The organism is Paenibacillus sp. MMS18-CY102 (assembly GCF_009789195.1).
GTDB lineage: Bacteria > Bacillota > Bacilli > Paenibacillales > Paenibacillaceae > Paenibacillus_T.
Genome location: NZ_WSTC01000003.1, coordinates 1 through 57,289 on the forward strand (window position 1 = coordinate 1; position 57,289 = coordinate 57,289).

Annotated in this window: 58 protein-coding genes, 5 pseudogenes and 1 riboswitch (1 of these 64 cut by a window edge); of the genes and pseudogenes, 17 read left to right on the forward strand and 46 right to left on the reverse strand. The window is 50.3% G+C overall.

Annotated elements, in window-relative coordinates:
* Positions 1-421: 421 nt before the first annotated feature.
* Complete coding sequence (locus tag GON22_RS02685; protein ID WP_160394593.1) at positions 422-2,635, reverse strand: DNA topoisomerase III; 2,214 nt, start codon at positions 2,633-2,635, stop codon at positions 422-424.
* Positions 2,636-2,820: 185 nt separating this feature from the next.
* Between GON22_RS02685 and GON22_RS02690 the strand changes: the two genes are divergently transcribed.
* Together GON22_RS02690 and GON22_RS02695 are read left to right on the forward strand one after the other, a co-directional pair.
* The gene (locus tag GON22_RS02690) at positions 2,821-3,663 is read left to right on the forward strand and encodes a M23 family metallopeptidase (RefSeq protein ID WP_160394594.1); all 843 of its coding nucleotides are present in this window, start codon (positions 2,821-2,823) and stop codon (positions 3,661-3,663) included.
* A gap of 172 nt (positions 3,664-3,835) precedes the next feature.
* On the forward strand, positions 3,836-5,290 hold the full coding sequence (locus GON22_RS02695; protein WP_160394595.1) for a SulP family inorganic anion transporter: 1,455 nt from the start codon (positions 3,836-3,838) through the stop codon (positions 5,288-5,290).
* An 862-nt stretch (positions 5,291-6,152) separates the two neighbouring features.
* On the opposite strand, the gene GON22_RS02700 is transcribed toward GON22_RS02695, so the two are convergent.
* The 3 genes from GON22_RS02700 to GON22_RS02710 are packed head-to-tail and all read right to left on the reverse strand — an operon-like array spanning position 6,153 to position 9,116.
* On the reverse strand, positions 6,153-7,070 hold the full coding sequence (locus tag GON22_RS02700) for a TauD/TfdA dioxygenase family protein (protein ID WP_160394596.1): 918 nt from the start codon (positions 7,068-7,070) through the stop codon (positions 6,153-6,155).
* A 40-nt stretch (positions 7,071-7,110) separates the two neighbouring features.
* The gene (locus GON22_RS02705) at positions 7,111-8,133 is read right to left on the reverse strand and encodes an aliphatic sulfonate ABC transporter substrate-binding protein (protein WP_160394597.1); all 1,023 of its coding nucleotides are present in this window, start codon (positions 8,131-8,133) and stop codon (positions 7,111-7,113) included.
* Positions 8,134-8,171: 38 nt separating this feature from the next.
* On the reverse strand, positions 8,172-9,116 hold the full coding sequence (locus GON22_RS02710) for a TauD/TfdA dioxygenase family protein (RefSeq protein WP_160394598.1): 945 nt from the start codon (positions 9,114-9,116) through the stop codon (positions 8,172-8,174).
* A 434-nt stretch (positions 9,117-9,550) separates the two neighbouring features.
* On the opposite strand from GON22_RS02710, the gene GON22_RS02715 reads away from it, so the two are divergent.
* Together GON22_RS02715 and GON22_RS02720 are read left to right on the forward strand one after the other, a co-directional pair.
* On the forward strand, positions 9,551-10,879 hold the full coding sequence (locus tag GON22_RS02715; RefSeq protein WP_160394599.1) for an FAD-dependent oxidoreductase: 1,329 nt from the start codon (positions 9,551-9,553) through the stop codon (positions 10,877-10,879).
* A gap of 180 nt (positions 10,880-11,059) precedes the next feature.
* Entirely contained in the window at positions 11,060-11,467 is a 408-nt protein-coding gene (locus GON22_RS02720) for an NUDIX hydrolase (protein WP_160394600.1), read from the forward strand.
* Between the two features lie 90 nt (positions 11,468-11,557).
* On the opposite strand, the gene GON22_RS02725 is transcribed toward GON22_RS02720, so the two are convergent.
* A complete protein-coding gene (locus GON22_RS02725; RefSeq protein WP_237178984.1) occupies positions 11,558-13,303 on the reverse strand; it encodes a bifunctional metallophosphatase/5'-nucleotidase in 1,746 nt (581 codons plus the stop codon).
* 412 nt (positions 13,304-13,715) lie between these two features.
* Here GON22_RS02725 and GON22_RS02730 point away from each other — a divergent pair, with 412 nt between their 5' ends.
* Complete coding sequence (locus GON22_RS02730; protein WP_160394601.1) at positions 13,716-13,859, forward strand: hypothetical protein; 144 nt, start codon at positions 13,716-13,718, stop codon at positions 13,857-13,859.
* A 69-nt stretch (positions 13,860-13,928) separates the two neighbouring features.
* On the opposite strand, the gene GON22_RS02735 is transcribed toward GON22_RS02730, so the two are convergent.
* The 4 genes from GON22_RS02735 to GON22_RS02750 form a co-directional block, all read right to left on the reverse strand.
* Complete coding sequence (locus tag GON22_RS02735) at positions 13,929-14,837, reverse strand: alpha/beta hydrolase (protein WP_160394602.1); 909 nt, start codon at positions 14,835-14,837, stop codon at positions 13,929-13,931.
* Positions 14,838-14,955: 118 nt separating this feature from the next.
* Positions 14,956-16,047 (reverse strand): citrate synthase/methylcitrate synthase, encoded by a 1,092-nt coding sequence (locus GON22_RS02740; protein WP_160394603.1) that lies wholly within the window; start codon positions 16,045-16,047, stop codon positions 14,956-14,958.
* Positions 16,048-16,315: 268 nt separating this feature from the next.
* Entirely contained in the window at positions 16,316-16,900 is a 585-nt protein-coding gene (gene clpP / locus GON22_RS02745; RefSeq protein WP_160394604.1) for an ATP-dependent Clp endopeptidase proteolytic subunit ClpP, read from the reverse strand.
* A gap of 30 nt (positions 16,901-16,930) precedes the next feature.
* Positions 16,931-17,812 (reverse strand): RNA polymerase sigma factor, encoded by an 882-nt coding sequence (locus GON22_RS02750; RefSeq protein WP_160394605.1) that lies wholly within the window; start codon positions 17,810-17,812, stop codon positions 16,931-16,933.
* Between the two features lie 164 nt (positions 17,813-17,976).
* Between GON22_RS02750 and GON22_RS02755 the strand changes: the two genes are divergently transcribed.
* The 4 genes from GON22_RS02755 to GON22_RS02770 all read left to right on the forward strand — a co-directional run bounded on the left by GON22_RS02755 (position 17,977) and on the right by GON22_RS02770 (position 21,617).
* Positions 17,977-18,354: a VOC family protein gene (locus GON22_RS02755; protein WP_160394606.1), complete on the forward strand. Its 378-nt coding sequence runs from the start codon at positions 17,977-17,979 to the stop codon at positions 18,352-18,354.
* 521 nt (positions 18,355-18,875) lie between these two features.
* A riboswitch (PreQ1 riboswitch) is annotated at positions 18,876-18,920 on the forward strand.
* 14 nt (positions 18,921-18,934) lie between these two features.
* Positions 18,935-19,432, forward strand: a complete 498-nt coding sequence (gene queF / locus GON22_RS02760) for a preQ(1) synthase (RefSeq protein WP_006037732.1) — start codon at positions 18,935-18,937, stop codon at positions 19,430-19,432.
* Between the two features lie 244 nt (positions 19,433-19,676).
* A complete protein-coding gene (locus GON22_RS02765) occupies positions 19,677-20,702 on the forward strand; it encodes a SepM family pheromone-processing serine protease (RefSeq protein ID WP_160394607.1) in 1,026 nt (341 codons plus the stop codon).
* A 12-nt stretch (positions 20,703-20,714) separates the two neighbouring features.
* The gene (locus tag GON22_RS02770) at positions 20,715-21,617 is read left to right on the forward strand and encodes an AraC family transcriptional regulator (RefSeq protein ID WP_160394608.1); all 903 of its coding nucleotides are present in this window, start codon (positions 20,715-20,717) and stop codon (positions 21,615-21,617) included.
* Between the two features lie 199 nt (positions 21,618-21,816).
* Here GON22_RS02770 and GON22_RS02775 read toward each other — a convergent pair whose 3' ends face one another.
* From GON22_RS02775 to GON22_RS02840, 16 genes and pseudogenes are all read right to left on the reverse strand, one after another.
* Entirely contained in the window at positions 21,817-21,963 is a 147-nt protein-coding gene (locus tag GON22_RS02775) for a hypothetical protein (RefSeq protein WP_237178985.1), read from the reverse strand.
* Positions 21,964-21,969: 6 nt separating this feature from the next.
* Positions 21,970-22,020: pseudogene (locus tag GON22_RS26665) on the reverse strand (hypothetical protein); the annotation flags it as partial.
* Positions 22,002-22,205 carry a hypothetical protein gene (locus GON22_RS25650; RefSeq protein ID WP_202113070.1) on the reverse strand — a complete coding sequence of 68 codons (204 nt, stop codon included), beginning with the start codon at positions 22,203-22,205 and terminating at the stop codon, positions 22,002-22,004. The gene GON22_RS25650 and the pseudogene GON22_RS26665, both read right to left, overlap by 19 nt.
* A 17-nt stretch (positions 22,206-22,222) precedes the next feature.
* Positions 22,223-22,933 carry a class I SAM-dependent methyltransferase gene (locus tag GON22_RS02780; protein ID WP_160394610.1) on the reverse strand — a complete coding sequence of 237 codons (711 nt, stop codon included), beginning with the start codon at positions 22,931-22,933 and terminating at the stop codon, positions 22,223-22,225.
* 34 nt (positions 22,934-22,967) lie between these two features.
* On the reverse strand, positions 22,968-23,420 hold the full coding sequence (locus tag GON22_RS02785) for a hypothetical protein (protein WP_160394611.1): 453 nt from the start codon (positions 23,418-23,420) through the stop codon (positions 22,968-22,970).
* Positions 23,421-23,642: 222 nt separating this feature from the next.
* Entirely contained in the window at positions 23,643-23,930 is a 288-nt protein-coding gene (locus GON22_RS02790) for a glutaredoxin family protein (protein WP_160394612.1), read from the reverse strand.
* A gap of 148 nt (positions 23,931-24,078) precedes the next feature.
* Positions 24,079-24,762 (reverse strand): annotated as a pseudogene (locus GON22_RS02795) (NtaA/DmoA family FMN-dependent monooxygenase); the annotation flags it as partial.
* A gap of 2 nt (positions 24,763-24,764) precedes the next feature.
* A complete protein-coding gene (locus GON22_RS02800) occupies positions 24,765-25,331 on the reverse strand; it encodes a GNAT family N-acetyltransferase (protein WP_160394613.1) in 567 nt (188 codons plus the stop codon).
* A 51-nt stretch (positions 25,332-25,382) separates the two neighbouring features.
* Entirely contained in the window at positions 25,383-26,540 is a 1,158-nt protein-coding gene (gene solA, locus GON22_RS02805) for an N-methyl-L-tryptophan oxidase (RefSeq protein WP_160394614.1), read from the reverse strand.
* Positions 26,537-27,739: an amidohydrolase gene (locus GON22_RS02810; protein WP_160394615.1), complete on the reverse strand. Its 1,203-nt coding sequence runs from the start codon at positions 27,737-27,739 to the stop codon at positions 26,537-26,539. The genes solA and GON22_RS02810 overlap by 4 nt, the downstream gene beginning before the upstream one ends.
* Positions 27,736-28,761 carry an LLM class flavin-dependent oxidoreductase gene (locus GON22_RS02815; RefSeq protein WP_160394616.1) on the reverse strand — a complete coding sequence of 342 codons (1,026 nt, stop codon included), beginning with the start codon at positions 28,759-28,761 and terminating at the stop codon, positions 27,736-27,738. The genes GON22_RS02810 and GON22_RS02815 overlap by 4 nt, the downstream gene beginning before the upstream one ends.
* A gap of 28 nt (positions 28,762-28,789) precedes the next feature.
* Positions 28,790-29,542, reverse strand: coding sequence for an amino acid ABC transporter ATP-binding protein (locus tag GON22_RS02820; protein ID WP_160394617.1), 753 nt, complete (start codon positions 29,540-29,542; stop codon positions 28,790-28,792).
* Positions 29,539-30,249 (reverse strand): amino acid ABC transporter permease, encoded by a 711-nt coding sequence (locus tag GON22_RS02825; protein WP_160394618.1) that lies wholly within the window; start codon positions 30,247-30,249, stop codon positions 29,539-29,541. Before GON22_RS02825 ends, GON22_RS02820 begins: the two co-directional genes overlap by 4 nt.
* Positions 30,246-31,163: an amino acid ABC transporter permease gene (locus GON22_RS02830; protein WP_160394619.1), complete on the reverse strand. Its 918-nt coding sequence runs from the start codon at positions 31,161-31,163 to the stop codon at positions 30,246-30,248. The genes GON22_RS02825 and GON22_RS02830 overlap by 4 nt, the downstream gene beginning before the upstream one ends.
* A gap of 34 nt (positions 31,164-31,197) precedes the next feature.
* Positions 31,198-32,061, reverse strand: coding sequence for a transporter substrate-binding domain-containing protein (locus GON22_RS02835; RefSeq protein ID WP_237178986.1), 864 nt, complete (start codon positions 32,059-32,061; stop codon positions 31,198-31,200).
* Between the two features lie 126 nt (positions 32,062-32,187).
* Complete coding sequence (locus GON22_RS02840; protein WP_160394620.1) at positions 32,188-33,090, reverse strand: LysR family transcriptional regulator; 903 nt, start codon at positions 33,088-33,090, stop codon at positions 32,188-32,190.
* Between the two features lie 259 nt (positions 33,091-33,349).
* Between GON22_RS02840 and GON22_RS02845 the strand changes: the two genes are divergently transcribed.
* The gene (locus GON22_RS02845; RefSeq protein WP_160394621.1) at positions 33,350-35,011 is read left to right on the forward strand and encodes a sensor domain-containing diguanylate cyclase; all 1,662 of its coding nucleotides are present in this window, start codon (positions 33,350-33,352) and stop codon (positions 35,009-35,011) included.
* A 325-nt stretch (positions 35,012-35,336) separates the two neighbouring features.
* Here GON22_RS02845 and GON22_RS02850 read toward each other — a convergent pair whose 3' ends face one another.
* Positions 35,337-35,714 carry a hypothetical protein gene (locus tag GON22_RS02850; RefSeq protein ID WP_160394622.1) on the reverse strand — a complete coding sequence of 126 codons (378 nt, stop codon included), beginning with the start codon at positions 35,712-35,714 and terminating at the stop codon, positions 35,337-35,339.
* Between the two features lie 100 nt (positions 35,715-35,814).
* A complete protein-coding gene (locus GON22_RS02855; protein ID WP_160394623.1) occupies positions 35,815-36,453 on the reverse strand; it encodes a hypothetical protein in 639 nt (212 codons plus the stop codon).
* A 272-nt stretch (positions 36,454-36,725) separates the two neighbouring features.
* Between GON22_RS02855 and GON22_RS02860 the strand changes: the two genes are divergently transcribed.
* Genes GON22_RS02860 through GON22_RS02870 form a run of 3 tightly spaced genes read left to right on the forward strand, consistent with a single transcriptional unit; the run spans position 36,726 to position 39,002 of the window.
* A complete protein-coding gene (locus GON22_RS02860) occupies positions 36,726-37,331 on the forward strand; it encodes a TetR/AcrR family transcriptional regulator (RefSeq protein WP_160394624.1) in 606 nt (201 codons plus the stop codon).
* A 6-nt stretch (positions 37,332-37,337) separates the two neighbouring features.
* Positions 37,338-37,763 carry a DUF3995 domain-containing protein gene (locus GON22_RS02865; protein WP_160394625.1) on the forward strand — a complete coding sequence of 142 codons (426 nt, stop codon included), beginning with the start codon at positions 37,338-37,340 and terminating at the stop codon, positions 37,761-37,763.
* 15 nt (positions 37,764-37,778) lie between these two features.
* Complete coding sequence (locus tag GON22_RS02870) at positions 37,779-39,002, forward strand: FAD-dependent monooxygenase (RefSeq protein ID WP_237178987.1); 1,224 nt, start codon at positions 37,779-37,781, stop codon at positions 39,000-39,002.
* 170 nt (positions 39,003-39,172) lie between these two features.
* Here GON22_RS02870 and GON22_RS02875 read toward each other — a convergent pair whose 3' ends face one another.
* The 4 genes from GON22_RS02875 to GON22_RS02890 are packed head-to-tail and all read right to left on the reverse strand — an operon-like array spanning position 39,173 to position 43,023.
* Positions 39,173-40,246 carry an ABC transporter substrate-binding protein gene (locus tag GON22_RS02875; protein WP_160394626.1) on the reverse strand — a complete coding sequence of 358 codons (1,074 nt, stop codon included), beginning with the start codon at positions 40,244-40,246 and terminating at the stop codon, positions 39,173-39,175.
* Positions 40,243-41,070: an ABC transporter permease gene (locus tag GON22_RS02880; RefSeq protein WP_160394627.1), complete on the reverse strand. Its 828-nt coding sequence runs from the start codon at positions 41,068-41,070 to the stop codon at positions 40,243-40,245. Before GON22_RS02880 ends, GON22_RS02875 begins: the two co-directional genes overlap by 4 nt.
* Positions 41,070-41,879: an ABC transporter permease gene (locus GON22_RS02885; protein WP_160394628.1), complete on the reverse strand. Its 810-nt coding sequence runs from the start codon at positions 41,877-41,879 to the stop codon at positions 41,070-41,072. The genes GON22_RS02880 and GON22_RS02885 overlap by 1 nt, the downstream gene beginning before the upstream one ends.
* Positions 41,869-43,023 (reverse strand): ATP-binding cassette domain-containing protein, encoded by a 1,155-nt coding sequence (locus GON22_RS02890; protein ID WP_160394629.1) that lies wholly within the window; start codon positions 43,021-43,023, stop codon positions 41,869-41,871. The genes GON22_RS02885 and GON22_RS02890 overlap by 11 nt, the downstream gene beginning before the upstream one ends.
* 263 nt (positions 43,024-43,286) lie before the next feature.
* Here GON22_RS02890 and GON22_RS02895 point away from each other — a divergent pair, with 263 nt between their 5' ends.
* Positions 43,287-43,592, forward strand: coding sequence for a hypothetical protein (locus GON22_RS02895; RefSeq protein ID WP_160394630.1), 306 nt, complete (start codon positions 43,287-43,289; stop codon positions 43,590-43,592).
* 7 nt (positions 43,593-43,599) lie between these two features.
* Positions 43,600-44,457 carry an MORN repeat-containing protein gene (locus tag GON22_RS02900; RefSeq protein ID WP_160394631.1) on the forward strand — a complete coding sequence of 286 codons (858 nt, stop codon included), beginning with the start codon at positions 43,600-43,602 and terminating at the stop codon, positions 44,455-44,457.
* Between the two features lie 92 nt (positions 44,458-44,549).
* On the opposite strand, the gene GON22_RS02905 is transcribed toward GON22_RS02900, so the two are convergent.
* From GON22_RS02905 to GON22_RS02935, 7 genes and pseudogenes are all read right to left on the reverse strand, one after another.
* Positions 44,550-45,074 carry a hypothetical protein gene (locus GON22_RS02905; protein ID WP_160394632.1) on the reverse strand — a complete coding sequence of 175 codons (525 nt, stop codon included), beginning with the start codon at positions 45,072-45,074 and terminating at the stop codon, positions 44,550-44,552.
* Between the two features lie 46 nt (positions 45,075-45,120).
* Positions 45,121-45,420 (reverse strand): annotated as a pseudogene (locus GON22_RS02910) (RNA 2'-phosphotransferase); the annotation flags it as partial.
* Positions 45,421-45,458: 38 nt separating this feature from the next.
* Positions 45,459-45,956, reverse strand: coding sequence for a DUF6933 domain-containing protein (locus tag GON22_RS02915; protein WP_160394633.1), 498 nt, complete (start codon positions 45,954-45,956; stop codon positions 45,459-45,461).
* Between the two features lie 206 nt (positions 45,957-46,162).
* A pseudogene (locus tag GON22_RS02920) lies at positions 46,163-46,933 on the reverse strand (ATP-grasp domain-containing protein).
* 415 nt (positions 46,934-47,348) lie between these two features.
* A complete protein-coding gene (locus GON22_RS02925) occupies positions 47,349-47,621 on the reverse strand; it encodes a DUF4279 domain-containing protein (protein WP_160394634.1) in 273 nt (90 codons plus the stop codon).
* Positions 47,622-47,927: 306 nt separating this feature from the next.
* On the reverse strand, positions 47,928-48,401 hold the full coding sequence (locus GON22_RS02930; protein ID WP_160394635.1) for an immunity 26/phosphotriesterase HocA family protein: 474 nt from the start codon (positions 48,399-48,401) through the stop codon (positions 47,928-47,930).
* A 736-nt stretch (positions 48,402-49,137) separates the two neighbouring features.
* Positions 49,138-49,479, reverse strand: coding sequence for a DUF2019 domain-containing protein (locus GON22_RS02935; protein ID WP_160394636.1), 342 nt, complete (start codon positions 49,477-49,479; stop codon positions 49,138-49,140).
* A gap of 198 nt (positions 49,480-49,677) precedes the next feature.
* Here GON22_RS02935 and GON22_RS02940 point away from each other — a divergent pair, with 198 nt between their 5' ends.
* Both GON22_RS02940 and GON22_RS26670 read left to right on the forward strand, forming a co-directional pair.
* Positions 49,678-49,944, forward strand: a complete 267-nt coding sequence (locus GON22_RS02940; RefSeq protein WP_237178989.1) for a hypothetical protein — start codon at positions 49,678-49,680, stop codon at positions 49,942-49,944.
* A pseudogene (locus tag GON22_RS26670) lies at positions 49,940-50,056 on the forward strand (RHS repeat-associated core domain-containing protein); the annotation flags it as partial. The gene GON22_RS02940 and the pseudogene GON22_RS26670, both read left to right, overlap by 5 nt.
* A 111-nt stretch (positions 50,057-50,167) precedes the next feature.
* On the opposite strand, the gene GON22_RS02950 reads toward GON22_RS26670, so the two are convergent.
* The 8 genes from GON22_RS02950 to GON22_RS02985 form a co-directional block, all read right to left on the reverse strand.
* Positions 50,168-50,533: a hypothetical protein gene (locus tag GON22_RS02950; protein ID WP_160394638.1), complete on the reverse strand. Its 366-nt coding sequence runs from the start codon at positions 50,531-50,533 to the stop codon at positions 50,168-50,170.
* A gap of 10 nt (positions 50,534-50,543) precedes the next feature.
* The gene (locus GON22_RS25910) at positions 50,544-52,658 is read right to left on the reverse strand and encodes a polymorphic toxin-type HINT domain-containing protein (protein WP_237178990.1); all 2,115 of its coding nucleotides are present in this window, start codon (positions 52,656-52,658) and stop codon (positions 50,544-50,546) included.
* 141 nt (positions 52,659-52,799) lie between these two features.
* Positions 52,800-53,351, reverse strand: a complete 552-nt coding sequence (locus GON22_RS02965) for a hypothetical protein (protein WP_160394639.1) — start codon at positions 53,349-53,351, stop codon at positions 52,800-52,802.
* Complete coding sequence (locus GON22_RS25915) at positions 53,348-54,622, reverse strand: polymorphic toxin-type HINT domain-containing protein (RefSeq protein WP_336604257.1); 1,275 nt, start codon at positions 54,620-54,622, stop codon at positions 53,348-53,350. Before GON22_RS25915 ends, GON22_RS02965 begins: the two co-directional genes overlap by 4 nt.
* Positions 54,623-54,637: 15 nt before the next feature.
* The gene (locus GON22_RS02970) at positions 54,638-55,840 is read right to left on the reverse strand and encodes a hypothetical protein (protein ID WP_237178991.1); all 1,203 of its coding nucleotides are present in this window, start codon (positions 55,838-55,840) and stop codon (positions 54,638-54,640) included.
* A gap of 340 nt (positions 55,841-56,180) precedes the next feature.
* The gene (locus GON22_RS02975; protein WP_160394640.1) at positions 56,181-56,555 is read right to left on the reverse strand and encodes a YxiJ family protein; all 375 of its coding nucleotides are present in this window, start codon (positions 56,553-56,555) and stop codon (positions 56,181-56,183) included.
* 29 nt (positions 56,556-56,584) lie between these two features.
* Positions 56,585-56,917, reverse strand: a complete 333-nt coding sequence (locus tag GON22_RS02980; protein ID WP_160394641.1) for a hypothetical protein — start codon at positions 56,915-56,917, stop codon at positions 56,585-56,587.
* A 259-nt stretch (positions 56,918-57,176) separates the two neighbouring features.
* On the reverse strand, positions 57,177-57,289 hold the end of the coding sequence (locus GON22_RS02985) for a peptidoglycan-binding protein (RefSeq protein ID WP_160394642.1). Its footprint extends 772 nt past the window's final position; only the last 113 of its 885 coding nucleotides appear in the window; its start codon lies off the right edge, out of view; its stop codon occupies positions 57,177-57,179.

The following is a 57,289-nucleotide window of genomic DNA, read 5'->3' on the forward strand; positions in this document are numbered from 1 at the left end:
CGAATGACATTTGCCGATTTTGATCGTTTATTTACAATTCAGACCTTACCACCTGAATGGAAGGTATATTTGGAGAACATTCATACATTTCTTTGACCATTAATTGGATAATCAACAGCCCTGTACAGAGTGCAATGGCAGCACCGATCAACGGCCCGTGCACCTTCGCCATTGTATGAAATGCAATGCAACTACGGAACTGCAACAACTACAACTACAACTACAACTACAACTACAACTACAACTACAATTACAACTACAACTACAGCTACAGCACTCGCCATCCGACCACCGTACCTCCATCATTCTAGCCAGCGCTCCCTTAGCCGCCCCGTCCCACTCCCTCCCCAAAACTATCAAAAAAGGCCGCCCCTAGCCTCGACGGCATTAGGGACGGCCCTTCCAACAAACTAAACAACCTTTACTTGCTCGAATCGCCTTTGCCCTCAAGCGCTGCTTTCAGCGCGTCGGCAAGGCCGCCGGAGAGTGTAACTTTGTCGCTGAATTGCTCGACCATGCGCGACTGCTGGTGCTTATTGACACGGCCGCCGCGTCCACCGCTACTGCCGCCGCCTGCTTTGTCTTCCAGCATCTCGATGACATTGCACTTGCGGCACTGCGCATACTTGCCAGCTTTGCCGGTGTGGATTTCCATCTTCTTGCGGCATTGCGGGCATCGCTTGTTCGACAATGCCGGCTCCGCCGAGCGGCGATAGCCACATTCCCGATCTTGGCAGACGAGCGATTTGCCGCGCTTGCCATTGATTTCGATCATCGGCTTGCTGCATTCCGGGCATCGCGCATGCGACAAGTTATGCGGCTTGTACTCCTTCGTCTCCTGCTTCACTTCATTCACCCAAGCGGACGCTTTCTGGCGAATGTCCGCCATGAACCGCTTCGCATCGCCTTGGCCCTTCGCGATCCGCTCCAGCTCACGCTCCCAAGTTGCCGTCAGCTCCGGGCTGCGCAGGTCATTGGCAACTAGCTCAATTAGCTGCTTGCCCTTGCCCGTCGGCACCAATCGGTTGCCCTGCCGGTCAATCGTCTGCGATGACAGCAGCTTCTCGATAATGTCTGCACGCGTCGCAGGCGTACCGAGCCCGTACTTCTCCATCTTGGTCAGCAGGCCCGCTTCATTATAACGAGCCGGTGGCTGCGTCTGCTGCTCGCGGAATCGGCTCTGCTTCACCGGCAGCTTCTGCCCCTTGGCCAGCGGCGGAAGCAACTGCCCCGAACCGCGCGAGCCGCCCGCGCTCGAACCACTCGAGGATTCCTCATCGGATCCATCATCCTCGCCACCTGCAAAATCAGCTGCCTGCACACCGCCATAAGCCTCTTTCCAGCCTGCATCCTTCAGCACATTGCCACGCGCATAGAATCGGTCATCTCCGATGCGAAGCACAACGCTCGTTTCATCATAACGGCATGGGGGCGCAAACAGCGCGAGGAATCGGCGTACGATTAACTCATGCAGCTTCCGTTCTTCCGGGCTAAGCGCGGCCAAATTCACGTATTGCTCCGTCGGGATAATCGCATGGTGATCACTTACTTTACTATCATCAACAATCCGCTTCGTCACAGGCAACGGTGAACGCAGCAGCTTCCTTGCCAGCGGCGCGTAAGGCCCTACCGCGACGCTTTCCAGCCGTCCTTTGAGCGTTGGCACCATATCGGAGGACAGATAACGCGAGTCTGTCCGCGGATAAGTAACCAGCTTATGCTGCTCATACAGCCGCTGCAGCACGTTCGACGTCTGCTTCGCCGAGAAGCCGAGCCGCTTATTCGCGTCCCGCTGCAGCTCGGTCAAATCATACGCCTGCGGATGCGGCTCGCTCCGCTCCGCTGTACGCAACTGATCCACGATTGCCTGCTTGCCCGCGCCGCTCGTCCGCGCAATAACAGCTTCCGCCTCGGCGCGCTCCCACAGCCGGCCGTCATGCCCGTCGCTGCTGCGCCATGCGGCTTGGAACTCGCCCAAATCAGCCGACACCGTCCAATACGGCTTCGGCTGAAAACCGTTGATTTCCCGCTCGCGGTCCATCATCATCGCCAAGGTCGGCGTCTGCACGCGCCCCGCCGACAGCTGCGCATTGTACTTGCTCGTCAGCGCTCGCGTCACGTTCAGCCCAACCAGCCAGTCCGCCTCAGCCCGGCATACGGCGGACGCATACAGCCGGTCATAATCCCGCCCCGGCTTAAGCGAGGCGAAGCCGTCCTTGATCGCCTTGTCTGTCTGCGACGAAATCCATAGGCGCTTGAACGGCTTTTTCCAATGCGCCAGCTCCATAATCCAGCGCGCGACAAGCTCGCCCTCGCGCCCCGCGTCGGTCGCGATAATCAGCTCGCTGATGTCGCTTCGGCGGCATAGCTGCAGCACCGCACGGAACTGTCCGGATGTTTCCTTGAGCGGCTTAAGCGTCATTTTGCCCGGCATAATTGGCAAGTCTTCAAGATTCCATGTTTTGTACTTCGGATCGTAATCCTCCGGCTCTGACAGCCCAACCAAATGGCCGAGCGCCCACGAGACGACATATTTAGGACCTTCAATGTAGCTTTTATTTTTATTCGTACAGCCCAGCACGCGCGCGATCTCTCTTGCGACGCTCGGCTTTTCCGCCAATACAAGCGATTTCATCCAATGTTCTCCCCCTGCATGCTTGATCTCTCCATTATCAGCTATGTGGTCAAATCATGTCAAAAGCCCATTCCCAGCATTTACAGCTTCACAAGCTCCCGCTATAGCACGTTTAATAGATGTAAAGGCTTACATATCGATCGCCGAAATTCATCCTAAATTTCATTCAAAGCGAGGAATCCATCATGCGAATTAAAAAATGGCGTACATACCTCATCGGGACGGCTTTGCTCAGCCTTCTAACCGCCGCTCCTATGGCTGCCTCAGCCGCCTCCTATACTGTTGGGCCTAGCGACTCGCTCTGGTCGATCTCCGTCAAATTCGATACCACGATTGCGAAGCTCAAGCAGATGAATGGCCTTACCTCCGACATGCTGCTCACCGGCCAAGTGCTGCAGGTGCCGCCCCCGTCCTACATGACTGCTTATAAAGCACAGGCTGGCGACACGATGTGGATTATCGCGAACCGGTACAGCATTCCGCTAAACAAGCTTTTGGCAGCGAATAGCCAACTGGCGGACCCGAACGTCATCTGGCAGGGCCTCGACTTGAATGTGCCCAAGCGCCCCGCGGGCTTCCGTGATGGCTTCTTTCCATTGAAAAAGGGCACCTATTCGCCGTACGGCAATACGTATGCGGATTCGCGCACTTGGTCATCCGACGGCGCTACCGTCCGCTCACATGAAGGCGTCGACATTATGGCTGCCGAGGGCACGCCGATTTACAGCGCACTTAGCGGCACCGTCGTACAAGCTGGCTGGTCCGAGCTAGGGGGCTGGCGGCTGACGATACGCGTCGATGGCACCACCGAGTTTTATTATGCGCATATGTCCCGCTACGCTCCTGGCATGGCCAAGGGGGCTGCCATCAGCAAAGGCCAGTTGATCGGCTACGTTGGCAGCACTGGCTATGGCCCTGAGGGCACGAAAGGCAAGTTCGATCCGCATTTGCATTTTGGCATCTACAAGACTAGCCCGTACGCTTCCGTCGATCCCTTCCTGTTCCTCAAATGGTGGGAGCTCGGCTAAGCGCGCTCCCCGTTCACGCCAGCCCGAAGCCTGCTATCCATCCGATGGCGGGCTTCTCTTTTTTTACAATAAAATCTATACCCCTGCCCCGCGCAATGGAGTATAATGTCGAACGGGACAACCTTTCGTTCCCCCGTTACTTGACCTTATTCCAGAAGGAGCTTTCTTTCCTATGATTCAATCGTTCAAATCCGCTTGGCTCGGCAACACGCGCGCCGATGTGCTGTCTGGCATGACCGTTGCGCTAGCGCTCATACCCGAAGCCATCGCTTTCTCCATTATCGCTGGCGTCAATCCCATGGTCGGGCTTTACGCTTCGTTCACGATTGCCATCGTCATCGCCTTCGCAGGCGGCCGGCCAGGCATGATATCCGCCGCTACCGGCGCGATGGCATTGCTCATGGTCACGCTCGTCAAAGACTACGGGCTGGAGTATTTATTCGCCACCACGATTCTAACCGGCATCATCCAATTCACGCTCGGATTGCTAAAATTCGGCCGGCTCGTCACGTTCATTCCGCAGCCCGTCATGACCGGCTTTGTTAATTCGCTCGCCATCCTCGTCTTTACCGCCCAGCTTGTGCATTTCACAGGCGCTGGATGGATCATGTACGCTTTGGTCGGCGCTGCGCTCTTTATTATTTATGGCATGCCGCGATTCACAACCGTCATTCCATCTACGCTGGCTGCAATCATTATCATTACGATCATCGCCGCCTTGTTCGGGCTCGATGTACGCACGGTCGGCGATATGGGCCACATCGTGAGCACGTTGCCGTCGTTCCATTTGCCAGATGTCGTGGTATCGTGGGACATGCTGAAGGTCATTTTCCCTTATGCCCTGTCGCTCGCCATCGTCGGCTTAACCGAATCGCTGCTGACCGCCTCGGTGCTCGATGAGATGACAGGCACGTCTAGCGATAAGAACCGCGAAGTTCGCGGACAAGGCATCGCCAACGTCGTGACCGGCTTCTTCGGCGGCATGGCCGGCTGCGCCATGATTGGCCAATCCGTCATCAACACCCGTTCGGGCGGGCGCAAAAGGCTATCGACACTCGTCGCAGGCGTCTTCCTCATCATGCTCATTATGGTGTTCCGCGGCGTCGTTGAGCATATTCCAATGGCTGCCCTTGTCGCTGTCATGTTTATGGTCTGTTTTGACACGTTTGACTGGCGCGCGCTGCGCAACCTGCACCGCGTCCCGCGTTCGGATGCGCTTGTGATGCTCATCACCGTCGGCATCGTCGTCGCAACGCATGACTTGTCCAAAGGCGTGCTCGCGGGCGTCGTGATCAGCGCCGTCGTCTTCGCTTGGCGTGCGGCGCGCATTCGCGCTGAACGGACGGTTAACCCACAGAGCGGTGTTATTTCTTACGTCATCCAAGGTCCCCTGTTCTTCGGCACGACGATGACGTTCGCCAGCTTGTTCGACTACGAGCATGACACCGCACCTGTTCGCGTCGATTTCACCAGATCCCATGTATGGGATCAATCCGCGGTTGAAGCGATTAGCAAAATGATCGCCAAATACAGCGAACGCGGCATCGCAATTGAAGTCTACGGCTTAAACGCCGAAAGCAAAGCGCTCGTCGAGCGCATCGGGCTTGGAGCAGCAGGCGGGCATTAGCCCGCCTGCTTATTTGCCTGCTGCTTTCACGCATGATTGTTTGCTCGCATGCTTGCTGCGTTCACGCTTGCATGCTTGCTGTTTGCTGCTTTGCCTGCCTGTCTCAAACTACGCTTGGGCAGAGCACTCGCCATACAGTCCACTTTTACTTATCACTTGCATCATCACCAAATATGTTGTATACTACAATGTATTGTCTATATTTAACCCCGTAGGATTCCTCTTAGAAACTATTTTTCCTGGCAAATAGCTTCTCGTTCATGCCCGTTTCCGACGCTCTGGCGAAGGTTGGTTGTTCACTCGCCTAAACACCATTCGCTGATTCACACTGGCGCGGTCTTCGGAGCCGCAAGGACGAAAGAGAGGTAGGGCTTTCGTTGTTTTAGTTATTGCTTTGCTGAAGCATAGCGAAACAGGCACGACTACATGTTTAACATCATAGAAACCGGGGAATCATTGCGCGTCGTCTGCGCACCGGTTAAATATAGCTACACTAAACGGCACCCGAGAGGGTGCCGTTGTCCATTTTACGGCGCTATAGGTTCGCCCGCAATCAAAAATGTTTATACTATCGTTATCGACTAATCTTAGCTGCTCCTTGCCAGCCATTGCAGATCATACAATGATCTCGGATCGCCACCTCACAGTTGATTATCCTGATTGCAGTTCGTGCAATGAGATCCGAATGAAAAGGATCTAATTAGCCTTAAGAGAGGAAAAATAGGTTTTCGCATTGTAAAGAATGCAATGAAAGCTTCAAATTCCTTCAATTCCGCCTTTCCCATTGTATAAAATACAATGAAGCATAAAAAGCCGTCCCAAGCCATAATCGCTTGGGACAGCTCCCTTTCATCCAACAAAATTATTGCTGCTGCTCGTTCGGCTCCGGCTTCAGCACTTTGCTGCTGCGGCCGTCTACGCCGATTGGCACATCGCCTGCAAGCGTTACGCGGCGCACAACGCGATGCTGTTGGCCATAGTCATTCACTGCGTAGTGCTGTGTTGCGCGGTTATCCCAGATCGCAACGTCGCCTTCCGCCCAGCGCCAGCGCACCGTATTTTCCAAACGCGTTACGTGCTCTTGCAGGATGTGGAACAACCGCTCGGAGTCCGGCGAACGGAAGCCGACGAACCGTTTCACGAAGTGGCCAAGCAGCAGATGGCGCTCGCCTGTCTCTGGATGGACGCGTACGACTGGATGCTCCGTTTCGTACACCGTCGATTCGAAAATCGCTTTGCTTTTCTTCGCATCCTCTTCGGACACTTCCTTGCGGATCGCCGTTGCATAATCGTATGCATTCGTATGAACCGCTCGCAGATTATCAGCGAGATCACGAAGCTCCTGCGGCAGGTCTTCGTAAGCGGATGCCGTATTCGCCCATACCGTGTCGCCGCCTGCGGCTGGAATGACAACACCACGCAAGATTGACGCTTTCGGGTAAGCGTCCACGAACGTTACGTCCGTGTGCCACGAGTTGGCGCGGCCGCCATGATAGGAGTTTAGTTCGAGGATAGAGCTGGAGCCTTCTTTAACAGGCACTGTCGGATGCGCATACAGCTCACCTAGCAGCTTCGCGAAACGCTCCTGCTCTTCGTCGTCAAGATGCTGTTGACCGCGGAAGAACAACACTTTATGCTGCAGCAGCGCCTGCTGAATCGCTTCGACATCTTCACGGTCCAGATCGCCCGACAACCGCAACCCTTTTACCTCTGCACCGATTCGTCCTGCTACCGGCACTACTTCCAATTGGACCTGTTGGTTCTGCGTCAATTCACTCATCTTGATTCCTCCTAATAGTTTGGTTTAGTGGTGATGCAATTTATTTCAAAGCTTCTGTGACGAACGAATCGCTCACAGCGTCTTTGAATACAAAGGAATGCTTGATGTACTTGCTTTCCAAGAGAATGTCAACCGTCGCCTGCTGCGCATCAAGCGCTTGCTGCGTATACGGGGACAGGATCGGCTCGCTGCGATCAAGAATTTGCTTGATCACATCTGCTGGGATTTTGGTCTGCTCTTCGAAAATCTTAGCCGACTCATCCTTATGCGCAAGCTCGTAATCCGACGCTTGTTTGTACACCTTCAGAAACTCCACGACGATCTCAGGATGCTTCTTGGCAAAATCAGTTTGGGCAATGAGGGAACCTGGCGAAAGCACTTCTGTGTCTACCGGAATTGCGCGAGCTTTCCCTTTGTTCAAGTTGAGCGTCACATAAGGGTCCCAAACAATCCATGCATCGAGCTGGCCGCTCTCAAATGCCGCTTGCGCATCATCCGCTTGCAGATTGATCAGGTTCACGTCTGACTGCTTCAAGCCAATCTCCTTCAGCACTTTGATCAAGTACACGTTGGCGACCGTGCCCTTCGCGAGCCCTACCTTCTTGCCCTTCAAATCCTCTAGCTTCTGAATGGAAGAATCCTTCGGCACGAGAATCGTGCTATTCGATTTCCCTAGCGAGTTGAGGCCAATAATTTGAAACGGCAGCTTATTGGACAATCCTGTAATTGCCGCGCCATCGCCAAGGAACGATAAATCCACCCGTCCGGCTACAAGCGCTTCAAGCAGCGGTGGACCGCTCGGGAACTTGCTCCATACGACTTCTGCATTCAGCTTTTTGAACGCTTCCTCGTATAGCTTCTTCTCCCTCGCCACCGTCAGCGCGTTAATGCCGCCGTTGATCGCGATGTTGACTTTAATGGTGTCGCCGTTAGATTCAGCCGCCGAAGCGCTAGTCGTGCTGCTATCTTTGCTTTTGTCTCCGCAGCCTGCCAGCACCGTTGCGACGAGCGATGTGAGTATGAGTACGAATCCGGCTTTTTTCTTCCAGTTAATGTTGGCCATTGCGAAAACCCCCTTTTTATATGTAAGAACAAATAAATTTAGTAAGGCCGATCTCCCACGATGGAGATACGCTCTGCTACGCGGCGATGCGGGAAGTAATCCGATACGGCGTAGTGCTGCGTTGCGCGATTATCCCAGAACGCGATCGAATTTTTCTCCCAATGGAAGCGAACTTGATACTCTGGCGTCTTCGCTTGGTCGAACAGGTATTGCAGCAGCTCTTCACTTTCTTGCGGCTCCAGCCCCACGATGCGAATCGTGAACGCGCCATTGACGAACAGCGTCTTGCGTCCCGTCTCTGGATGGATGCGAACGACCGGATGCTCGGCAGCCGGGAATTCAACTTGCTTCACAGCCAATAACTCTGGCGACAGTGCGCGTCCGAAGCTCGGCGTGAAGTCGTGAATGGCGGTCAAGCCATCGATCCGCTCTTTCACCGCTTCCGGCAAATTATCATAAGCAGCAGCCATATCCGACCAGATCGTATCGCCGCCTAATGGCGGAACCTCCGTCAAGCGAAGCACCGAGCCTAGCGCTGGATCAAGCCGCCACGTTACGTCGGTGTGCCAGATGTTTTCCATGCCCGTCACTTTCTCATCCTTAGCGAATCGCGTCACTTCCTCCGCACTTCCTTGCGGCAGGAACGGATGCTTCTCCAGCTCGCCCCACAGCTTCGCGAATGCCAAATGCTGCTCGCTCGTAATGTCTTGGTTGCGGAAGAACAGCACCTTGTATTCGAGGAAAGCGCGGTGCAGCTCCTTCTTTAGCTCCGCCCCAACCGGCTGGCTCAGGTCAACGCCTTCGATCTCTGCGCCGATGATAGGCCCAAGCGGCTTCACCGTGAACAGCGTGTACGGCTGGTTTTCCTCACCTTCCACCCATTTCGTCAGGGAGCGTGCTCCGCTATGGAATGCCCGTTTGGGCGAGTAGCTGCGGGAAAGATAATCGTTTGTTTGGTTTTGCGTTTGTGTTTGGTAGCTCATTAGTTCAACACTCCTCATTGGTTAGTTAACTTAACACACCTGTTTAGTCGGGATTAATGGGTAAAAAAAAGATTTACTCTATTCAGCGCGTTGACATTCCGCCATTCGAACGCTGATTATCGTAAATCTCTGGTGATCCAGTCGATTTGAAATATTCGGTTTAGTGCGTCTTGCATTGGCTCATTCCGTCGTGCCGTTGCTTGATGTGCTACATCGTACCAGTTGTGCCTGCTGCCTGTCAACCCTTATTTTTCAAATAATTTCCGCTTCCAATTATAGTTGTGGATGAATTGTGAAATTAATCACAAGCCCTTGCCAAACCGTCTCCAATTGCATATGATAAGAGCAACAAGAGGTTGTGAAATAAATCACATAGTAGATTGTGAAATTAATCACATCACTCCCCACTCGAAACCATTTAGGAGGAATTCCCTATGAAAATCGCTGTTATCGGATGCACACATGCAGGCACGGCTGCCGTTACCCAAATGGCCCAACTCTATCCCGAAGCCCAAATTACGGTCTATGAACGGAATGACAACGTATCGTTCCTATCGTGCGGCATTGCCCTTCATGTCGGCGGCGTCGTAAAGGATGTACAGAAGCTATTCTATGCATCGCCCCAGCAGCTAACGGACATGGGCGTACAAATGAACATGCGGCATGACGTGCTTGAGGTCAATGCTGATGAACATATGATCCATGTTCGGGATCTGGAGACTGGCATCGCAAGGGTCGACACCTACGATAAGCTTGTCGTGACGACCGGCTCGTGGCCGATCATTCCGAAGCTCGGCGGCATGGACCTCGACAATATTCAGTTATGCAAAAACTACGGCCATGCACAAACCATTATCGACAAAGCTCGACATGCAGATCGTGTGACCGTTATCGGTGCAGGTTATATCGGCATCGAGCTTGTAGAGGCATTCGAGGAGCTTGGCAAACAAGTTACCCTCATCGACAACATGGACCGCATTCTGTTCAAATATCTCGACCGCACGTTTACTGACGGCATTGAAAATGAGCTAGAATCGCGCCATATCAAGCTTCAACTTGGCCAGACGGTAACTGGTTTTGAAGGCGAAGACGGCAAAGTCAGCAAAGTCATTACGACAGCAGGCGAATATGAAACCGACCTCGTTGTGCTCTGCATCGGCTTCCGCCCGAACACGGAACTGCTCAAAGGCCAAGTGGAAATGTTGTCGAATGGCGCGATTATTGTCGACGAATATATGCGTACGAGCCACCCAGATGTGCTGGCCGCAGGCGACAGCTGCGCAGTCATGTTCAATCCAACACACAAGCACGCTTACATCCCACTGGCGACGAATGCGGTGCGAATGGGCACGCTAGTAGCGCGCAATTTGATCATACCGACTGTTCGCTACCTCGGCACGCAAGGCACGTCGGGCATCAAAATTTATGACTACAACATCGCTTCGACCGGCATGACCGAGCAAGCGGCAATCGATGCGGGCATGATTGTGAAAAATGTCACAATTGAAGAAAACTATCGGCCAGAGTTTATGCCAACCTATGAAAAAGCGCTGCTGAAGGTCGTCTATGAAGCCGATACCGGCCGCATTCTAGGGGCACAGGTCATGTCGAAGGCTGACCTGACGCAAGCGATCAATACGATGTCGGTCTGCATCCAAAACGGCATGACGATGGATGAGCTCAGCTTCGTCGACTTCTTCTTCCAGCCGCATTACAACAAGCCATGGAATCTGCTGAACCAGGCTGGGTTGCAGGCGATGTAGGGCAGGGATAAGGTCTGTATATATTCGATTTGATATGAACGAAGCATCCTGTGCCTCAGAATGCTTCGTTTTTTTGGTCATTTGGACAAATCTTATGCAGTATCGATCTAACAAAAAGGTAGTATTACAACTTTGTTGAATATTGTTATATCCAAGATTCAACAATGAGGAGACGAAATTATGCAAGGTTACAATGTCCTAATGATCTACAATAAAAACATGGATCGGTTGCTAATGTGTAAACGATTAAAGAACCCTTATAAAGGGTTAAGCAATCTCGTTGGCGGTAAAATCGAAATTGGTGAAACCGGGATGGACGCTGCTTACAGAGAACTTCTTGAAGAAACGAACATTTCAAAGGGAGATATCATCTTGCATCACCTAATGGATTTCAAATATTATCTGCAACATTGCTATGTTGAGGTTTATGCAGGCAAACTCAAACATGATGTAATAGTCTCAGGTGATGAGAATCAATTATACTGGTCTGATTTGAATCAGGATTTTTTTGATATGGCCTTATTTGCGGGTGAAGGCAATATTGGACATATGATTGAACAAGTAAAGATGAGCAAAATCATTTTCTGATGAGACACTTCTCGCTCAAGAGTAATAAGGGTTTCTAAATCACCGCATTTTGAAGCAAAACGGCACCTAAGACGGTACCGTTTTTTGCACTTATTTCTTTTTTCCAGTTTCATGAAATCGTGCCATCTGTACACCTCTCAAATCCACAATCCGCCCCTCAACCCCCGCCCTAACTCGTCCGATCTTGCCTAGGTAGCCGCTTATCACCTCATAATCCAACAGCTCCAGCTTATACCGCCGTCCGGCGTCGCTCGCCCGCTTCATGGATGTGTAGAAATCTCCTCCTCTCGCCATGAATGTATTCGTCGCAACGACATACAGCGCATCCGGCTTAATATTTGAATAAGAACCGTCCTCACGGAGCAGCTGTACTTTCACGATACGATGTCCCGCTTCCCGAATATGGGTCACGGCGTCCACCCGCTCCCCTTGCTTCGACGAATCATAGTAGAATCGCATGCCCGCAACCTGTGGGAACCTTCCTTCCCTTTGCTCTACGCCGCTCACTCCGTTCTCAAGGGCAGCGATGATTTCGTCGCCTGTCATTTTAAGCGCTGTTATCTTGTTGCTAAAGGGCATTACCATTAGCAGATTTCCAAGCGTAATCGGTCCACGGCGGATCGAAGCACGAATGTTGCCGCTATTCTGGATAGCGATGTAACCTTCGGCATCTGGTTCATGAACAAGGCTTTTTATTTTATCCAGCATGCCGTCTGCGATCAAATTACCTAAGTTCGTCTCCCGTGTGCGTACATGTGCATGCTCACCGTCGAGCGTTACTTTCGTATTACCGACAACCATCCCCTTGACTTGCTCCAACGCCATAGCAAAATCTTTCAGCTTAGCCGCCGATGCAGGCTCCCCCGGCCATAATGGCGTACCGTCTGGCTTGGTCTCATCGAGTGCGATCAGCTTTCCACTCCAATTCGTCACTACCCCTAAGCCATTGAATTGAACATCCAGCTGCCCGAGATCTGTGCCATGCTCGCCAGCCTGCACGATAAGCGTAGGCTCACGATCCGCGTGCCGAACAGCTGGAGCCGCCAACCTCGTATGGGAGTGCCCGCCTACGATAATATCGATGCCGGGAACCGTGTCGGCAAGCTTTTGATCAGCCGCTAGTCCATGATGGGTTAAGGCAATAATCTTATTCACGCCTATCGCTTGCAACGCCGCAACTGCATGACGGGCGGCCTCCATTGCCTCTCGAAACACGAGATGCTGGCCTGGAGAGGAGAGCGCTGCCGCTTCTGGCGTTGTAAGGCCGATGATGCCTACCCGCTCACCATTGATCACGCGGATGATAGACGGATAGATATGCCCCGGTTCCCCTTGCGCGCCTGCTCGATCTACAAGCAACGGGCCTAGATTAGGGTCATCCTTGTACGTAATATTTGCGCTAACGAACGGAAAAGACGCACCTTGAATAAACGGTCGCAACGTCCCCGTCCCTCGGTCGAACTCATGATTGCCGAACGTCATCCCATCATACCCGGCAGCGTTCATGAACCATAAATCCGCCAACCCTTCATACTGTGTAAAATACGGCGTGCCCGCGAACACATCACCTGCATCCAGCAGCAGCGTATTGGGCGTTCGTAACTGCTTAATTGCGGTTATGCGACGGGCGATCAGGTCCAGATGCGCGTGGGTGTCGTTGGTGTGCAGGATGCGGAGTTGAAAATCGTCTTTGGTCCCGGCTGCTTGGGTTCCTCTAGCCTTCTCAGCTCCGGCAACACCGCTCTCAGCGTCTGTGCTCATTTTTGTAAGCAATACAATAAGGATCATTACGATGGCAAACTTGTAGATGCTGCTGCGTCCCGACCGTGATTTCAAAGCCAGCTCCCCTCCCGATACGTTTGTTTTTACAGCTTTCCCCAAAAGCAGGGACAGCGATGTATTCGGGGCAAGTTGTGTCTCAGTCAGGATGACGAATGAACGTCTTGAACTTGCGAACATTATGGATTAGAGATCAACAAAGAAAGGTTGCCTCGACATAAAAATGATCATGCTTGCTTGGATTCTTACAACGCTATGGCTTGCCCCTCCCTTAACCGCAGAAGCTGTAGCTGCAGAACCAGTCATTTTAGAGATACACACCAATTATCCATCCTCAAATAACTGGCATACCCTCCCACGCCAAGGTGAGTTTAAAGTTTCGGCTCGGGCGGCAGCCACGAAGGAGATCATGTTCTGGTACGTACCTGGGGGCAGCGGAACCTGGAATGAACGGAGGTGGCTAGCAACCGTGGAGGCTAAGCTCCCGAACGACGAGTATTTTGCGCTGCAGTGGAAATATAACGAAGTGATTCATGGGCATCTTGCTATCCAATGTTTCGGATATGACGGACAGATGGCTATTAATCATTTGAACATTTCCAATACTAATTAGTCGCGTATTAGACAATAAAAAAAAGGACCGTTAAGGGAATTCCTCAACGGTCTGTTCACACACTATTTATTACTTCTCAATCCCGCCATAGAAAGCCAAATAGTTCGCCATCTGCCCACTCCAGTAAGCGTCGTCATGTTTGCCGCCCGGGATGAGGTGGAACTCGTATTCCCTCGTTTTGCGGCCACTCAAAATTTCGTTAAGTTTGCCCGTTGCAGCCTTAAAGTCATCTAGGTCACCGCAATCCAAGTAGACGCTCGTCTGGCTTAGCTTCGCCGTAGCTGCCAAACGAAGCGGATCCTTCGCGTTACGTTGCGTTTCATTCGGATACATCCAGTCAAACAGCGGCTTCCACATGTCGTCTTGGAAGACGGCCGGCGCGTGCCCTCCGATTTTGCTGAAGAGCTGCGTGTTGCGGAATCCGATATGAAGCGCGGCGTATCCGCCCATCGAGGTACCGCCAATATAGCGGCTGTTACGCGATTTATTGGACTTGAAATGGCTATCGATGTACCCAACAACGTCTTGCGTAATGTAATCCTCGTAACGTCCTTCATACCAGGCGCCTGGATCGGTTGGATCGCCAAGCCATATTTTTTTCACATCCGCAGCGTTCATGCCCCAACTGTTATCGATCTCTGGCGCTACGATAATCATCGGTTCGATCTTGCCTGCTGCGATCAACGTATCCGCCTGCTCCGTAATATGAAGCGCTTGGAACCAATGGTCCTCATTCAGCTTGTACGCATGAAGCACGTAAAGCACAGGGTACTTCTCCTTCGCCTCATAATCCGGCGGCAAGTAGACGTTCATCCGCATATTTTGGCGTAACGCCTCGCTGTAGAACGAGACTTTCATCGTCGACGAAGCCGAATGTTTCACGTTCTCCTTCTCCTGCTTCGCCTCTGCGAATACGCTTTGTTGCATGAGCAGGAACAACGATATGACGACGAACAGCAGCTTTCTAACTTTCATCATAGATCCCTCCAATGGATAAGTGCTTTTCTTTCTGCTCATCCAGCTTATCGCAATGGAGGGGTCCCTTTTAATGGCGGATCGGCAACGAGTTCCTGCAAATCTACAATTTCATCAACGATTAAATCGGCATTTCACCGACATATTCGGATTGCGGACGATAAATTCGATTGTTTTGGGACTGTTCGAGAATATGAGCGGTCCATCCTACTAAACGGCTGGAAGTGAATGTTGGAGTAAACAGAGTTGATGGCATTTCGACCGACCGTAATACTGCAGCTGCAAAAAATTCTACATTCGTATACAATCGCCTTCCTGGTTTGTACTCATCCAGTATTTTTATCGCAAGCTCTTCAACATAAACGGCCAAATCTAGCCACGGGTCTTCCGAAGCAAGCCTGCTGGTTACCGTTTTGAGCGCTTCCGCTCTAGGGTCCCTAGTCTTATAAATACGATGGCCAAAGCCCATTAAACGGTTTCCCTTCCCAAGATGCTCCCTCATCCATTGTTCAGCATTTTCTTTTGAACCAATCCCATCAAGCATAGCCATGACTTCAGAAGGCGCTCCGCCGTGAAGCGGCCCTTTCATCGCTCCAATTGCGGCACAAATCGCGGAAACGATATCGCTCTGCGTTGATACAACGACCCTTGAAGAGAAGGTCGAAGCATTCATGCCATGTTCCATAGTCAAAATAGCATAGGCATTCATTGCTGCGACATGCGCTTCCTGGGGGATCTCGCCTTTGAGCATATATAAATAATTCGCAACATGATTCAAATCAGGATGAGGCTCAATAAATTCCACGCCCCTGTTCCTGCGGTTAAGGTTTGCTATTAGGGTTGGGGCAATTGCCGTTATTCGGATTGCGTCATCAACTGTCGGAGGCCATGCCGTGAAGGTATGGCTCATGCTCGAAATCACCGTTCGTAATGCACTCATCACATCCAACTGTAACGGAAGGCTCTCCAATACCTTTTTCTCATCTGCTCCAAGCACACGATATTTTTTGAATTTCGTTATAAACGCCTCGTATTCATTGGCGCTCGGAAATCTTCCGTACCACAGCAAATATGCTACTTCTTCAAAAGAGTTGTTTACAGCCAAATCCTTCGCCCAATGCCCTCTGTAGATCAACATGCCCTGTTGCCCATCCACTAAGCTAATTGCGGTCTCTGCAGCCACAACACCTTCTAATCCAGGAAACTGAACCATGTCAATACCTCCGCTTCTCATTAAATATACCTAAAATCATACACATAAATGTAAACTATAACCAATAGATTATACTTATTACACCAATTAATTAAGGTGATAGTCGATTTCAGTCGTAAAAAATAAAATATATTCATAAATTCGATAATATTCTTTATGGTGCGTATTTTATTTAATAAATATATAATTAATGCAATATTTTAACAGAAGTGAAATTAAAAAAGGCCGCCGAATTCATGCTCGGCAGCCTGCATAATCCGCTATCATTTCAATGCTTCGTAATAATCTGGTCAATAATCCCGTATTGCAGTGCCTCATCAGCCGACATATACGTATCACGGTCCATATCCTGCTCGACGCGTTCCAGCGGTTGCCCCGTTCGCTCGACCGTGATTCGATTAAGCTTCTCCCGAATGCCTACAATCCGCTTGGCGGTAATGGCAATATCGCTCGCCTGCCCTTGCGCGCCGCCATGCGGCTGATGAATCATCACTTCGCTGTTTGGGAGCGCGAACCGTTTTCCTTTCGTGCCCGACAGCAGCAAAATCGCCGCAAACGAAGCCGCCATCCCCGCGCAGATCGTCTGCACATCCGGCTTAATGTAATGCATCGTATCCAAAATCGCGAACCCCGCCGACGTCGAGCCACCCGGGCTGTTGATATAGAAGTGAATGTCCTTCTCCGGATCCTCCGCCGCCAAGAACAGCAGCTGCGCTGTAATCACGTTGGCGACCTGATCGTCAATCGCAGAGCCCAAGAACACAATCCGGTCCTTCAGCAACCGGGAATAAATATCGTACGACCGCTCTCCGCGATTCGTCTGCTCGACTACATAAGGAACGATAGAAGACATAGGATCCCCTCACTTTTGCTCAAAATGTCATTACGAGGCTAGCCGCATTACACTGCCGCTCCAGCTTTCCGCCAGCAAATCGCTGCCGTTATAAACGGTTCCGCCCGCTACATAGAAGCTGCCCACTCGGCCATTCGCCTGCGCAGCATCATGCAATTCATACATCGCATGCATTTCGCCGACGGCAACAGCTTCCGCTTGCAAAACATTCGCTGCCGCGCGAACTGGCGGCGCCAGCCGAATGCCCTGCACCGCAGGCAACACGTCCTGCGATTCCCCTGCATTGAGCAGCAGCAGCAGCCCCTGCACGTTCTGGCTTCGGAACGCATCCAAATAAGCATAGACGAGCTGCTCATCCACCTCGCGCCTTCCAAACTTGCTTCCCGCTCTCTGCTTAAGCAAATTCGCTCTAGCCCGGTGAAGGCCGGCTTTGACAGCGCCCTCTGTCATATCGAGCAGCGCCCCTGTCTCGGCAGCAGTAAATTGCAAAGCAGACATGAGCAGCATAATCGTCCGCTGGAGGGGAGTCAGCTCCGCGACAATTCGCTCCATTGCCTCATGAAGAGCACTGGCCTGAGGCGCTGAAAGCTCCTCCGCCTTTATTCGCTCGACGAGCTCGCCGGTCAGCTCTTGGCATGCAACGCTTTTGCGGCGGCAACGATCCGTCCATGCATTCGCAGCAATCCGGTATAGGTACGAGCTAGTCACCGTGCTGCCGTTCCCTAACGCATTTCGCTGAAGCGTTGTCCACACCTTCATCCATGTAATCTGCGCTAGATCCTCCGCATCCCACGATGACCCCGCCAGTTTGCGGCAAAACCGCTTTAACTGATGATGATGGCTCGCATAGAGCGATGCCACCCGATCCTGCCCTTCTCCCGACTTTGCCGCATGCCGAACGTCTCCGCTCATGCTGCACCTCCTGCTTGCTTTAATGTTTCTCTCCCACCTGTATAACGAAACTTAGGGTGCGAAAGGATACGGACATTGTTTACTTTTTTTGTATTATCACGTTATAATGAATTCATTAAATGAAACTGAGTTTTATACAATGAAATACGAGGAGCAATTTTGATATGGCATACAACTATTTGGGTCTTGATCATGTTCAGCTTGCAGCACCAGTGGGATGCGAAGATGAAGCTCGCCATTTTTTCCATACGGTTCTGGGATGGGCAGAGGTGCCGAAACCCGAGCCATTAAAAAAGCGTGGCGGCGTTTGGTTCCAATGCGGCGCACACCAAGTCCACATCGGCGTGCAGCAACCGTTCGTTCCTGCAACCAAGGCACACCCTGCCTTCCATGTGCAAAATCTTGAACAATTACGAAGCAACCTGCTTCAATATGGTATTCCTATTATAGATGATGAAGCACGGGCAGACGAAGGTGCCATTCGATTTTATGTGAACGACCCGTTCGGCAATCGGTTGGAGTTTTTGGAGTGGACAGCTTAATGCCACGTGTCGCAAGTATGCCGACTTTCGCGCTAACGGACCGAGGGGACGTTATTTAGGCAAAATCAGCCCTTAAAAAAATGTAACGGACCCAGCAGCCGTTATTTGGCGTGAATGAGCCATAAACCTGCAGTATTTCGGGAAATAACGGCCCTCAGGTCCGTTAAAATTACGAACGCCCGCAAATTCGCCATTTAGAGGCTGTACGGTCCGTTAGCGTTCCAGCAACCGCGCGCATCCACTCTATTGCCTACTGAACCCGCTGCTTCCGCTGCCATTTCCCGCTTTAGCGCACAGTTTCCTGCCCTATTCGTTCCCTTTTTGCGTATCCTCCCCATTAGGGCAGATAAATCTACCCTATTGCCCATTCCTTATTGCCTGTTTGCTCACCGTTCCGCCACTTTCGATCACATTGTTAATATTTCCGTCTCCGTCTATGCGCCCAAAACCTGCTATAATAGAAACCGCGTGTCGAAACGGCACGAAATCCGAGCCCTCCAAGCGAACAAGCTGGCAGCGGCAAGGTAGAGGTTCGCGAACTTCCCTCTCTAAAAAACTAAGCATAAAGGAGAATGACAATATGGCAGGAAGACAACATGAGGAATTGGGCGACCTAACGCTCCTCGGCAACCAAGGAACCAAATACCCGTTCGAATACGCGCCAGGCGTACTGGAGACGTTCGACAACAAGCATCCGTATCGCGATTATATGGTGAAATTCAACTGTCCGGAGTTTACGAGCCTATGCCCGATCACTGGCCAACCGGACTTCGCGACGATTTATATTAGCTACATTCCCGATATCAAAATGGTAGAGAGCAAGTCGCTCAAGCTGTACCTGTTCAGCTTCCGCAACCATGGCGATTTTCACGAGGATTGCATGAACATCATCATGAACGACCTCATTGCCCTCATGGACCCTCGGTACATCGAGGTGTGGGGCAAATTTACGCCACGCGGCGGCATCTCAATCGACCCATACTGCAACTACGGCAAGCCGGGCACCAAATACGAGCAAGTGGCGGAGCAGCGCTTGTTCCAGCATGACATGTACCCGGAGAAAGTCGATAACCGTTAACCGTCAGCAGTCATCGGATCGTTTTTGACGCGAACGAAGATACCCCCTTTCGAGAGCATTCGGAGGAACCGCTCAGGTTATCCGTTGCCCCGCTTGGGGTTATTTCGTGTGCGGTTTAATATGCCCAAGCAATACGTAGTGTTATTGTAAAAGGGGCCAACTGGGAACCTATCTGCTTTTATGCGATAATGATAGAACTTGATTAAGACAGAAGCTTGAACCGCTTCTAGGAGGAATCGAATCGATGAAATGGATGCACAAACGGCTTACCCGCTGGGCAATCGCCCTCGTGGCCTTATATGCGATCTTGTTTTTGCTGCCGATGCCCTATTACTTGTACCAACCCGGCACGGTGGAGCCGCTGTCCGCAGCGGTGAGCGTAGCCGATGGCAAGAAGGATAGCAAAGGCACCTTCAATCTCACGACTGTGCTATCCGTTCGCGCCAACAACGTCGCGACAGTCCTCTACGGCCTGTTCGCCAAGGATACAGAGCTACGTAAAGCGTCCGATGTGAAGGGCAATCTTAGCGATGCGGAGTATATGCGTGTGCTTGATCATATGTGGTCCTCCTCCCAACAAACCTCTGTTGCCGCGGCGATGGGCGAAGCTGGCCTAACCGTCGAACCAACCGTCACGGGCCAGTTTCTGCGCATGCTGCAGCCGGGCTCCGATGCACAAGGCGTGCTTGAGATTGGGGATGTCCTGATAAAGGTGGATGATCTTGCTGTGAAGGAGCTTTCTGCGGTTATCGACTATTTAGGCAGCAGCAAAAAGGTCGGGGATACCGTAACGCTCACCTATCTGCGTGATGGCGAGCAGCATGCCGGCCAAGTGAAGCTCATTGGAATCGACGGTTCGAATCAGCCCGGCATTGGTGCCGTGTTCGAGCCCGAGTATGCCATCTCCTCCTCGCGAAGCATAACGTTCGCCGAGTCAGAGATCGGCGGCCCTTCTGCCGGGCTTATGTTTTCGCTCGAAATTCTCGACCAGCTGCTGCCGGAGGACTTGACGCATGGGCTGAAAATAGCGGGCACAGGCACGATTGACCTTAACGGCAGAGTTGGGCAAATCGGGGGCATGCGGGATAAAATCGTCGCCGCGCATAAGGCGGGCGTTGATCTGTTCTTCTGTCCGAAGGATACGGATGCGTCCAGCACGAACGCGCAGGATGCAATTGATGAAGCTTCGAAACGCGGCTATACGCTGCGCATCGTGCCTGTCGCGACTTTGAAGGAAGCCGTCGATTACTTGCACAACTGGAAAGCCTAGGAGGATACCGCGATGCCGCAGCCACCTGAAGATACGGCGCATGAGCATGATTTTATGAAGCTGGCGATCAATCCCTCCCCCGGCAGCGGCGAGCTCGCCGTTCTGTTCAGCGGGGAAGGCCGCCCACATCCGCTGCATACGATTGGCCCCGCCATTCATGAATATGTTCTCGTCCACACCGTGCTCTCCGGGCGTGGCGTTTATGAAGTTAGCGGGCGGACCTATCCTTGCCATGCAGGCGATTCGTTCGTCATCTTCCCCGGGGAGCTGTTCTCTTATCAAGCCGATGGACGCGACCCTTGGCATTATGTATGGGTTAGCTTTGTCGGCACGGCGAGCACGCTGCTGCTTGCCAATGTCGGCGTAACGCCGGAGCGCCCGGTTATCACAGGCAGCAGCCTTCCCGATATCCGCATGCTCTACCGCTCCTTGCAGGACAGCCTGACTCCCGCAGGAGACGCACCGCTCGCCGATCTCGAGTCGGCTGGCTGGCTTCGCCTGCTGCTCGGCTGCTTTGGCCGGGCGAACGGGGGAGCTAGGCGGCAGGCATCGCCGGACGACACCGCTGCGATCGACCGACAGATCGAGCAAGCGATCCGGTTTATGTCGCTCCATTACACGCAGCTGGTGTCGATTGACGAGCTGTCCCGCACCCTTGGCTATCATCGCACGCATTTGAGCCGCATGTTCAAGCGAACGACAGGCATGTCACCCAAGCAATACTTGATGGCAATCCGGCTCGAACGCGCCCAAACGCTGCTGGCCAACACAGCAATGGCGATCGACCAAGTAGCTTCGGCGGCCGGGTTTAACGACCCGCTTTATTTTTCGAAGAAGTTCAGAAGCGCCACTGGCTATTCGCCTTCGGATTATCGGAAGAGAGCGCTGGGCGTGCTGCATGATGAAACACAATAAGGGTTGTCCCAGTAGCCATGACGGCTGAGGGACAACCCTGTTTTTGCGCTGCAGCGGTTGGTGTTGTGTATGTGTGCAGGCTGCAGCGGTGTACGTCGTATAGCAACATGCGGTGTATCGCAGTTGTACACATTTGATACAATTGAAAGAACCGTCCTAAAAGTCTTTTGGAAATGACTTTCGGGACAGCACCCTTTTATTATTTCATCCCGGATAACCGATTAATAAGAGTCGGGAGCTGAAATAAATCATCACTAATTGCATCCGGTCCCGTATAGGAATGATCTTTGCTTTTCAGAATCGTATACATGCCAAGCTCCTTCGCCGGCATTATATCGGCTTGCATACTATCCCCAATAAATACAGTGTGCGCGCTCGAAGCACCTAATTGATCCAGAGCCATGTGGAATATGGCATGATCATATGATTGAATTGGGAGAATTGGGCGATAAATGCCCGTTTATCTGAAATAAATCGTTCCAAAGAAAACTGCTCATATTGGTAGGTTGCAACATTTATTAAAGATTGGTCTTTATCGACTAAGGTCTGGTCTAAATCGAACAGGACGGTATCAATCGTGTGCAGCATACTAGCCTCCTTACGCGCTAGTTCATTTTCTGAACCGCCCAAATCAAAACATCACTCTCTAGCAGAACACACTCGCCGTTCCGCTCGATTTCGAGTGCGTATGGCTTAACGATCTGTTCGAGAACCGTCCATCCCTCGTAATGCGATTGCAGCTTATGAACCAAACTATCCGTATCAAATAGTAGCTCAAACATCGGGAGAAGCGATTGCTTCGAGGCCATATGCTTTTCTCTAATGTTGGTGCTGATTAGAATGTAGTTGATCCCCTCGTTCTTCGTCCCGTGCACCATGCGTGCCAGCGTTCGATCAAACGCCTCCTCCGAATCCACATGCTCCAACGTAGACACCGCAACGATGTAATCGAACGAATCCGGCTCAATCCGATAACGCCCGATATCCGACTTCACGGGCTGGATCGTGTTTGTCACTCCATATTGCGCTGCGTAATGCGTGAGCTTGGTAATGGCCGAGTCCAGCAAGTCCACACAAACGACTGAGCCCGCCCGATCCGACAGCTTCGATGCTAGAGGAATGCTGTTTCGCCCAACGCCGCTCCCTAGATCAAGGACGTGAACCTCCGGCTTCCCATCAAAATAAGCAAAATGCCGGAGCACCGAAGCGACTGGCTTATGCATCCACGAGCCTTCTGCAAACAACTCCAAATTCTCGTAACATTGGTCGTGATACGCCTTCTCTTGCTTCCTGATCTCGTCAATTGAATTCCGCATAGTGATCACCTAGCCTCTCTCTCGTTTCACTATTTTACTGCTGAAATCCAAAAAATGACATAGCTGCATCCACTTGCGCTTGCTCTGCTTCGTACTCCAGCAGCTTATCCTCCGTACCGAACGCGATATTCGATTTGGAAGGAATGATCAGCAGCGTATCGCCAACCCTGCCATCCGCTGTCCATGCCACTTGCTTATTTAGCTTGATGACGATCGTTGTCCCCGAATGCTTTACGAATGTTTCCTTCGTTTCAAAAGGGCATTTGTTACATGCTTTGCTGCTGTGGACCAGCCCGCTCACTTGATCCATCATCGGTCCAGTCGGGCTCATCCGAAACTCTGGGGCTGTTGGCGTGAAGATCGATATCCCCTGAACCTGCGCCTCTGCCACATCCTGCGAATGTTTCGCGCAGCCTCCCGCCATGGCCAGGCTGACGATAGCCAGACCGATGATGATGTACGATAAAGCTAATCGGCATCGATTCATCTTCCGCCCCCCTATTTCCAATTATTGAACCCCAATATAATATCTAACGCCATACAGGCGATAAGAGTTGCTCCATCTGGAAAAATAAAACAAGCCTGCAGTCCCCCCCTTCAAGGGGTGGACTGCAGGCTTGTTTCGCTTCACATTGGTTTTCCGTTTTCGCTAACTCCCGATCTATTCTGCCCAACTCCGCCGCCGCTTCTGCTTCTCTCTATCTCTTCTCTATACGTTATGCTTAAAACGTTGCCCTACATTCACCGCGCCGACCAACGTCTGCAGGTGCTCCAGATCCAAATCCGTCCAAGCCTCGAACTTGCCTGCCCCACCTACCTCGACAACCGGCACAAAACGAATGCCGTATTTGATCTCCAGCACATCGCGCAGCGCATCGTTGTTATCGACGCTGATGTTCTCATATGCGATGTTGTTCGAATCCAGCAGCGACTTGGCTTGCGCACAATGATGGCAGCCTGTTTTGCTCCATAGGATTACTTTTTGATTCGATGGCATCGAAAAATCCCTCCCACTATTCATATAGCCTACGCTTTAATCGGCTCCGCGCCGCTACCTGCTTCACGCGCTTGCGTGTAACGGTTAGCGGGCTCCGCCAGTCCCAGATTGCCCCGCAGCGTCGCCGATTCGTACTCGGTACGGAACAAGCCGCCAAGTTTCTGCCGTCTTCCGATGATCCGGCTTGGAACACAACCGGCTGCCCTTGCGGCGATCGGCCGATGTTAAGCGGCCCTTGCACGGAGAAGGTTGGCCCTACATGATCGAGCCGATGCATCTTCCCTGGATCGAAGAAGACGCCCGACTCCTTATCCCGTACGAACGCGTCCGCTTCCCACGAATCCCATAGCCCACGCGCCACTTCCAAATATTCAGCCGCAATCTTGTACCGTTCCGGATGGGACGGATGCTGTGCTTTGCTGAAATTTCGGGCAGAGCCTTCGAGCGGGGACGTAACTAGATTCCATCCGCCGCGCCCGTGGGTAATGTGATCGATCGACAGCAGCTGGCGTGCGACCGTAAACGGCTCGCTGTACGACGTGGACACCGTGCCGACGAACCCGATATGGGACGTTACAGCCCCGAGGGCGGACAGGATCGTAATCGGCTCGAATCGGTTTAAGAAATGCGGGATCGATTTCTCGTTAATGTATAAGCCATCCGCAATGAACACAAAATCGAACTTAGCCGCCTCAGCATCCAATGCCTGTTGCTTATAGAAATCAATATTCACGCTGGCATCCGCAACCGCATCGGGGTGGCGCCATGCCGACATATTGCCTGGGACCCCATGGATAATCGTGCCCAGGCGCAGCTGTTTGCGTTTGCCCATCATTACGCCTCCTGCCTTAGGTTAGGCCCACCCGTTCCGAACAGCAGCGCACTCTTGGGCAAGTACAGCCGATAGCTCTTCACCAGATGGTTCCCGTTGTTAAACTCCTTGTCATACGCCCGCTCAAATCCTAGCCGTTCATAGAGCTTAACCGCCGAGGCCATCATATCCGACGTGTGCAAATGCAGCACGTTATAACCACGCTCCAGCGACCGAGCTGCTGTTTCCTTAATAAGCTCCGTCGCAATGCCACGCCCTCTCGCCTTCGGCAATACCGATATATAACGAATGATCGGGCCAAAAATCGCAAGCTCAGCGCGGCCGTACGCACTTTCCGAGCCATCGAACACCTGAGCCGTGCCGACGATTTCGCCATCCCATACTGCTACCAGCCGATCCGTTGGCCCATCGCCCTCTACGGATGCCGAGATTGCCGCACGGTACGGTTCCCACAGCGAAGCAGGTATAGATAACTCATATTGCTCATATGCCCCTAGCATGACCTGCCGCACGATGTCCCGTTCGCCCACAGCGGCATCCCGTACGATAATCCGGTTATTTTGGCTCATAACAATCGCTCCTCTCGAACCTCAACGGTTCTATGGTATGGCTTTATGGCTCTAGGAAATAAGGGCTCCAAATCTCGAAAGTTTGAATTCATCCAGCTCATATGGCGTGGTGCCAGTGAGCGCCAGGTTAGCCAACACTTCGCCAACAGCGCTTGCGAACTTGAAGCCATGGCCGGAAAATCCGCCCGCAATCCACACGTTGCCATGTGCTGGGTGCCGATCGATGATGAACCCCTCATCTGGCGTCAGCTCATATTTGCATACCGCTCCTTGCAATAGCCTCCCTGCGGCCGAAGGCATGTTTTTCTCTAACGCCCGCCGCAAATCGCCTTCATCCTCCGTAAGGCTGCCGAACGGCGCCAACCGTTCACCCGGTTTCCATGCAACTCCACCGTCATGGCGGCCCAGCTTAACGCCAGCGCCATCAATGCTCGGGAAGCCATAGAAGCCTCCATCACGTGTGCCAATCGTAAATCCAGGAAATCGTCCGGCATCGAACCGCCGATCTGAAACCAATGGCTGGAACCACCCGACGGTCTTGCGGACCGCGCGGATCGGCAGATCGATGAACGAAGCGAGCGTTCCAAACCACGCGCCCGCGCTCAAAATAACGCGATCAGCGTGAAAGGCCCCCTTCGACGTCCGCACCGTCACACTGCCGCCCTGCGCTGCTTCGATCCCGGCCGCTTCCGCTCCTGTCACCAGCTTTGCGCCAGCTTGCAGCGCTGCTCGCCGATATGCTGCAACACAGCGTTCGCTTCGCAAATACCCGGCATTGGGCTCATACATCGCCTCGAACCATGCAGGCAGCGACCATCCTGGCCAGCGATAACGAATCTCTTTCGCATTCAGCCGTTCAGCAGCAATGCCGTGCCGGGTGGCATCTTCAGCCCGTTCGCCATACCGGTACACATCCGGATCCGCAACATTGAGCACGCCGGACCGGTACAACAGCTGCTCGCCAGACTGCTCCTCCAGCTCCCGCCAGAGCGCGTCAGCCCGCAGCGCCAGCTTAATATAAGCATCGCCCCCGCTATACGCATGCCGGATCAATCGGGGCTCGCCGTGATGGCTGCCCTCCAGATGCGGCGGATCAAAACGGTCAATCAGCAGCGTTCGCGCACCTTGGGACGCCAAGTGATAGCCCGCGCTCATCCCCATCGAGCCTGCGCCGACGACGATTACGTCGTAACCGGAGCCGCCGGTCATGCAGGCAAGCCGTCCGCCGCAGCTGCTGATTGGACTCCCTCGCCTGCATGGAGCTGCTGCAGCGCTGCCGCTGCCAGCTCTGCCAAGTAAGTTGCCGTCGGCAGCAGCGCCGATTCATCCACGTCGAACGCCGGATGATGCCACTCCTGCGGGCCCGACGTCCCGACGAAGACGAATACGCCCGGCACATGCCGCTGATAGAAGGCGAAGTCTTCGCCAGCAAGCGAAGGCTTCGGCACGACGGCCGTTAATCCCGTACGCTCCGCAACCGAGCTTGCAAGCGCCGCAAGCGCTGCATCGTTACGCACGGCTGGCGGCCCCAAAATCCAGCGCACGCTCGCTTTGGTCCCGAATGCTGCAGCGACGCCATGCACAACCTCCTGCAGCCGCTCTTTCACCCGCACGCGCACGTCTTCCTCGTACGTGCGCAGCGTACCGTCGAAGATCGCTTTATCCGGGATAACGTTCCATGACGTGCCCGTGTTAAGCCGCGTCACGCTGACGACCGCACTATCCAGCGGGCTCACATTGCGGCTGACAATCGTCTGAAGCGCCGTAATGATATGCGCGGACGCGACGACCGGATCGATGCCCGCTTCCGGCACGGCCGCATGCGTGCCTAAACCCGTAACTTCGACGAGAAAGCCATCCGCCGCCGCCATCAGCGGCCCTTCCTTAATGCCAACCGTTCCAACCGGCAGGTCCGGCTTGTTATGAAGGCCGAATATCGCCTGCACATCGTTCAGCGCGCCGCTCTCAATCACTTGCCTTGCGCCTGTCGCCTTCTCCTCCGCCGGCTGGAATATAATCCGAACCGTGCCCGGAAGCGAAGCCTCCCGCTCCTTTAGCAGCAGCGCTGCGCCAATGGCAGACGCCGTGTGAAAATCATGCCCGCAAGCATGCATCTTGCCATCGGCCGACGAAGCATACGGCAACCCGGTCGCCTCTTGAATCGGCAGCGCATCGATATCAGCCCGTAGCGCCACGATCGGTCCGGCGTTCACGCCGCCAATCTCAGCAATAAGCCCCGTCTGCAGCCCGTACTCGCCAATGCGGATGCCGGCAGCTTCGAGCTGGCTACGGATATAGGCGGTCGTCTCGAATTCCTCATTCGATAGCTCGGGATGGCGATGCAAATGCCTTCGGCTATCGATTAATCGCTGCTCAAGCTCCGGCGCCTTCACCTTATGCTCCGTCATTGCGCCGCCACCTCCGTAAACGCTTCGCGCAGCAGCTCGAATGACCGCAGCCTTTTGCCAAAATCGCGAACCGCCGTCGTCACAACAAACTCCCCTACGCCATAACGTTCCTTCGCTTCAAGCAGCTGTCGGCGTACGGAGTCCTTCGTCCCGCGAATGATCTCGGCAGGCTTCTCCTCGACCGTGAACTTCTCATTCGTCTGGCGGCCGAACTCCTCCGCTTGCTCCAGCGTGCCAACCGTCAGCGTACGCCCGCTCTCCAGGTGCAGCTTAACGATCTTATACTCGCCGGCCAGCGTATTCGCTTCCTCTTCCGTGTCCGCCACGATGAGCGACAGTGCCAGTATCGGCTGCGGCTCTACGCCCTGTGACCGGTCGAAGTTCGCCCGATACGTATCGAGCGCTTCCTTCGCTATCGCTTCATCGTTATTGATAAACAGGGAGAAGACGTACGGATAAGCCAATTCAGCCGCGATCTGCGCACTGGCCACGCTTGCCCCCAGCAAATACAGCGCTGCTGGATTCGCCACAATCGGCGCAGCGCGAAGGCCTGCCAACGGATGTCCCTCCTCCAGCGTGTTGTTCAGAAACTTCGCCAGCTCCTTCACCTTATCGCCAAGGTCGCGAGGGCCGGAGTCGCCGCCGCCCGTCTGCTGGAGCGCGCGCGTCGACCGCGGCAGACCGCCCGGCGCACGCCCGATGCCCAGATCGACGCGCCCTGGCGCAAGCGATGCGAGCACGTTAAAATTTTCCGCTACTTTATAAGGGCTATAATGCTGCAGCATAACGCCGCCTGATCCGATACGGATCGTCGACGTGCGTGCAAGCAAATAGGAAATTAACACCTCAGGGGATGAGCCAGCGACCTGATTGGAATCATGATGCTCCGACACCCAGAATCGCGCATAACCGAGCTTCTCTGCGCATTGCGCCAGCTCAACCGTGCGCTGCAGCGCCTCTACTCCCGTCTCTCCTTCGTAGATTGGGCTTTGGTCAAGAATGCTTAATCGAACAGCCGTCATTACTGTCGCTCCTTTCGTTGTCATGCAATTAAATGGAATAGCTCCATTCCTGCGAATACCGTTTGAGAAATTGCCGTGTCCGCTCTTCCTTCGGCGAACCGAATAACTCCTCCGGCTTGCCCTCCTCTACGATGACGCCTCCATCCATAAATACGACATGGTTCGCGACATCGCGGGCGAAGCCCATCTCATGCGTAACCACAATCATCGTAATGCCTTCCCTTGCGATGCAGCGGATAACTTCAAGCACCTCGCCTACCAGCTCAGGATCTAGCGCCGACGTCGGCTCATCGAACAGCAGCACCTCGGGATTAAGCGCAAGTGCACGGGCGATGCCTACCCGCTGCTGTTGGCCGCCAGACAAGCTGCTTGGATAAGCGTCCAGCTTGTTGGCTAGCCCTACCTTCTCCAGCACTTCAAGGCTAATGCGGCGCGCCTCATCCTTCGGCAGCTTGCGCACGATGACAAGGCCCTCCATCACGTTCTCAAGCACCGTTTTGTGCTTAAACAAGTTATAGTTCTGAAACACCATCGCCGTTCGCAGGCGCAAGGCGTGAATATCCTTCTTCGTTGCTTTCTCCGCATCGAGCTTATATTCGCCAATGGCGATCTGCCCTTCCGCTGGGCGCTCGAGGTAATTGATGCAGCGCAGCAGCGTCGTCTTGCCGGAGCCGCTCGGGCCAAGAATAGCGACGACCTCGCCCTTCTCAACCGTCAGGTCGATGCCTCGGAGCACCTCTTGTTTGCCGTACGATTTGCGTATCGCCGATAATCGAATCATGCTACGCCTCCTCTGTTATAAAGGGATATCCGCTTCTCCAGCACGCCCGTCAATTTCTCGATCAGCAGCGTAAGTGCCCAATAGAGAATCGCCGCCGCAATGAACGCCTCAAAATATTTCCAGTTCGTCATCGCCACAATATTCGCTTCGCCCAATACTTCGATGACGGGCACGGTGAACGCCACCGTTGAACCATGCAGCATGCCAATCAATGAATTCGACAGGTTCGGCAAGCTAACGGCCAGCGCCTGCGGGAATACGATGCGGCGAATCGCCTGCATCCGCGCCATCCCAACGGATAGCGCCGCTTCCAGCTGCCCACGGTCGACAGCCAGCATGCCCGATCGAACGATCTCAGACATGTAAGCCCCTGCCGTTAGTGAGAAGGCAATTAAAACAAACACGATAATCGGGATTTGCACCGAGGTGAACGCCCAGCCAAAGTAAGCCGACAGGCGGTCAATCAGGTTGGGAAGCCCGAAATAAATAAGGAACAAATGCATCAGCATCGGCGTTCCCCGGATAAACTTGACGTAGAACGCTGCGATCGGGTGCAGAAACGGTACGCGATAGATGCGCAGCAGCGCGGTTGCTGTTCCGATGAGAAAGCCCAGCAGCACCGAGACAGCCGTTATGAGCAGCGTCGTCGGAAGCGCCGATAGCAGCTTCCAGAATGCTTCTGCAATAAACGCGGGATCGATCGTCATCTTCCTTCACCGCCTTCCGATAATGGCCTGCGCTCATTCCGCAAGCGGTCCGATTTTCCTAGCGGAATGCCGAATTCATCGAAGGTTGGGGCTGGTCCCGCTAACGGGCGGCCGTCTTCGCCAATTTGCCGCTGATAACCAGGAAGCCGTTGGACAAGCACGCTTGCCGTCTCCCACCATCTGGACAAGAATGCCGGCTTAGGCGGCTCTCCCCAACTGTTCTGCTGCCGTGGCTCATGGCGCAACAGCCGCCGCTCCGCAAGGCCGAACAAGCTTTCGAGCACCATGCTGACAGCGAAGTAAATGGCCGACAACGCAATATACACCTCGATAAAATGCTGCGTCGCCTGCCCGAGCGTCTGCGACTTGCCCGTCATCTCCATGACGCCAAGCGAGAAAGCGAGCGAAGTATCTTTTAGATTCGCGATTACGATATTGGCAACGACCGGCAGCGAGACGGCGACCGCCTGCGGCAAAATGATGCGGACGAACGATTGGTAGCCCGTCATGCCAATCGCAAGCGCCGCCTCGGCCTGCCCGCGATCGACAGCAGCGACGCCCGCCCGAACCGTTTCGGAAATAAACGCCCCCGCATGCAGGCCATAGGTCAGAATGACGAAGGCGAGCACAGGAACCTTGGAGACGTCGGCTCCGACACCTTTAAGCAGCTCCGGCAATCCGTAGTAGATCAGAAACAGCTGAATCAGAATCGGCGTTCCCCGGAAAAAGGACACATATACCCGAGACACCGTTCTAAGCACCGGCACATTGTACATGCGGGGCAACGCGATGAGGAAGCCGACGAGGAAGCCGAGCAGCATAGAGGCCGCCACGATAAACAGCGTAATCTCCAAGTAGCCTAGCAGCTTCGGAATGAATTGCCACAAATAATGAATGTCGAACCTTCTGCCCATCGCGCGCCCCTTCTTTCCACGTTAGCGTATGAATCTATTTGCTTTCAGCAAGCCCTTTAGTGTAATCCGCGCCTAGCCATTGCAGGCTCAGCTTAGACAACGTGCCATCCGCCTTCACTTCGCGAATCGCTTCATCTAATTGGTCCGCCAGCTCTTGGCTATCTTTGCGAAGCACGAACAATACGTCGGATTGAATGAGCGGCTCGCCCACCGTTTTGAGCGCTTCCTTGCCATCGGCGTCCGTATGGAACCGCAGGGCGAAGTCCGTTGAGAGCGTCGCGTCGATACGCCCGCTTTCGATTTGCTGCACAAGATCGTTCGAACCGTTGCTGCTGAACACTAGATCGAAAGCATCGCTATGCTCTTCCTTATACTTCTTCAAGAAATACGCCTGGTTGCTCGTAGGGCTCACTTGGATCTTCTTGCCCTTCAGGTCCTCGATCGACTTCACATCATTGTTCTTGGCACTAACTGCAACCTTCGAGAGGAAAATGCTATAAGGCTCTTTATTAAACAGGAACTTCGCTTCCCGCTCCGGGTTTTTCTCCATTTGGTGCGCGATGACGTCAATCTTGCTCGTCTCTAAGCTGAGCAGCAGGTTTGAGAAGTCCATCGTCTTGAGTTCAAATTCGTAGCCATCCAGCCGTTTATCCAGCTCACGGATAAGCTCGACGTCATAACCCGTCAGCTTGCCGCTGTCATCGATGAAGCATACGCCGGGGAACTGCGTTCCCGTGCCAACGACGATTTTCTTCACTTCTTTGGCCCCGCCTGCATCAGTAGCAGATGCGCTAGCTTTTTCCGCTGGCTTGTTGTCCGAACCGCAAGCGGTAAAGACGAGCGTAAATACAAGCAGTGCTGCGATTACGAGTGAATGTTTAACTGGTTTCCGTTTCATAATGAACCCCTCCGTCGTGGATGCAACCACATATCTATAATTTTAATTCATATAATCCTTAGTGATTAAGTATGATTTATATTTACACTGTACCATCGCTGAATGCCTCGCGGTTATTGATCGCTTCTATACATGGATTGATTGTTTCGATAAGCAAGTGTCGCGCCCGATATCGAGCAGTTGCCTTGCGAGCTCCACGCTTTCGCCTTTTCGGGTCAGGACACAGGTACGAAGCGTCAAAATGCCGAGCGACCGAATAGCGATTGGCACCAGCTTCCCAGCTTCCACTTCCGCCCGTACGATAAGCTCGGGCAGAAACCCGATGCCAAGCCCCGAAGCGATAAGCTTTTTGGCCGTCTCCATATTGTCGATCTCATACGCGATAACAGGTGGGCGCTCCAGCGAATCGAATAACCGGTGAATCTTCATCCAATCGAGCGAGCCGCATTCGAAGAATAGGAAAGGTTCCAGCGCCGCCTCCTCCATCGTCACCTCCTGCTGCTTCGCAAAAGGATGGTCCGGATGAACGAACAAACGGATGTGATCCTCATAAAACAGGTTCGTATCCATCAGCGGATGTGTCGTGCCGCGCACTAAGCCGATATCCAGTTCCCGATTTTCCATATGATGAATGATGGCATCCGTTGAAGCCGTGACCAGTTTCACATGCAGCTCAGGATAGGCTTGCTTAAGCTGTGGCAGCACCAGCGGAAGCAAGTAATTGGCCGCCGTCACCGTACAGCCGATCCGAAGCTCACGTACATCGCCCGCCTTGCGCTGATGCAGATGCTGCTTGCCTTTTTTGTACGATTGAATAATTTGCTGGGCGAATGGAAGAAACTGCTTGCCTTGCTCCGTCAGTGAAAACTGTTTGCCTTCCCTCTCGAACAACTTCGCATCCAGCTCCCGCTCCAACGATTGAATCCGTGCGGTAACAGATGGTTGGGACAGAAACAGTGCATCCGCCGCTTTATTAAAGCTATTAAAATGGATCACATAGACGAAAGCTTCGATATTCTCAATGTTCATAACGATCCCCTTCCTCCTTGTGCAGGCCCAATCCAGCCCTTAGGATATAAAAAAAAAGCACGACATTGCTCGCTTGCGCTGCACTGTCGGCTTCCGGTGTTCCGGTCAGTCGGATAATGGTATTCACTTTAATTCATACCTTATAGCTCGGAATACTTGGTAATTAGATTATACACTTTTCCGATTGAATGTCTATTGCTTTTTTTAATCGGAGAGGATTTGGGCGAATTTTGTCGAAACTTATTAAAGAACGCTGAACATGACATTCTTAATCAAGCAGGTGATCCCGATAATTTATGCTTCTGTAACAAGGCGCAGATACAAACTAACGCTGCCGATGCTGTTGTCCGCACTAACAGCGCTCGCCGTTTTACTGACACTCGTCGTTGCCTTAACGGCCTCCTATCATTCCCAGCGGCAATCGCTGTACAATACGACACTTCAATTAAACAATACTAGCGCAACCCGAATGAGCCTGACGATGGATTCGCTGTTCCAATCGATGCGTGCCAGCTTGCTGACAGCCTCACATTTTTTGCGTGACAATCCTGCACTGTCTGACGCCGGCATACTGGATCATCTGGAATATTCGCGCAAGACGAGCAGCTACTTCAACTCCATCTTCTGGGTGAATACGAAAGGCATCGTTCAGAACGTCTCGCCCCCCGCCATTGAGCTTAAGGGCAAGAAGCTGACGACCAAAGCATCCCAAGAAGCGCTCGCTGCCAAAGCATCCTACGTCTCCACGCCATATATAAGTGCAACTGGGCGGCTAATCGTCTTAATAACCGAGCCAGTATTCGACAAACAGGGCATGTACAAGGGGTACATTGGCGGTACGATCTACCTGCACGAAAAGAACATTTTGAGCACGATTTTCGGCAGCAATTTGATCGATAGCGCCGGCTCTTACTTCTACGTCGTCGACCCTACGGGCAAATTGGTCTTTCATCCCGACCCCGAACGCCTTGGCGATGACGTATCGGGAAACGACGTCGTCCGTAAGCTGATGAAGGGGTTTAATGGCGAAGAGAAGGTGAAAAATACGCAAGGCGAAACGTTCCTCGCCGGATTTTCTAACGTAGCGAGCAATGGCTGGGGCATCGTCGTCCAATCGCCTGTCGAGACCATCTATGCCCAGTTGAACAGCCAAACCCGTTCAACTGTCATCTATATGGGGCTGCCATTCCTTATTATTATGCTGCTCGCGATGTTCATTGCCCGCAGGCTGGCGATGCCATTCGCTGCCTTGGCGGACTACATCGGGCATGCTGCCGACGGCCAGGCCTTCTCTCCTCCCATTAAGCGAAACCATTGGAATCGCGAAGCTTACGTGCTCACCCAGACCGTCCTCGGCGCTGTTGAGTCGATGCGCAAGCAATCCGAGGTGCTGACCCATGCGGCATTGGTCGATCCACTAACGGGGCTGCTCAATCGCAGGGCGATGGAAGAGGAGATGGGCAAATGGACCGCGAACGAAGAGCCGTTCAGCTTAATCGTATTGGACATTGACCGGTTCAAAACCATCAATGATACGCTCGGCCACCAAGTTGGCGACGAGGTGCTCAAATGCCTGGCGGATGTGCTTAACCACTCGGTGCGCGCCCTTGATATTTGCTGCCGCTATGGCGGCGAGGAGTTCGTCGTGCTGCTGCCGGGCTGCGGCGCCGAAGAAGCGTTCCGGCTGGCAGAGCGGATTCGCCTGGCTGTCCAGAAGACAGCAACGCCAGCGAACAAGGTCATTACCGTGTCGCTGGGCGTCGCCGCGTATCCGCATCATGCCGCGGATACGAATACGCTGTTCAAGCTGGCAGATGAAGCGCTGTATGCTGCGAAGGAAGCCGGCCGTAACCGGACAATGCTGGCTGGAGAAGTGCCGCTCAGCAGCTTGCTCCCGAAGCAGCCGATTAGCAGAAGATAAGTGCATAAGCATAAGTCTGCAAAGAAGGGTGCCCCACAAGCGTAAGCTTGGGGACACCCTTTCTCTGTTGATGGAACTTGTGTAACGGACTCAGCAGCCCTTATTTAATCAAAATTCGGCACATTTTTGTTCTAACGGACCCAGCAGCCGCTATTTGGCCACTATCGCCCTCACGAGGCAGCAAAATGGCTAAATAACGGCTGTGGAGTCCGTTACATTTTTAACAAGCGCTTTGGGAGGGGAATAACGGCTCTCAGGTCCGTTAGAGAAAAGGCTTTAGGACACTCTCTTACTTGTGGGCATCAGCTTAACAATCATGGGATGACTAGGAGGATTTTCCCCCTTGAAACAATGGAGGCAATAAAAGACCGGTCGCCAATGCAGAAATATTGATAACAATGCCATTTGGTGGAAGTGTATAGATTGGGGTTAGCAGTGCGGTCAGTGCAAGCGGGAGAAATACGGGAAACAGCAAGATTAAACGGATACGAAGCGGTCTCCGCTGCCAAAGAAGCAAAGAAAGCAACAATCCTAATGCAAAGTAGATCCCCCTCTCGCTCCAAGCATATGCATGGTATTCTCCCACACTCTGATAAGTCTCCACAGCCAGCTTCTCTAGCCTAGAGGCACCGTATAATGCTGCAATAAAAACGGCTGTCCAAGCCAAATAGAAAATGACCTTCCAGCTATCTTTCTTGTTCAATGTGCATACCTCCATAAACAGAACATTTGTAATAACAAATACTTATTAAGTGCAAAAGGAGCGGGCTCTACGGAGCTGCTCCTTCCAATTCGATTCTAAATTATGCACGATTATTTGCTGTAAGCACCCAACTTGAACCAAAAGCACTTATCGTTGCAGTACTGGTTATGCCAACATTTGCTACGATATATGAACCAGCAGCAGTCACTGCATCCACACTACTTGGTACTGTATAACTATAAGACGATGTTGTAGTTACACCAACTTGAGCAATTGTCCAACCGCCGCTAGCACTAGTAAGCTTCTTATATGTCAGTCCATTCTTCACCGTTTTATTCCAGTAAATGGTTGAATATACTTCTACGCTTGAAGTTTGATCCCAAATTGAATCCGTTCTGCTTGGCGAAGCCAAAGCAATGGTTGTTAACGCATACGTACTAGTAACCGTTCCATCAGCTTCAACTTCTTTTCTTAAGAGTTGGGCTGTTTTATACTTTTTAATTTTCAATAATTTATTATCGCTACCGATCGACGGTACGATTTCCTCTTCGCCATTCTCGCTAGTAAGGTCAATGTCAGAAATCCCTTTTTTCGCTCTTTCAAGCAACTCTTTTTTATCTTTAATTTCTTTAAATGTCGTCACATTAGGAGTAGGCTTACTTTCAGCATAGGACGGTTGAACCAAAAAAGAGATACCTAATACAACCGATACTAACGTACTGATTATTTTTTTACCCATTCTCTTCATCTCCTAATGTGAAATTAGATAAATAGATATTATACATATAAATAGTACACAAACTAGAACCGTTCTAAGGCCACCTCCTGAATTTTATTCCACGGTTGTCTGTTAGCCCCATACTATACACACAAATCCCACCTGTCAACTAGGATTAATTTCATTGAACATACCGCCTCTTGTCTATCATTTCCGTTCAGCATATAATAATGACTGAAGTCATATCATGACTATAGTCATTATTTCCACCCAGGAAAGCGAGGAGCCACCATATGCTAAGGGAAACACGCAAGCAAGCGCTGAAGGGCCAGATTTACGAAGAAGCGCTCGCCTTGTTCAAGGCCAAAGGGTTCAATCAAGTGACGGTTGAAGAAATTACGCAAGCTTGCGGCATTGCCAAAGGCACCTTTTATAACTATTTTCCCCGTAAAGAATCGATTCTATTGTACTTAAGTGAGCTACAGATGGAAGCTACCCGTGAGCGATTGATGGCGACAAGCTCGAATGAAGATCCGAAAGCCGCCTTGCTCAGCTTATTCGATGCCCTAATGAGCCGCTATACAAGTGATCGCGAGCTGGTCCGAATTATGATGATGGAGATGATACGCTCGGAACCGGCTATGGCGGAAGAACTCCGTGTCATGGATCGGTTTCAAGGGATGATTGCCCAGCAGTTGAAAGCTGCCCGCGCGGAGGGGAAACTCCCTGCCTCGCTGGAGTGCTCGAATGCCGCCGCCATCATCTCCGGCATCTACTTCCATACGCTAACGGCATGGGCATCATCCCCTGACGATGCTTTCGATATGCGCACACGCTTCAAGAGCCGGTTCGAATTGGCCTGGCACGGCATTCATCCCACAGGCCAGCAGGGAGGTTAACCGCTTATGCTGGATTCCCTTCTCCTGCTCGCCGTTTGCGTTCTCGCATTGCTCGGTATCATTCATTTATTTTGGGCGTTCGGCGGAACTTGGGGTGGCCATGTGGCCGTTCCATCGTCTGCCGCGGGCAGCCCAGCCTTCCGCCCCAGCAGGCTTGCAACCGTCGCGGTTGCAGTGGCGCTCTTCGTTGCCACAAGCTTGTTAGCCACGCAGGCCAACCTGCTCCCGCAACGTTTCGACGAAACTTGGACGCTCTGGGGCTGCCGCCTATGCGCAGCTGTCTTCGGCTTGCGCACGATTGGTGATTTTCGATACGTTGGCTTGTTCCGATCCGTTCGGGGAACGGCATTCGCGGCGTATGACTCCCGCCTCTTCACTCCCTTATGCTTTCTACTCTGCCTTGCCTATACCACGGTATTAATCGCCTATTAGAAGGAGGAACAAGCGATGGCCGAACATTCATCCGATACATCAGGTCCATTCATTCCAACCGCTATGCCATCCGTTAGCGCAACGGCACCTTTGCCACAAGAAAACAAGCGTCCAACCGCTCCCATACTTATCGCTGGCGGCGGCATCGCAGGGCTCGCTACTGCGATTGCGCTGCAGCAAGCGGGCTTCGACGCTATAGCCTATGAACGCTCCGATGAGGTGCAACCAGCGGGCGCCGGCATTATTCTTGCCCCTAATGCGTTGCGGGCGTTAGAGACGATCGGTCTCGCCGATCGCATTCGCCGGGCTGGCTACAGCTGCGTAGAAGGAATGGCAATAACGAACATAAAGGGGAATGCACTGGCGAAGCAGGCATCAACGCTGCATGAACCGCTTATTGCGATTCATCGTGCCGAGCTCCACAGGTTGCTGCTCGGCGCATTGCAGCCTGGGACGTATCGCCCCGGGCATGGGCTCGCTTCCTTCGAGCAGCGGCATGATGGCGTGACGGTCACGTTCGAGAGCAGGCAGCGAACAGAGGGAAGCGGACTAATCAGCGCAGAGGGATTAAACTCGCTTGTGCGCAGCCAACTGCTTCCCGGCACTCGCTTGCGTTATGCGGGCTATACCTGCTGGCGAGGAATTGCCCCGATGCAGCCACAGGGGATCTGCACGGAAACATGGGGTGTCGGCAGCCGATTCGGCATTGTGCCATTGCCAGGCGGCGCTACCTACTGGTATGCGTTGATCAACGCCTCGGCACGTGATGCCGAGCTCGCAGAGCTTACACGAAGCGAACTCGCAGCCAGCTTCCACCACTATCATGAGCCTGTAGCCACCCTCATCGAGTCGACGCCGGAAGACGCGATCATTCACCGCGACATCGTCGACTTCGCGCCGATTCCACAGTTCGCGTTCGGCCGTGTGCTTCTGATCGGCGATGCGGCGCATGCGATGACACCGAATCTTGGCCAAGGCGCTTGCCAAGCAATTGAAGACGCCATCTGCCTTGCGGAGTGCATGAAGCGCTACGGTCCCGCCGGTCTCGCCGAAGCGTTCCAAGCTTTTGAATCGCTCCGCCGCACTCGTACCGCGGCAATCGTGAATCGGTCTAGAGCAGTAGGGCGGATTGCGCAGCTGGGCAATCCAGCGCTTTGCCACTTGCGCGATGCCGCTCTCCGGTTAACGCCTGCCAGCGCCACGCGCAAGCAACTGCAGTTTTTGTACGATCCGCGTTGAGCGCTGCCAACGAACCATGCACCTTTTGAACACAGCAAAGACGCCCAGCTGCGGCCTATTCAGTCTGCTGCTAGGCGTCTTTTGTTGCATGCGCGATCGATTCTTTATTGCACCCTTGCTTCATTGCCTCATTGCATCCTTGCCGCATCGCCAACATCGCCCGTATGCCATCACTTCCGATGCATCTTAAACTCTAGAAACAGCTCATTGTAATGCGCGAGCATGCGCTTGCCGAGATTTCGGTAAACCTCCAGCTTCTCCGTTAACTCCGGCGAAGGATAAAACCGCTCATCACCAGCAATCTCCTCTGGCAGCAACGCAAGCGCATCCTTGTTCGGCGTCGAATAGCCAACATACTCCGCGTTGCGCGCCGCATGCTCGGGGTCGAGCATGAAGTCCATGAAGGCATATGCACCCTCGATATTGCGAGCCGTCTTGGGAATGACCATATTATCGAACCATAGGTTCGAACCTTCCTCAGGGACGACGTAGTCGAGCTTGTCGTTCTCATCCATAATTTCCGAGGCATCGCCCGACCAGACCACGCCGACAGCCGCTTCCTCATTGGCGATCAGCATCTTAATCTCATCGCCGACAATCGCTTTCACGTTCGGCGTCAGCGCCTGCAGCTTGCGCTTCGCCTCCTGCAAATGCTCCTCGCCCGTATCATTCAACGAGTAGTGCAGGCTGTTCAGCCCGAAGCCCATCACCTCGCGCGCGCCATCCACCAGCAGAATCTGGTTGCGCAGCCGCGAGTCCCACAGATCGTTCCAGCTCTTCAACTGCCAGCCGTCCAGCATGTCCGGGTTGTAAATAATGCCGACCGTTCCCCAGAAATAAGGAATGGAGTACGCATTGCCGGGATCGAACGGCAGGCCGAGAAATTGCGAATCTATATGCTTCAGGTTAGGCAGCTTGCTGTGGTCAATCGGGAGCAGCAGCCCTTCCTCTTTCATTTTGCTAATCGCATATTCTGACGGGACGCTCACATCAAACGTTGTGCCGCCCTGCTCAATCTTCGTCATCATCGCCTCATTCGAGTCGAACGTCTGGTAGATGACCTTCAGGCCGCTCTCCTTCTCGAATTCCGCAACCAAGTCCGGGTCGATATAATCGCCCCAATTATAAATCGTCAGCGTATTGCTGCCGCCGTATCCCTCCGAGGAATTCAGCACATGCACCCCGTACATTAATCCGAAGGCGACGGCGAAAACAACGACGAACATTCTTGCCAGTTGCTTCATCGCTGCACCTCCGTGCCCGGCGGCCGGTTTCCCCGCTGATTAATGAAGTAGTACCCAATGACGAGCACGATGGTGAATAGGAAAATAAGCGTCGACAACGCGTTGATTGACAGCGAAATGCCTTGTCTTGCACGCGAGTAGATCTCAACAGCCAGCGTCGAGTAGCCATTGCCCGTCACGAAGAACGTTACCGCAAAGTCATCGAACGAGTACGTTAACGCCATGAAAAACCCAGCAAAAATGCCCGGCCGAATGTACGGCAGCACGACCTTCGTCAACACATCGAGACGGCTTGCCCCAAGATCGCGCGCGGCGTCGATCCACGTCGGGCTCATCTCCTCCAGCTTCGGCAGCACCATAATGACGACGATCGGCACGCTGAACGCCAGATGCGCGAGCAGCACCGACACGAAGCCCAGCTTAATGCCGATCATCGTGAACAAAATGAGAAACGACGCCCCGATTATGACATCCGGGCTGACGATCAGCACGTTATTCAAAGCAAGCAGTGCATTGCGATGGCGATGCCGCCGCACTTGCTGAATCGCTAAAGCGCCGAACACGCCGAGAATCGTCGACAGCGCCGAGGACAAGAGCGCAATGACGAGCGTATTCAATACGATGATAAACAGCCGCGTATCTGCGAACACTTCCTTGTACCAATCCAGCGTGAAGCCTTGGAAATCATGCATCGACCCGCCGCTATTGAACGAATATAGCGTTAGGTAGAAGATCGGCGCGTACAGGACAGCGAACACAGCAACCAGATACACATTGGACCATTTCCACTTTCGCCCCTCGCGAACTTGTAATGTTTTCGCCATCAGCCCTGCACCTCCCGCTTCTTCCGGTTACCGGTCAGCACCATAATTAACGCCATCACTACAACGAGGAACACTGCAATTGTGGCCCCCATTCCCCAGTCCTGCGTCACGAGAAAATGCTGCTCAATCGCAGTTCCCAGCGTAATGACACGATTGCCTGCGATGAGTCTCGTAATCATGAACAGCGACAGCGCCGGAATGAACACCGCTTGGCAGCCCGCCTTCACCCCACTAATCGTTAATGGAAAAACGACGCGACGGAACGTCGTCCACGGCGAAGCGCCAAGGTCGCGCGCGGCGTCGATGAGCGACGGATTCATTTTTTCCAACGCGTTAAACACAGGCAAGATCATAAACGGGATAAAAATATACACCGATACGAACACGAAGCTGAAGTCGGTGAACAAAATTTGCTGTTTGCCAATGCCGACCGTCTCTAGCACCGCATTCACGAAACCGTAGGTGCCGAAGATGCCGAGAAACGCGTACGTTTTGAGCAGCAGATTGATCCAGCTTGGCAAAATAATAAGCAGCAGCCACAGCTGCTTATGCTTGGTGCGCGTCAGCAGATACGCTGCCGGATAAGCCACCAGCAGCGAGAACGCTGTTATCAGAAACGCATACCAGAATGAGCTAAGCGTCATGCGCATATAGACAGGCGTGAAAAAATGCGCATAGTTCGAGAACGTGAACTTCCCTTCAATATCGAACAGCGAATAATAGGCCACGAGCGCAATCGGCGCGACGACGAACAGCACGATCCACGCAGCGTAGGGAATGAGGTACCAGTTACGCGACTTATCGGACATGCTCTGCCTCATCCTTGCGTGCACCTGCATCTGACTCAGAGCCTTCATCCGCTTCGGCATATGCCTCCAACCGGCGGTCGAACTCCTCCTCCGTCTCGTTAAACCGCATAACATGAATCGCTTCCGGGTCAAAATCAAGCCCGATCCACTCGCCGACCGCCGCCTTCTTGGTCGAGTGGACGAGCCATTCATTATCCGCTTCATCGTAGGCGATAATCTCATAATGGACGCCGCGGAACAGCTGCGTGTCTACCCGCACCTTTAGCTTGCCTTGATCCGGCGCCGTCATCTCCAAATCCTCCGGCCGGATGACGATCTCGATCGGCTCATTCGGATGGAAGCCGCCGTCGACGCACTCGAATGTCCGCCCCGCGAACTCGACGACATAATCCTCCCGCATCCGTCCCGGCACGATGTTGGACTCCCCGATGAAATCTGCGACGAACCGGTTGATCGGCTCATCATAAATATCGATAGGCGTTCCGCTCTGTTGAATCGTCCCTTGGTTCAGGACGAAAATCTCGTCCGACATCGCGAGCGCCTCTTCTTGGTCATGCGTGACAAAAATAAACGTAATGCCAAGCCGGCGCTGCAGCTCCCGCAGCTCGTATTGCATCTCTGTGCGCAGCTTAAGGTCCAGCGCGGACAACGGCTCATCGAGCAGGAGAATCTCCGGCTCGTTGACAATTGCCCGGGCGATTGCCACGCGCTGCCGCTGGCCGCCCGACATCTCTGTAATCTCGCGATGCTCATAGCCCGCGAGGTTTACGAACCTTAGCGCTTCGCGCACTTTGGCGTCGATTGCGTCATTTTTCAGCTTTTTGATCCGCAGGCCGAACGCCACATTCTCGAACACGTTCAAATGCGGGAACAGCGCGTAATCCTGAAATACCGTATTCACCTGGCGGCGGTTCGCAGGCACTTCATTAATCCGCTTGCCATTAAAATAAATAACGCCCTCCGAAGGCTCCATAAAGCCTGCGATTAGGCGCAGTACCGTTGTTTTGCCACAGCCGGACGGGCCCAGCAGCGTATAAAACTTGCCTCGTTCAATCTCAAAGCTTACATCATTCAGAACGGCCGAGCCATTATCGTACCGCTTCGTGACACGCTCGAAGCGAATGATCGAATTCGTATCGCTCACAAGTCATTTCCCCTCTACTATGGAACACTTAGAATTATGTCGTTTTCTGTCGAAACCTTCGCCCTTCATTATATAGCATGGGAATAAATGCGCAACCATATAACCTTCCCCCATATGAAGCACATAAAATAAGACTGACCGTACCTTAAAGAATTGTTAAAGGTTGAAGTTCGCACCCTATTTCGACAGCATACGACAGCTTTTCATTGGTATCATAGGCATACATATAGAGATAGAGGCAACAGGGTTAAGGGGGAATTCATGTGCTGCAAGCACGAAATATGTTTATGCTCGTTATCAGCATCCTATCCGGGGTTATCATCTATAGGCTCGCGTGGGAGTTCTTATTCACACTGCCTTCACGTGGCGCTGGCTGGTACGCCTCTGGCGATAAAGAGCTTTGTTTCCTATACGGCCTGCTGCTCACAGGGGGGCTGATCGGCTATATCTATTTGGTCGCTAAATTCAAAACAAAAGGCTCAGCCTCAACAATCGTTAGTTTATCGACGTTTATGGCCGCATTTTTCAGCTCGTTCGTCATTAGCCAGGCCTACTTCATTGGGGGATAATCAGAAGATGGGAAAGAAGTTTCTATACGGAAGCATCTTACTAAATGTAATTTTGATTGGTTTTATCCTTATTTCATCGTTAGAAAGAGGCGAGGACGCCACGAATAGTGGGAAGGATACTGCCGGTTCCCTATCAGCGGTATCGGTCGCGCCAACTATATCGACCCTAACTTACCCAGATGGATCTGTTTATGAGGGCCAGATGAGTAACGAGATGGCTAACGGCTTAGGCGAGAAAAGTTATCCGAATGGCAAAGTGTTTACAGGCACATGGAAAAATAATGCTATCGACGGATTTGGCCAAGCTACCTCACCTAATGGTTCCTATTATATTGGCCACTGGTTGAAAGGCAAACTTGAGAATATCGGCATTCGCCGGGATAAGGAAGGCAGCTTCTACTACGGTGAATTTAAAAATGGGCAGGAATCCGGCCTTGGGACCCTCTATTTGAAAAGCCAAGATGTGTTTATCGGTTCCTGGAAGGACGGCAAACAAAGTGGCCATGGCACCTACATCTACAAGGACGGAACTATCTACATCGGCAATTGGGCAGAAGGCAACCAATCCGGGCAAGGCAAACAATTATTTAATGACGGCGACAGCTATGTCGGTGAATATAAGCTTGGCCAGTTTGAGGGGCAAGGCACCTACATTTTCGGCAATGGCATTCGGTTTGACGGCGTCTGGAAATCCGGCAAGAGAGATGGGGAAGGTACGCTAACCGATTTAAACCACGTCACCTACATGGGCGAATGGTACGGCGACTGGAACGATAACACGGCTAAAGGCATCGTAACCGCGTATTACCCCAATGGCAAAACCGCAAAGGGGCAATATGTGAACGGCAAATTTATTAAACCGTAATGGCGTACATAAACCGAATGAGCTGCAACGCAGGAAAACCTTGACCGGCCGCGCCGATCAAGGTTCTCTTCATTTAATGGCGCTGGCGTCCGCTAACGCCCGAATACGAGATAACCGCCGTCGTACGTGTGCGTCTTGGATCGGAACGGCCCGATGCGAAGCACCATTTTATCCATTAGCCGTGTGCCTCCGACCTCATTGCCGTTTCGGTACCCTCTTAAGCTCGGGCCCGGCAGCGTAAACTCATCTATGGAGCCATACGTGGACTGGACCGACATCACGACCGAATCCCCCCTGCCCCGCCGCATCGCCGTTATCGCGTATCGGTTATTAAAACGGACAATATCGCCAAGCTCCCGCTTATACTCGAACTTCGTGTATTCACTCTCTTCCACCCATGCTAGAAGCTGGGATAAATCGATATCCCGCCAATTCCGGTCCTTCTTCCGAAACAGCACTCTCGGCACGATGATTCCCGCCACCACCCACAGCAGCGCCCCAATCCAACCCTGCCCGGCAATCAACGCCGTAACCGGCATGATGATGAAGAAGAACCCAATATACACAGCGCCTAACCCAGGGCCACCGTTCCGGTTTTTGTAGAAGCGACTGAACATGGTGCGAACCTCCAACTGAATGTTGATTTTATGAATGGATGGCCGTGATGTAGGCAGGAGGCACGTGGTCGGCCAACCAGATCGAGTCTATTTTAGCCGGAACGGAATGGCCGTACAACGCACGAATCTTTCCGGCCTCCAGCTCATGCCGCTTCTTCTCGGATAGGTTAATCATCGTGGCGAGATCCGCTTCGGATACCTCCACCCATTGCGCTTGAAGGCGCAGGCTATGCAGCAGTTGTTCCACGGTTACCCAGCCTTCCGCGTCCAACTCCAGCTCGAATTCCCACGGCGCATGCCGCAAAGCGTAGGACACTTCTTTGCTTAATTGGGGTAGTTGATTGATTTCATTAGCCGCTCCTTGTTCATTCCTGCGATTTTCACTTATTTAACGGTCTGGAGCTTCGCGATCTCCTCTTTAAATACATTACGGGGTTCGTAATAATCAATCGGCTTAAAAATCAATCGATTGAGCGATTTCATTCTCTCATGATTATTGTCATATTCCCGTTCTAAGTGCTTCGCATATAAATAAAATTCTGTCATTGAACTCCGTACACTTCTGCTATTCGTCTTCGCAATGAGCCACTCCGTACCTGGCTGGAAATAGGATTCAATAGCTTGAGCTTGAACGCCTTCGCTTAAGAGATATTCGGTAAGGGCTGCTCTGAATTTATCTTTCAGTACATTTAATTGCGAGCTTCTGACTCCGTCAATAATCACGCAAAGCCGGCTTCTATCATTTATAAAAATAATATGTTTGCGATTATTTAATTTTATAATGTTGGCATGCCAGCTATACAGTAAAGGGATTTTTTCATTTTCAACCGGCGTGGCCTTCATATCTTTCATCAAGGTCTTCGTAAATCTGAACATAAGCATTTGAAAAATCAGCCTTTCTCGTAGCGCAGCTTCGTTCTGCCTTATTTCAGCGTTCTGCCTATTCGGCTAGAATTCTCACTATAATAAATATACCGCAGCTTGCCTATCATGTCGCCCTCTGGCATTGCCCCAAGGGATAAGGCTGACCATTCCACATATTTATCAATATCGACAAAATTCTGAACCATAATCAATCTGTTCAATGCTTACCACAACAGCCTCTCTTGCGCAGCCAACTTAATGTTCATATAAAACCGTTCAATATCCGCATTATCCGGCAATCCCGATACTTGACCGTCTCCAAGCTCTATAATAACCCATGCGCCGTCCGCCGTTTTCGCAATGTCCATCGTAAAGAACGTGCTCTTGATGGCCTTCGCGACTTGAATGAATGGCCCTAATTCATAGTTTTCAACAGCCTCGCCATAATCGCCCTCATCCCAATAGTTCACCACATACACCAACTCACCCATAAAGAAAAATAATCGAAACTCCTTCGACAGCGGCATTTTGCTCTTCGCATGATCGGTTAAAAATTCAAGCGCAATAAATTCGCGGAACACGACTCCCCCGTTAAGATCTTTGCCTTACAGTTCAAGGAACCGCTCGACAACCCTTCTCGCATGCTCATAATCTGAGGCATCTGGAATGTAGCATGCTTCCGCCCACTCATGTTTTCGTGACTTCACATAGTCTTTAATGAGAATGGGCGAAGCGCCAAAACGAGCTGCTACTTGCTGAATTCGATCAGGCTGAAGCTCATCTTTGCTTAACCATTCGGTTCGTGGCGTGAATTCTTGAATAAGCGGGTAAGATTCAGGCAGATAGTGGCAGTGTTTGTAGGCTTCCGGAGAGTTAATCATTTGAATATTTCGCTCTGCCGCCCCCTCCACCAATAGCCGGTAATGCTCAGGCATCATCATCCAGCCCCTGTACAAAGCATGCTTTGGAGTGTCCTGTGCACGCACTGATCTCATGGCAGATCTTATATTGTGATCAAGCAATGATTCGAGATCAAGCAGATACACGGAGAAGCCTAGCCTCTTGCAGGTCTCGTACTCAATGGAGTAGTCGATATCCACCTGCTTTTTGTCTAGTGGATCACTACAAAATAAGATGTTCACTTTCTCAGCCTCCTGTCTCCGTACTTATGATGAATGCTATGTACCATCTAAAACTTCTTAAAAAGATATTCCATAATTGATATAACATCCATTTTACTAACGGACTCTTATATTTCTTCGTTCAAATCACTATCGTTATAGAATGACCCATCAGGCTTCTGGAAGTTAATTAGAACGTAAGGATCAACCTCTCACCCCATAAATCATAATGATATCTTTCAAGCTATCCTTGTTCACACAACCCATTCCAGGGTGCAATCGTTTATAGTTAAGAATAAATATAATAATCGAAATTAATAGTTGCTCCAATTTCACTAGCAAAGTTAATCGTGTCATAATCCAAATAAATTGCGGGCTTATCATTATTCTCAATATTGCTAATCGACCAACAAGTTTCACCTCTTGGACGATTGGCCTTAGATAAGTCACCTTTATGATAAACTTCTGTTGGAGCAATATTCAGCATCTCAGTAATCATTTCAGTTGAAAATTCATCACCTAATATAATAAATTCAGCTTTTACAGTGGTTCCATCTGGCATTTAATCCCTTCGTATTATTTTATGAGGTATCCCGTGGAGTCGTTTCACCTCTCCCACCTTTTCGCATAGCATATTTTTGACCTGTTGATTTGTCTACATATAATACGCCCGGTTGTGTGCACAAAGAAATTCACCCATAAGTTACCCATTAGTAATTATTTTTGCCATCAAGCAGTTCTTTTACATGCAAAACGCATTCTCGCATTAAGGACTCTAGATCAGATAAGTTTGGAGTCCTCCTCTTGATCCAGACCTTCGATCCATTGTAAGCGATAATTCCTGGTGAAAAATCAATGTCATCAAACATTACAATACTCGATGAACTTGCCTTCCCACATACCCATAACTGGCGAGACCATCAAATCGAGCATATTGCGGCCTGTGATTTAACTCCTCACCTGCTAAATTATAAAATTTATCTTGTGTTTCGAAATCATCAAAAAAACCATAATCTACGTTCTGTTCCTTAACCGTTACAGGCTGATTTCCCACTTTTTCAAAATACCCTTTTAGCCAACCTTGAAAGTTCACGACAGTCGGAGCAAACATTAGCTCATGCTCATCCAGATTAGTGGGTATTTCTTTCCTATGGGATAAGCAATTGTACATATAGATCAAATTCATGCCTACGAAATTCAAGTTTTTTCCTTGTATGTTCGTTTGAATCACTTTCCCGAAATAAAAGTGGCTTTCCTTTGGTTGAATCACGAACACGTCGCCCGCGACTGGACGCTTCCTTGATTTTTTCATCGCAATTAGTTCGGTAAACTCCGTGGACATTCGTCGCACCTTCTCTCTCTTATCCCCATCGACAGTACCATCTCGTTCCAAGCTTTTATAAAATCATCAACCTCATTCACAACAATCGGATGTACAGTTGCATCACGTTCTTCAAGTTGTTCTTGCTGGTATACGGCTTGTTTAATGAAATCCGAGTCAACATTATCGACTTTGTTCCTACTAAGAGTCTGGTTTTCATACTGAAGACAGTCGAATTGCATTACTAAGCACAGGGGCGAGTACACTGCTTTCAAGCTCAAATCCGATACTTTCTGCTAAAGAAAACACATGCTCATAGCCGCCCCGGCGATCTTTCTTTGTAGGATAAACAACGTAACCTTTGTTAGATTCCCAGGATAATACAATAAGTTTTTTATTTTTTGAAGCTACCTGGTAACTCTTCACACCAAATAGCTTAGCCAGAGCAGGTTTTTTCGCTGGGACGGCTGGAACCTTTGAATAGCACAATTCTAACCCCTTAGTTACCTCCGCACAAAAATCCTTTTCTTCATACGGGGAGACAAGATGACGCATCTCCTCAATTTCAACAATTCCCTACCTTTCTAATCTCCCTATCGAAACAATAAATAAATCATCGCTTCTCACATCAGAATATATATTCACTTGCCTGTACAATTCGGACTCTTCATTCTCCCCACCTCATTTAAGTTTTGGCGCCTTTGACGATATTACAACAACTAGTCGCCCCGTTGAATCATGATCAATTATTTTTTGTTTATCCCAGATTCCCCGCGTCCCACTCTTGTAATATCATACTGGATTCCATTCCCAAAAGCCCTCTTTCCTTAGATAGTTCAACAAGGGTTCTCCGTACCTTCTCAGGTACATAAGAAATAATAGTAAACGCTGCTTTTAATCGAACATAACCATCCTCATGATCTAATAGCGTGACGAACTCTTCATATTTAAAATCTGATATTGTTGTAAACTTTAACCGAAGGTTCGTTAACTTTTTAGACTGTTTATTAACTGTTCTGTGGTCCCCTTCTTTTTGTGCTAAACCATATTTTATTGACGTTTCAATAAACTCATCAATTAACTTTGTGCTCTGCACCATAGTTCACCCCTATAGATTATTCAAAAGGTTCAAATATCCATCCGTTTTCCGTCTACCTTGCCCTTAAATAAATCAGTCCAGATTCATCATCATAAATTTCCCAAAGTTTTAAGAGTCAAATTACAGGAATATTAAGAATGCAGAATAAGTTAATAACTACTCTGAGTTATCGGTAGCGGCGCATTAATAAGAGCAGCGTTGCCCTATAAAGACATCGCTCAGAAAACGACTTATCTATATGGCGCAAATGGGGAAATAAGCGAAGCAACAAATCCGTTGGGGCAGAAAACATTATTTTATTACAGCAATTTTTCCTATACGGCCAATCGTTATGAAGGGAATATGCAACAGACGGTTAGAACCGTAGAGCCAGACGGCAAAGAAACATGGACGTATAAAGATAAATCGGGCCGTACGATTCGAGTGGCGGATAGGAGCCCGACGAAATTGAGGGTTGCAGTCTAATCCATTCCAGTATACTGGGGAAATTTATGATGATGAGTCTGTGCTGATTTATTTAAGAGCAAGGTATTATGACCCGAATGATAGGCGGTTTATTAGTGAGCATACGTATGAAGAGGACCAAATAGGCTGGCGACGGTGAAATACCGCCTCCAACCTATCCGAGTCATATACTATATTGTGGAGGGTCTTTGATTAAAATAATGAATTAGCTACCTTCAAATTGTTATATATTTTCTAGATTCCATTCGACATAAGATGCCGTAATATTAATTCGATCGCCAGAATTCAATAAAAATTCGAAATTCATTTTTGCATACTGTCCATCTAATATTTCACTTTCAAGTGCGGCATCTTTAGCAGTGGCTTCGAAAAAGTAAATCCCACTGCCCCAAGGCTCCTCACAGCTGATTGAAAAAAATGAAAATTCTTTAAAACAAAAATGAATCATCTGTTTCTTTTGCTTTGGAATATTCAATATCGCTGATATAGATACTTCATGACTCTGATAATTGCAATTTATATCTATTAGTTCAGCATCATGTATGTCTAAATCTTTAAATTCATTCACATTACTTGAATCAACACGCATGCCTTACACCTCATTCCTCTTCATCTGCTTTATGATTTAATATAGGATCACCTGGCCAGATATGTGTGTCTCCAGTAATCGGATGCGGGGATCTTAAATTTCCCGATGGTGTGTAATGATAGTGATTTCCATATTTAAGATCCTCATTCCATTCAAATATTGGCTTATTTGTTACAGGATCAAACCATTTAATAATTTTCCCGTTCTTTGTTCCTGAATATACCTGTTTTGTTAGCCCTGTTGGATTAAAGTTATTCGGATCTTCAGGAAAGCAACCGCTAGTATTATGAACCCAAATATTCATGTCACTAACAAAATATGTGTGAAAGTCTTCCACAGTCATGTTATATACAGTGAAATTGCCGTAGATGACTGAGATATTATCTACCTTTAATGTATTCCCATTGCTTTGAACTAGTAAATCGCCGATTTTAATATCTTTGACGAATGTCCATCCAATACCTTCTATCCAGAATGGATGATTATAAGTCGCTTCTATTGTCTGACTTCCAACTTGAATTTTATATATCTCGTTCGTATCATGCTTGAATGTAGCCGTAACTTCTTTATAATCCAATTCACCTGTGGCTTCATTTTTGGAAAGTACCTTATCTCCAATATGAATATCCTCTATTGGCTTCTCTCCTTTATCAGTTTTAACTTTTGTTCCCGCGGTAAAGCAGTTACATTGTATGATCCCGACTTTTGTTAAAGCATATTTTACAATTCCATTTCCAGTATCTTGCTCAATAATTGGTATGCCATTATCAATTTCAATAAACTCGGCCTTGCCCTCCATGCAATCAACATAACTACATGCATTATTTCGAATCTCATCGTTACCTTTCTCTAATATTTTCTGCTTAGCTTTATATTTAGAGACACAAGCACTATCATGACAATATACGGTTATAAAATTTTGATATTGCCCCCATATATCAGAGTTGTTTCCAAGCATAGGTTCTGTAATCAAATGGTCTACTCCACTTTGCGAATCAACGTAACAACCAGCATCTTTTCCTGCTTTACAATATCCACTTGGGTCCGTATAAATCAAAGGATTATTCTCTACATACGTGTAAAGATTCAACGTCAGCGGGTTCGTAATATCCCCCTCATACGTATCCTCACTAATAAACCGCCTATCATTGGGGTCATAATACCTTGCTCTTAAATAAATCAGCCCAGACTCATCATCATAAATTTCACCAGTGTACTGGAATGGATTAGACATCTGTTCCGTTTGGGAGATGATTTTTCCCCAGATGTCATAATCATACGAATTCAGCACTGCGCCTGTGCTGTCTCGAATGGCTATGACGTCGCCGTGCCCGTTATACATATAGTAGCCGGCTTTGTTCTGGACCGCATCCTTGCGATACAGCAATTCATTGCCCCAAATGTTGCGCCCGATCGTGTTTCCATTCGCATCCAGCTCTTCGATGGCTCGCCCATTGAGATAGACATACCGCGTCTTCGCACCGTTGACGGTTTTGGTTGCCCGAAGGCCATCCCCATAGTACGTATAGCTTGCGTTCGTGCCCCCCTTGGACAAACTGGACAGTTGGTTCAAAGCATTATACGAATACGTAGCCGGATTAGGAACTGTACTATTATCTGCGCTGTCAGTTGATGTGAATGAAGCCATATTACCGGATGCATCATAGGCATAATCTCTCGTCCCAGTCGGCAGTTGCTCCTTTTGGATGCGGTTTAACCCATCGTACTGGAATGCCGAATTAACGCCGTTCTCGACAATTTGCTGGATGTTCCCCATGCCGTCATACCCGAACGTTTCCGTCCATAACGTTGCGCCAACGCTATTGCTATGCTTCTCACTCGTCAATTCGCCAAATGAATCAGTCGTTTTAACCTGCTTCATGCCAAATGGCGTGGTAATCGTATACTTGTTCGCATCGTTACTCGTTTCATACGTATACGATACGGTGCCCATCTCTGGATAATTGACGGATTGTAATCGGCTCAAATTATCGTAAGTATACGTTACCGCTTTGTTGTCGGGATAGAGCAACGAATTCATTCGGTCATAGCTGTCATAGCCCATCGTATACGTTTTGCCTGCAACAATTTGCATTGCATTATTTAGGTATACTTTCTTAAGCATGAATGTGCGTACAAGGAATTAAAGAAGTTCTTATACTGGTATTACATGGGTTACGCATGATTGGACGTAGCCGACCCGATTCACTCGGCACTGGGTGGGGTTAAAGAAAGACCTTGAAGAGTCACCCTCAAGGTCCAATTTCTATGATATATCTAATTCCTTTTTTATATCTTCCAGTGATTCGATGATGTTAATAATTTCTTCAGGTGACACTTCAAATACATAAGAACGATATCCGCTAATAAAATCATTAAACGAAATAATGGTCTCATCGAGATTAGGTTCTACATAATGCCACTTATAGCTAGGACCAATTTCAATGAAAGACTCTCCATTTTTTTGATAGATCCATGTTTGGAAATTCCTTGTTGACCATATCCAATATTGATGAAAGACATCTTCTTCCCCATCTTCAACTTCATCAGATAAGTTATTTGTCCAAACATTCCATGCTTCTCCTAGTTTACCTACCTCCAATTCACTAGTAAGTGCAAGTTCATTTGATAAGCATTTTTTTAATCCGTTATACAAGGTACTCACTGCTTCTTGAATTATATCTTCAAAGATGCCCTCTTCATTATGTTGTCCTCGTAAGAATACAACTACATTATCAAATTTCTGTTGTACTGGGCTGTCAGAATAAAATACTAATTGATCAACATCTGTCAACCTAAACGAACGGAAGATACTCATTTAATGTTTCCTTTCTTATCGACTAGACCCTCTTTTCTAAGAATTGATTGCATTGTAGGAGTAAGTTCACTCCACGACCTAACATGTCCGTGATAAATACCATCACTAGTTTTGTCGAGAACCACAAACTCTCCATCACTTATACCAATTCTTCGGTCTGTATTCGGTCCAATTGACAATGAATTATCTAATGCTGTTTGACCATCGTTCGGTGCTTTATTCTTCATACCATTGTTTGTTGTTCCATGGTACGGTGCATTTTCAAAAGTTCCGTTGGGACCACAAGCACCTTTTGTATTATGCACCCAAATACCAATATCCGTTACATAATACGTATGGTAGTCAGCAACCGTAAAGTTATAAACCGTGACAGGTATATCCAACTTAACGAACTCAACCTTATCAATCGTCAGATTGCTTCCGTCAGCCTTTTGAAGTTTATCTCCCGCTTCAAGTTCATCCGCGAAAACCCACCCTTTACCTTCTACCCAAAACGGGTGATTATCGGTCGTCTCGATGATTTGCTCCCCAACATGTAGTTTAATGATATCATCACGTTGGTTGCGGTGTAACGCTGTGACTTCTTTGTAAGCCAATTCTCCATCAGGGTTGTTCTCATCCTTGGCGAGAACCATATCTCCGACCTCAATGTCTTCGATATTCTTCTCCCCTTCGTCTGTCTGAACCTTCGTTCCAGCAGTAAAGCAATTATATGCGCCTACAGCTTTATTTACTAATTTCGTATTTTCCGCCGTATTTTCAACCGCACGTTCTATTACTTTTCCTTCTTTGTTCATTAGCTTTACGACTAATTTCCCGCCTTTAACCACTTTGCCTACGGGCAAGAACCCTGCTAATGCGAGACCCTTATCAAAGTATGAAGAGTTGGGATCGAGTATCGTACGTATGTCATCAACAATCATAAAGTTAGCTACCGCAACGACACCTTTAGCCGCGTAGCTCGCGCCTTGTTTTACTATTTTCCAGCTATTCCCGACCCACTTCCACACATTCCCGCTTGGATCAACATAAATAAGCGGATTATTCCCTACATACACATACAAATTCAACGTCAGTGGATTCGTTATATCCCCCTCATACGTATCCTCACTAATAAACCGCCTATCACTCGGGTCATAATACCTTGCTCTTAAATAAATCAGACCAGACTCATCATCGTAGATTTCCCCAGTATACTGGAATGGATTGGACATCTGTTCTGTTTGGGAGATGATTTTTCCCCAGATGTCATAATCATACGAATTCAGCACTGCGCCTGTGCTGTCTCAAATGGCAATGACGTCGCCGTGGCCGTTATACATATAGTAGCCGGCTTTGTTCTGAACCGCATCCTTGCGATACAGCAATTCATTGCCCCAAATGTTGCGCCCGATCGTGTTGCCGTTCGCATCCAGCTCTTCGATGGCTCGCCCATTGAGATAGACATAGCGCGTCTTCGCGCCGTTGACGGTTTTGGTTGCCCGGAGACCATCCCCGTAGTACGTATAGCTTACGTTCGTGGTCCCTTTGGACAAACTGGACAGTTGGTTCAAAGCATTATACGAATACGTAGCCGGATTCGGAACTGTACTAGAATCTGCGCTGTCAGTTGATGTGAATGAAGCCATATTGCCGGATGCATCATAGGCATAATCTCTCGTCCCAGTCGGCAGTTGCTCCTTTTGGATACGGTTTAACCCATCGTACTGGAATGCCGAATTAACGCCGTTCTCGACAATTTGCTGAATGTTCCCCATGCCGTCATACCCGAACGTTTCCGTCCATAACGTTGCGCCGACGCTATTGCTATGCTTCTCACTCGTCAATTCGCCAAATGAGTCCGTCGTTTTAACCTGCTTCATGCCAAATGGCGTGGTTATCGTATACTTATTCGCGTCGTTACTCGTTTCATACGTATACGATACGATGCCCATTTCTGGATAATTGACGGATTGTAATCGGCTCAAATTATCGTAAGTATACGTTACCGCTTTGTTGTCGGGATAAAGCAGCGAAGTCATTCGATCGTAGCTGTCATAGCCCATCGAATACGTTTTGCCTGCAACAATTTGCTTGCTCTGCCGCTTCCATTGGTCATACTGGTACGATTGGCTTTCGTTCTCGCTCGTGGATATTCCCGTTAGCAGCCTTGTCGCAGCATCATACGCCAGTTCCCTCCAATAGATTTCCGCCCCTGATGCATTTCTGACGCTTTCCCTTTGCACTTCATTGTAAGGGGTATAGGCGAACGTGTGCGTTTGCCCTTTCTTGTCAATGCTCTGGTTTAACAAACCATTGGGCTTATAGCTGCTGTATTCCGAAATCCCCTCTGCATTGCTCTTTTGAATCAACTGGCCGATTTCATTAAATACGTTGGCCGTTTTCGTTGCAGTGTTGATTTTGACAGAAGTTACTTGGTCAGCACTGTTGTACACGTAATTTAGCTCAAAGAACAGCTCAGTTATCACCTTCCGAATCGAATACTCCATATTCGCTTCCGCGATCTCTGTTAATCAAATCCACGACGTAACTGCTCGCATTCGTAAGCCCGTCCAAAAAATCTTAATCCGTCAGGAACACTTATTGATTTAACAGCCATTAAACGCCACCTCATCTACTCTAATCCTACTTTCAAATTCCTTCAGTTTCTGAAAGCCCACACAAGACGAGACATAAGGGCGGCTGGTCATGGGGTTCCATTTCCGAGGGGTTAACCATGAATTATTAAAACAAAGGGGTACGGCTCAACTGCACGATTCATTCGGCACTGGGTGGGGGATAAAAGAAAAACCTTGAGGAAAACGCCCCAAGGTCAACATGAAATTGTAATCAACGGTTCAAGAAATCACGAATTAGTTTTCTTAACTTCTCATGATTGTTGTACTCTTTTTGAAAGTCGGGATACTTTTTCAGACTTGATTCAATAAAATTGTACTGAGGAAACCGCTCAAAAAAACCCTTTTTCAACAAATCAATTTGCCTATTTGGGATTTTGCCAACGTCACCCTTCAAAATGTAACTCGTCGTTCCAACAATAGCAGTACAATAATCATTAAAGTCAGCGTTCAAACTTTCATCTTCAAGTAATACAAAATCCCGTTCAAAATCAACCTTTATTTGGCTTGTTTCCTCATAAGGGAAGGGATTCACCATTATGAACTTATGCATATCAGATATTTTTGAAAGAATCTCTTCTTTATTCAATTCGAAGACCTCCAAACTAGGTAAATATATTAGGACTTACCAAAAGAAACAATTGTCCCATCCGGTGCGATATCAACATATTTCCCGTTCTTTTTATAGCGAATTGTGCCTTCAACTGCTCCATCAACATAACTTTTTGTAGAACCTTTCTTGGCAGTTCTAGCGAATTCCTCAGCTTTTCTGAGGTATTGTGCCAAATCCTCCGCCCCTACTTCCTTACCGTGTTTATTAAAATGATATTCAGCAGAACCTTCGACATTGTCAAAACTCCCCTTATTCCATTTTGAAAAATCGCAATTTGAGTTATGCACCCAAATTCCAAGGTCACTAACAAAGTACGTATGGAACTCATCAACCGTCATGTTTAAAATACCAATAATTGAGTGTATATCTAATTTATCACATAAATCTACCAAACTTCAGTAGGACATCTTGCCGAATAACAACTCATTCTGTTGAAGCGTGTCAGAAGGATGTCCCTCCTCCAAAATACCCACAAACACAAATATAAATATAAATATAAATATAAATATAAATATAAATATAAAAAAGACCCTTCCCAGATAGATTAGGAGAGGCAATTCCCTCCTAATCCATTGAAAAGGATCTTAGTAGATCACATTAATTCGAGCGGCTAAACACCCAAAACTGCCCCGCTTCCCGGCGGAACAGTGATTCCCTCGCGGTCACTCGGCCATCGTCCTTCGTGCCTTCGTCGACCAGATCGTCATGGC

Coding starts and splice junctions, on each gene's coding strand:
- GON22_RS02685 (WP_160394593.1), bottom strand. CDS start 2,635: ATGAAATCGCTTGTATTGGCGGAAAAGCCGAGCGTCGCAAGAGAGATC.
- GON22_RS02690 (WP_160394594.1), top strand. CDS start 2,821: ATGCGAATTAAAAAATGGCGTACATACCTCATCGGGACGGCTTTGCTC.
- GON22_RS02695 (WP_160394595.1), top strand. CDS start 3,836: ATGATTCAATCGTTCAAATCCGCTTGGCTCGGCAACACGCGCGCCGAT.
- GON22_RS02700 (WP_160394596.1), bottom strand. CDS start 7,070: ATGAGTGAATTGACGCAGAACCAACAGGTCCAATTGGAAGTAGTGCCG.
- GON22_RS02705 (WP_160394597.1), bottom strand. CDS start 8,133: ATGGCCAACATTAACTGGAAGAAAAAAGCCGGATTCGTACTCATACTC.
- GON22_RS02710 (WP_160394598.1), bottom strand. CDS start 9,116: ATGAGCTACCAAACACAAACGCAAAACCAAACAAACGATTATCTTTCC.
- GON22_RS02715 (WP_160394599.1), top strand. CDS start 9,551: ATGAAAATCGCTGTTATCGGATGCACACATGCAGGCACGGCTGCCGTT.
- GON22_RS02720 (WP_160394600.1), top strand. CDS start 11,060: ATGCAAGGTTACAATGTCCTAATGATCTACAATAAAAACATGGATCGG.
- GON22_RS02735 (WP_160394602.1), bottom strand. CDS start 14,837: ATGATGAAAGTTAGAAAGCTGCTGTTCGTCGTCATATCGTTGTTCCTG.
- GON22_RS02740 (WP_160394603.1), bottom strand. CDS start 16,047: ATGGTTCAGTTTCCTGGATTAGAAGGTGTTGTGGCTGCAGAGACCGCA.
- clpP (WP_160394604.1), bottom strand. CDS start 16,900: ATGTCTTCTATCGTTCCTTATGTAGTCGAGCAGACGAATCGCGGAGAG.
- GON22_RS02750 (WP_160394605.1), bottom strand. CDS start 17,812: ATGAGCGGAGACGTTCGGCATGCGGCAAAGTCGGGAGAAGGGCAGGAT.
- GON22_RS02755 (WP_160394606.1), top strand. CDS start 17,977: ATGGCATACAACTATTTGGGTCTTGATCATGTTCAGCTTGCAGCACCA.
- queF (WP_006037732.1), top strand. CDS start 18,935: ATGGCAGGAAGACAACATGAGGAATTGGGCGACCTAACGCTCCTCGGC.
- GON22_RS02765 (WP_160394607.1), top strand. CDS start 19,677: ATGAAATGGATGCACAAACGGCTTACCCGCTGGGCAATCGCCCTCGTG.
- GON22_RS02770 (WP_160394608.1), top strand. CDS start 20,715: ATGCCGCAGCCACCTGAAGATACGGCGCATGAGCATGATTTTATGAAG.
- GON22_RS02775 (WP_237178985.1), bottom strand. CDS start 21,963: ATGCAAGCCGATATAATGCCGGCGAAGGAGCTTGGCATGTATACGATT.
- GON22_RS25650 (WP_202113070.1), bottom strand. CDS start 22,205: ATGCTGCACACGATTGATACCGTCCTGTTCGATTTAGACCAGACCTTA.
- GON22_RS02780 (WP_160394610.1), bottom strand. CDS start 22,933: ATGCGGAATTCAATTGACGAGATCAGGAAGCAAGAGAAGGCGTATCAC.
- GON22_RS02785 (WP_160394611.1), bottom strand. CDS start 23,420: ATGAATCGATGCCGATTAGCTTTATCGTACATCATCATCGGTCTGGCT.
- GON22_RS02790 (WP_160394612.1), bottom strand. CDS start 23,930: ATGCCATCGAATCAAAAAGTAATCCTATGGAGCAAAACAGGCTGCCAT.
- GON22_RS02800 (WP_160394613.1), bottom strand. CDS start 25,331: ATGAGCCAAAATAACCGGATTATCGTACGGGATGCCGCTGTGGGCGAA.
- solA (WP_160394614.1), bottom strand. CDS start 26,540: ATGACCGGCGGCTCCGGTTACGACGTAATCGTCGTCGGCGCAGGCTCG.
- GON22_RS02810 (WP_160394615.1), bottom strand. CDS start 27,739: ATGACGGAGCATAAGGTGAAGGCGCCGGAGCTTGAGCAGCGATTAATC.
- GON22_RS02815 (WP_160394616.1), bottom strand. CDS start 28,761: ATGACGGCTGTTCGATTAAGCATTCTTGACCAAAGCCCAATCTACGAA.
- GON22_RS02820 (WP_160394617.1), bottom strand. CDS start 29,542: ATGATTCGATTATCGGCGATACGCAAATCGTACGGCAAACAAGAGGTG.
- GON22_RS02825 (WP_160394618.1), bottom strand. CDS start 30,249: ATGACGATCGATCCCGCGTTTATTGCAGAAGCATTCTGGAAGCTGCTA.
- GON22_RS02830 (WP_160394619.1), bottom strand. CDS start 31,163: ATGGGCAGAAGGTTCGACATTCATTATTTGTGGCAATTCATTCCGAAG.
- GON22_RS02835 (WP_237178986.1), bottom strand. CDS start 32,061: ATGAAACGGAAACCAGTTAAACATTCACTCGTAATCGCAGCACTGCTT.
- GON22_RS02840 (WP_160394620.1), bottom strand. CDS start 33,090: ATGAACATTGAGAATATCGAAGCTTTCGTCTATGTGATCCATTTTAAT.
- GON22_RS02845 (WP_160394621.1), top strand. CDS start 33,350: ATGACATTCTTAATCAAGCAGGTGATCCCGATAATTTATGCTTCTGTA.
- GON22_RS02855 (WP_160394623.1), bottom strand. CDS start 36,453: ATGGGTAAAAAAATAATCAGTACGTTAGTATCGGTTGTATTAGGTATC.
- GON22_RS02860 (WP_160394624.1), top strand. CDS start 36,726: ATGCTAAGGGAAACACGCAAGCAAGCGCTGAAGGGCCAGATTTACGAA.
- GON22_RS02865 (WP_160394625.1), top strand. CDS start 37,338: ATGCTGGATTCCCTTCTCCTGCTCGCCGTTTGCGTTCTCGCATTGCTC.
- GON22_RS02870 (WP_237178987.1), top strand. CDS start 37,779: ATGGCCGAACATTCATCCGATACATCAGGTCCATTCATTCCAACCGCT.
- GON22_RS02875 (WP_160394626.1), bottom strand. CDS start 40,246: ATGAAGCAACTGGCAAGAATGTTCGTCGTTGTTTTCGCCGTCGCCTTC.
- GON22_RS02880 (WP_160394627.1), bottom strand. CDS start 41,070: ATGGCGAAAACATTACAAGTTCGCGAGGGGCGAAAGTGGAAATGGTCC.
- GON22_RS02885 (WP_160394628.1), bottom strand. CDS start 41,879: ATGTCCGATAAGTCGCGTAACTGGTACCTCATTCCCTACGCTGCGTGG.
- GON22_RS02900 (WP_160394631.1), top strand. CDS start 43,600: ATGGGAAAGAAGTTTCTATACGGAAGCATCTTACTAAATGTAATTTTG.
- GON22_RS02905 (WP_160394632.1), bottom strand. CDS start 45,074: ATGTTCAGTCGCTTCTACAAAAACCGGAACGGTGGCCCTGGGTTAGGC.
- GON22_RS02915 (WP_160394633.1), bottom strand. CDS start 45,956: ATGCTTATGTTCAGATTTACGAAGACCTTGATGAAAGATATGAAGGCC.
- GON22_RS02925 (WP_160394634.1), bottom strand. CDS start 47,621: ATGCCAGATGGAACCACTGTAAAAGCTGAATTTATTATATTAGGTGAT.
- GON22_RS02930 (WP_160394635.1), bottom strand. CDS start 48,401: ATGTCCACGGAGTTTACCGAACTAATTGCGATGAAAAAATCAAGGAAG.
- GON22_RS02935 (WP_160394636.1), bottom strand. CDS start 49,479: ATGGTGCAGAGCACAAAGTTAATTGATGAGTTTATTGAAACGTCAATA.
- GON22_RS02950 (WP_160394638.1), bottom strand. CDS start 50,533: ATGCGTGTTGATTCAAGTAATGTGAATGAATTTAAAGATTTAGACATA.
- GON22_RS25910 (WP_237178990.1), bottom strand. CDS start 52,658: ATGCTTAAGAAAGTATACCTAAATAATGCAATGCAAATTGTTGCAGGC.
- GON22_RS02965 (WP_160394639.1), bottom strand. CDS start 53,351: ATGAGTATCTTCCGTTCGTTTAGGTTGACAGATGTTGATCAATTAGTA.
- GON22_RS02970 (WP_237178991.1), bottom strand. CDS start 55,840: ATGGAGTATTCGATTCGGAAGGTGATAACTGAGCTGTTCTTTGAGCTA.
- GON22_RS02980 (WP_160394641.1), bottom strand. CDS start 56,917: ATGACGGTTGATGAGTTCCATACGTACTTTGTTAGTGACCTTGGAATT.